Source organism: Georgenia subflava, assembly GCF_009193155.1.
Classification (GTDB): domain Bacteria; phylum Actinomycetota; class Actinomycetes; order Actinomycetales; family Actinomycetaceae; genus Georgenia; species Georgenia subflava.
The window spans coordinates 1203381-1260287 of sequence record NZ_VUKD01000001.1 but is presented as its reverse complement, the minus strand read 5'-3'; the positions used below and the strand labels follow the sequence as shown (position 1 = coordinate 1260287).

The following is a 56907-nucleotide window of genomic DNA, read 5'->3' as shown; positions in this document are numbered from 1 at the left end:
GCGCGGTGCCGCTGGGCGCGCGCAGCCACGGTGCGAGCGCCTCCCGCGCCAGGAAGACCGCCGTCCGGTCTGCCGGGGCTGTGCTGCCGTCGGCGAGGGCGTCGCCAGCTCGGTAGGTGAAGATCGTCGGCCGGCCCTCCTCGATGGTCCGGGCCACCACCAGGGCCGCCGGGCCCGGCTCGCCCCACGTCATCCTCGTCGGGCCCGGGAACAACCGGACCCGCCCCTGCGCACCGCCGGCCAGCGGGTGTCCCGGAGCGATGACGTCGGCGTGCTCGCCCCGCAGCTCCACGCCCGAGCTGCCGGCGAGTCCGAGGTCGACCAGGTGCGCCCATGCCAGCAGCGGGACGCTCAGCCGCGCCGCGGCGCGCGCCTGGTCGGGTGCGGCGCTGCGGGTCACGACGACCGCAGCCGGCTGGGTGGCGATCGGGCCGGGGCCGGTCGCCGCGTCGTCCGGAGCGGCCGCGCGCCGCGGGTCGTCCGAGGTACCGGCCGCGCGTTCCGTCCGGGCTACCACGTCGTCGACGACGACGCCGACGCCGCGCTTCCTGAGCAGCTCGGCGACGGCTACCTCGCCCGGGTGCGGCTCCGGTCCGGTCAGGACGAGCACCCGCGTCCCGTGGCGAGCGCCGCCGGCCGGGTGGGAGGTGCCGCCAGCGGCGGCACCGGTGGTCTGTGCGGGTTCCGGGCCCCTGCTCACCGCGCGGCCGCCCTCGGAACGAGCCACGTCCGAGCCGACCCCGCCAGGGCGAGCGACGTCGACGTAGCCGCGACGGCGGAGCACCTCCCGGACGAACGGCGAGAGGAGGTCTCGCAGCACGTTCGGGTAGTGCTGCTCGGCACGGCGCAGCGCCGCCTCGAGATCGCGCACGTCGTCGGTGCTGACGGTGGCGTCACTGTTCCCGAGACCGGCCAGGACGAGTGCCGCTGCCGCGCGCCCCGCCTGCGCCATGTGCGAGCCGGCCACGGCCCACGGGCGCAGCTGGGTCGCGAGCGGACTGTCGGTCAGCTCCCGCGCGCCGGCCAGCGGGGCGAGCTCGTCGTGAAGCGCGCGGGCACCGTGGGCGGCGACCGCCGGGTCGTCGGACAGCGTCGCCTCGGTGAGTGCGAGCACTCGCGCGCTCTGCGGGTCGCCGGGCGGCCAGCTGCTGCAGGCCTCGACCAGAGGTGCCAGCGCCGCGGCGTCCGGCCCGGCCACGGCGGCCAGGGCGCGCTCGGCGGCACTCGCCGGGTCGTAGGCGCCGGGGTTCCAGGCGTAGTCGGCCACCGTCGCCAGCGGCACCTGCGAGGCGGCTGCCTCGATCATCGGGTTGGCGCTGATCCCGGCCAGGGCGGATCCGTCGAGCGACGTCGTCCGCCCCTGCAGCGGTCCGAGGAAGAGCCGGGCCCGGTCGAAGTCGTTGACCGGGAAGTTGTCCCAGAGCAGGAGGCGGCGCCCGTAGGTCGCGGCGGCCCGGTCGACGTGCTCCCGGGTGACCTCACCGACCACGATGTCGTGGCCGGTCCACCACACCAGGGCGTCGGCGGGCAGGGTGGCGGCCAGCTGCTCCCGGTAGGCGGACGTCTCCAGGCCGGCGTAGTCGGTGGGCACCATGAGCAGCGGCCGGTCGTGGCCGCGCGGGGCGAGGAACTCGGTGACGAACCGGGCGCAGACCGAGCCGTGCGCCGCGCCGGCCCCGCCGGGCCCGGCGCCGAAGCGGGCGAGGTCCGCCGGCTCGGACAGCTCGGTGGGGATGTCGTCGAAGAGCAGCGCGATGTCGCGCACCCCGATGTCCCACAGCTGCGCCGCCTTGGCGTGCAGCCGCTCGTTGTCGGCGTCGCCCGAGAAGCGCATGGACAGGCCCGGTGCGAGGGCGTAGACGAGGCGGACCCGGTTCTCGCGGGCGACCTCGACGAGCTCGGCCAGGCGCGCGAGCTCGTCCGCCGGGTACGGCTCGCGCCACGCCTGCCGGTGGTACGGGTCGTCCTTGGGTGCGTAGACATAGGAGTTGAGCTTGCGGCGGCCGGCGAAGCGCAGGTGGTCCAGCCGCTCCTCGTGGGACCACGGCGGTCCGTAGAAGCCCTCGACGGTGCCGCGCCACGCCAGCTCCGGCCAGTCCCGCAGCTCGACCTCTGGAACGGCGGGCCGGTCGTCGCTGGAGGCCGCGGCCACGAGGTCGAGAAGGGTTCGGACTCCGTACCACGTGCCGTCGGCGTCGGTGCCGTGGATCCGTGCCCGTGGTCCGTCGGCGCCCGGCACGACCGTCAGGGCGTAGCCCTCGGCGGGCAGGTCGCTGCCGCCTGTGGTGAGGTCGATCCGCAGCACAGGTCCGGACCGGCTGCCGCCGGCGTCACCGGCAGCCCGCGCCAGCACGGCGGCGTCCTGGCTGGCTGGGTCGGCGCGCACCTCGACCCGGTCGTACGTCATCGGCCGTGCCGCCCCGGTGACCGAGCGCGGGCGGGGCAGCAGTCCGGCCAGAACGGCGCGCATGTGCGGTTGTGCGGGCGTCTCGGTCGTCATGAACCCCTGCCGGCAGGTTGTTGTAGCGGCTCTCTGGGATCGATACCATGCCACACATGAGCGCCGTCGACGAGGTCGGTCCCGGTGTCTTCCGTGTCCGCGACACCTGCAACGTCTACGTCGTCCGGTCCGAGGACGGCCCCACCGGGGTGGCGATCGACTTCGGTTCCGGCATGGTGCTGGACCACCTCGCCGAGATGGGCATCGAGCACCTCACCGACGTGGTGATGACCCACCACCACCGCGACCAGGGCCAGGGGCTCCCGCGGGCGGTCGCCGCCGGCATCGCCGTCCACGTCCCGCCGGTCGAGCGCGACCTCTTCGACAAGGTCGACGAGATGTGGTCCACCCGGACGCTGGTCAACGACTACAACCTCCGCCAGGACCGGTTCTCCCTCCTCGACCCCGTGCCGGTCGCCGGCACCGTCCCGGAGTACCGCACCGGCACGTGGGGCGGCGTGAGACTGACCGTCCACCCCACGCCCGGGCACACCACCGGCTCGGTCACCTACGTCCTGGACCGCGGTGGCCGGCGGTACGCGTTCTCCGGCGACCTCATCTACGCCCCCGGCAAGGTGTGGTCGCTCGCGGCGACGCAGTGGACGTACACCGAGAACGAGGGACCGGCGATCCTCGTGCTCTCGTGCTACCTCCTCGCCCGCCAGGACCTGGACCTCCTCCTGCCCTCCCACGGCGAGCCGATGACGGACCCGGACGAGGCGCTCGGCCTCCTCGCCGAGCGCATGCAGGCGTACGTCGACGCGCGCCGGCCCTTCCCCTGGGACCTCCGGCTGCGCCTCGAGGACCCGTACGTGCGCCTGACCGAGCACCTGCTGCTGAACGAGACGTCCATGTCCTGCAGCTACGTGCTGCTCTCGGAGAGCGGCGAGGCGCTCATCATCGACTACGGCTACGACATGACCACCGGCATGCCGGCCGGCACCGACCGTGCCGCACGGCGGCCGTGGCTGGCCTCGCTGCCGGCCCTGCGTGAGCAGTACGGGGTGGGCAAGATCCGGGCGGTGCTCCCCACGCACTACCACGACGACCACGTCGCGGGGATCAACCAGCTCCGCGAGGTCGAGGGCACCGAGGTGTGGTCACCGGAGAACGTCGCACCGATCCTCGCCCGGCCGATGCACCACGACCTGCCCTGCCAGTGGCCCGACCCGATCCCCACCGACCGCGTGCTCCCGCTCGGCGAGACCTTCCGGTGGCAGGAGTACGAGATCACCGTGCACGAGCAGCCGGGCCACACGTTGTTCGCGGCGGCGTTCGAGTTCGAGGTCGACGGCGTCAAGGTCCTGGTGACCGGGGACCAGCAGGACGCCCGCGGCGTGCCGGGCGGGCGCCAGGAGATCCTGAACTACCAGTACCGCAACCGGTTCCGGATCGAGGACTACCGCCGCTCCGCCCAGCTCTACCGGCGGGTCGCGCCCGGCCTCATGGTCAACGGCCACTGGGAGCCGCGGTGGGTCGACGAGAGCTACCTGGACATGCTCACCCGCCGCGGCGAGGAGCTCGTGGAGATGCACCACGCGCTGCTGCCGCTGGAGGACTACGACATGGAGGCGGACGGCGCGCTGGTCCGCCTGACGCCCTACGTCTCGGACACCGCCCCGGGCGGGGCGGTGGAGATGACCGTGACCGTGCACAACCCGCACCGGTACGCCGACCGCGCGGACCTTCGGCCGGTCGTCCCGGCCGGCTGGGGCGTGGAGCCGGCGAGCAGCCAGGTCCTCCTCGGTCCCGGGGAGGACGGGACCGCCTCGTTCCGGGTCACCGCCGGGCCGCGGCCGGAGCGCCGGGCGCGCATCTCCGTCGACGTCTCGATCGGCGACCTGCGGCTCGGCCAGCACGCCGAGGCCCTGGTCGACGTGGTCGCCGCCGCCGACCCCGAGCGGCCGGGCCGCAGTCGAGAGCCCAGCCGTGGCTACGACGAGGCACTCACCGGGCGGGCGACATGAGCGAGGACACGCTGCCCGCCCCGGCCGCGACCGGCGGCGGCACCGCGGGCACCATCGCCGCGAGCGCCGGCACCGTCGGTCCGGCCACCTCCCGGACCTCCGCGCCCCGCGCACCCGCCGGCCGCCGGGTCACCATCCGGGACGTCGCGGAGGCGGCAGCCGTCTCCCGGTCGACCGCCTCGCGCGCCCTCACCGGGAACGGGTACGTCGCCGAGGCGGTGCGCGGCCGGGTCCACGACGTCGCCCAGGCGCTCGGTTACGTCCCCGACGCGACCGCGCAGCACCTCAGGCGCCGGGTGAGCAACAGCCTCGGCCTGGTCGTCTCCAACCTGGCCAACCCGTTCTACGCCGAGCTGGCCGCGGGGGCCGCCCGGCAGGCTCGCCACCGCGGCTACACGATGATGCTCATCGACGACGGCGCCCCTACCGGCGACCCCGCAACAGCACGGGCGCTCGTACAGATGCGCGTCGCCGGGGCGATCCTGACCCCCGTCTCCCCCGACCTAGGCGCCTACCTGCGCGAGCACGACATCCCGACCGTGGAGGTCGATCGGCAGTTCGCGGAGGGCCTCTCCGACGCCGTGGTCGTCGACAACACCCGGGGCGCGCGGCAGGTCACCACCCGGCTGGCCGAGCTCGGGCACCGGCGGATCGCGCTCTTCATCGACGAGACGCACTGGACCACCGGACGGGACCGGCACGCCGGGTACCGCCAGGCGCTCGAGGAGGCGGGGATCCGGCCGGACCCGGCGCTCGTGGTCTCCTCCGGCTGGGACGTCGACGTCGCCCGGGCCCGCGCCGCCGCCCTCCTCGCCGACCCGGACCACCCGACGGCCGTGTTCGCCGCCAACAACGTGCTCGCCGAGGGCGTCTGGCGGGCGAGCGCCGACCTGGGCCTCACCATCCCCGACGACCTCAGCCTCGTGTCGTTCGACGACGCGCCGTGGATGTCCATGGTGACGCCCGGCATCACGGCGGTCGCGCAAGACGCCGTGGCGATCGGCTCGGCCGCCGTCGACCTGCTGCTGGACCGGCTCGCCGCACCGGACGCACCGCCGCGCACCGAGGTGGTGCCGGCGCTCGTCGTGCGCCGGGGCTCGACCGCCGCTCCGCCCGAGGGGCGGCCCATCGCGCGTTGACCTCTTCCCCGAGCACGTGGTTGCGTGCTCGGAACGCCCACGGGCGCGGCAGCGCCGCGCTTCTCCCGAGCACACACGACGGAGTGTCATGCACAGGTCGGTCTCGAACCTGACCGAACGGATCGAGAGAACCCTCGCCGAGCGCCTCGTCCCGGCCATCTACGGCTCGGCGGTCCCCGCCGAGGTGGCCGCCGTCCACCTCCCCGGCGAGCCGGTCCCGGCCGCCGAGGCGATCGCGATGGAGTACGCGCCCTTCGCCGTCGGGCAGCCGTGGGGCAGGGCCTGGTCGACCACCTGGTTCCGGCTGCGCGGCGAGGTGCCGGAGACCATGCGCGGCCGCCGGGTCGAGCTGCTGGTCGACCTCGGCTTCGGCACCGGCGGCCCAGGCTTCCGCTGCGAGGGCCTGGCGTACACCGCGGACGCGGTGCCCATCAAGGGGGTCGAGCCGCGTACCGCCTACGTCCCGCTCCTCCGCAGCGCCGCGGGCGGCGAGGCGGTCGAGATCTACGTCGAGGCGGCCGCCAACCCTCGCTTCGACGGCGGGGTGTCAGCACTCGGGGACCCCGAGACCCTCCCGGACGACCTCCTCTACCGGCTCGACCGGGCCGAGATCGCCGTGCTCGAGGAGGAGGTGCACGCCCTCGTCCTCGACGTCCAGGTCCTGCACGGCCTCGCCGAGGAGCTGGGCGAGACCGACCCGCGCCGGCACGAGATCCGTCGGGCGCTGGAGCTCATGCTCGACGAGCTGGACGTCGGCGACGTCGTCGGCGGCGCGACCGCCGCCCGCGAGCGCCTCGCCGGCGTGCTGGCCGCCCCGGCCGCGACGAGCGCCCACCGCATCTCCGCCGTCGGGCACGCCCACATCGACTCGGCGTGGCTGTGGCCGGTGCGCGAGACCATCCGCAAGTGCTCGCGCACCTTCGCCAACGTCACCGCGCTCGCCGAGGACTACCCCGAGCTCGTCTTCGCCTGCTCCTCCGCACAGCAGTACGCGTGGATGCGCGAGCACCACCCGCAGATCTACCGCCGGATCACCGAGAAGGTGGCCAGCGGGAGCTTCCTGCCCGTCGGCGGCATGTGGGTGGAGTCGGACACGAACATGCCCGGCTCCGAGGCGACCGTGCGCCAGTTCACCCAGGGCAAGCGGTACTTCGCCGACGAGCTCGGCGTCGAGCCGGAGGAGGTGTGGCTCCCGGACTCCTTCGGCTACTCCGGCGCGCTGCCCCAGCTCGCCCGCCTCGCCGGGTTCCGCTGGTTCCTGTCCCAGAAGATGTCCTGGAACCAGACCAACGCCTTCCCGCACCACACCTTCTGGTGGGAGGGCATCGACGGCACGCGCGTGTTCACCCACTTCCCGCCGGCCGACACGTACAGCTCGAAGCTCTCCGCCGACGAGCTGGCCCGCGGCGTGCACAACTTCGCCGAGCACGGCCGCTCGTCCCGCTCGCTGCTGCCGTTCGGATACGGCGACGGCGGCGGCGGCCCGACCCGGGAGATGCTCGAGATCAGCCACCGCGTCGCGGACCTGGAGGGCTCGCCACGGCTGACGATCGAGACGCCTGCGGCCTTCTTCGCGGCCGCCGAGGCGGAGTACGACACCGCGCCGGTGTGGTCCGGCGAGATGTACCTCGAGTTCCACCGCGGCACCTACACCAGCCAGCACGAGATGAAGCGCGGCAACCGGCGAACCGAGCACCTGCTGCGCGAGGCCGAGCTGTGGGCGGCGACCGCCGCGCAGCGGGGGCACGCCTACCCGTACGACACCCTCGACCGGCTCTGGCAGGACGTGCTGCTCCTGCAGTTCCACGACATCCTGCCCGGCAGCTCGATCGCCTGGGTCCACCGCGAGGCGCGGCAGACCTACGCCCGGCTCGAGGCCGAGCTCGAGGCGATCATCGACGCCGCCCTGGACGCGCTCGCCGGAGACGGCGCCACCGAGCTGGTCTTCAACGCCGCCCCGCACGAGCGCGACGGCGTCCCCGCCCTCGGCGGCGCACCATCCGCCCACGGCGGCACACTGGCCGACGGCGCATCACCCGTCGACAGCGGCACACCCGCTCACGCCGACGCACCCCTCCACGACAACGCACCCGTGGCCGGCGCATGGGACGCCGTGAACGTCGACGACGGACCCGAGGGCACCGTCCTCGACAACGGGCTGCTGCGCGTCGTCGTCGGGCCGGACGGCACGGTGACCTCCGTCCGGGACCTCGGCGCGGACCGGGAGGTGCTGGCCGGGCCCGCGAACCTCCTGCAGCTGCACCCGGACACCCCCAACCGCTTCGACGCGTGGGACGTCGACGAGTTCTACCGCAACCGCCGCCACGACGTCACGGCCGTGACCTCGCTCGACGTCGACACGAGCGACCCCGCCCGCCCGGTCGTCTCGGTGCGGCGTCGCGACGGCGCGTCGGAGTACGTCCAGACGATCGCCCTCGCCGCGGGTCAGCGGCGCGTCGACTTCGTCACCGAGGTCGACTGGCACGAGCGCGAGCGCCTGCTCAAGGCCGCCTTCCCACTGGCCGTGCACGCGGAGCGATCGACTTCCGAGATCCAGTTCGGCCACGTGCACCGGGCCACCCACACCAACACCTCGTGGGACGCGGCCCGGTTCGAGATCTGCGCCCACCGCTGGGTGCACGTCGCCGAGCCCGGGTACGGCGTCGCCGTCGTCAACGACGCCACCTACGGCCACGACGTCACGCGCCCCGGACCGGGCGACGCCCGCGGCGCCGGTCCCACCACGCTGCGGCTCTCGCTGCTGCGCGCCCCGCGCTACCCCGACCCGCAGACCGACCAGGGCCACCACCGCCTCGGCTACGCCCTGGTGTGCGGCGCCGAGGTCGCCGACGCGGTCCGCGAGGGCTACCGCGCCAACCTGCCCGCCCGGCGCCGCACCGGCGCCGCCGCCCAGGTGGAGCCGCTGGTCCAGGTCGGCGACCCGGCCGTCGTCGTCGAGGCCGTGAAGCTGGCCGACGACCGCTCCGGCGACGTCGTCGTCCGCCTGTACGAGTCCCTCGGCGGCCGGGCGACGGCGCGGGTCGAGGCCTCGTTCGACGTCGCCGACGCGCGGGTCACCGACCTCCTCGAGCGCGACGACGCCGACATCGCCGCGCTCGCGCCGCTGACCCGGGACGGCCGCACCGTCCAGCTTCCCCTGGGCCCGTTCCAGGTGGTCACCCTGCGCCTGCGACCGACCACCGCCCCGACAGTGGACCACCCCGACGAGACGAGGACCCCGTGACCGACGAGGCCCGCGCGGCCGACCCGACCGCCCGACCCGCCCCGCGCCCCGCTGCGCCGGCCGACGTGCCACCGACCACGCCACCGTCCGTCGACGGCACGCCCACCGGCGCACCGCGCGCCGTCGCCCCGACCTCCAACGCCCCGTCCGGCCCGCAGCCGGCCGGGCTGCGGCGTGACGAGCGGCCCGCCGCCACCCCTGACCGCACGCTGCACATGGTGGGCAACGCGCACCTCGACCCGGTGTGGCTCTGGCCGTGGCAGGAGGGCTACCAGGAGGCCCGGGCGACGTTCTGGTCGGCGATCCACCGGATGGATGAGTACCCGGACTTCGTCTTCACCTGCGACCAGGTGGTGCTGCTGACCTGGGTCGAGGAGTCCGACCCGGAGCTGTTCGCCCGCATCCAGGAGCGGGTGGCCGAGGGGCGCTGGCAGATGGTCGGCGGCTGGTGGGTGGAGCCGGACTGCAACCTGCCCACCGGTGAGTCCTTCGTCCGGCAGGGCCTGTACGGCCAGCGCTACCTCAGGGAGAAGTTCGGCGTCACCGCCACGGTCGGCATGAACGTCGACCCCTTCGGCCACCACGCGATGCTCCCGCAGATCCTGCGCGGCCAGGGCATGGACTCGTACTGCTTCCTGCGGCCCGGGCCGCACGAGACGGCCAGCGCCGGCACGGCGTTCTGGTGGGAGTCGCCGGACGGCTCGCGGGTGCTCGGCTACCGGATCCCGCACGAGTACTGCAGCCCCAGGGGCGAGGTCGGCGGGCAGGCCGACAAGGGCCTCGCCGCCGTCGACCAGACGCTCGGCGACGTCATGATCTTCTACGGCGTCGGCAACCACGGCGGCGGCCCGACGAAGGAGAACATCGAGTCGATCCACCGCTACGACCGGATGGGCACCTTCGGGAGGATGAGCATGTCGTCGCCGCGGCGGTACTTCGACGAGCTGGCGGCCCGGCGCGGTGCGGCGGGCATGTCCGAGCTGCCCGTGTGGCGCGGCGACCTGCAGCACCACGCGCCCGGCTGCTACTCGGCCCACTCCGGCATCAAGGCCTGGCAGCGGCGTGCGCAGGCCGCGATCCTCTCCGCGGAGCGGTGGGCCGCCGTCGGCACCCTCGCCGGGGACCTGCCGTACCCGCGCGAGGACCTCGCCCGGGCCTGGCAGCAGATCCTGTTCAACCAGTTCCACGACATCCTGCCCGGCTCGGCCATCGAGCCGGCCTACGACGACGCCCGCGACCAGCTCGGCGAGGCCGTCGCGATCGCGAAGCGGATCATCACCCGCACCCACAACGTCATCGCCCGGCAGGTCGACATCCCCACGGACCCCGCGACGCAGCCGGTGCTCGTCTTCAACCCCCACCCCTGGCCGGTCCGGCCGACGGTCGAGCTGCAGTACGGCGTCCAGCCCACCGGGGTGCACGTCGTTGACGCCGACGGCGCACGGACGCCGTCGCAGCGGATCCAGTCGACGGCCACCACCGACGACAAGGGCCGCGGCGCCGTCGCCTTCCGGGCCGAGGTGCCCCCGCTCGGCTACCGCCTGTACCGGCTGCGCCCAGGCGACGCCGCGCCGGACGCGCCGTGGAGCGGCCGGGCGCCGGGGACGCTCACCGTCACCGACACGGTGCTCGAGAACGACCATGTCCGCGTGGAGATCGACCCGGCCACCGGCTGGCTGTCCTCGCTGCTCGACAAGCGCACCGGCGCCGACCTGGTGGCCGGCGCCGAGGGCGAGCACACGGTGGTGTGCGCGGACCCCACCGACACGTGGGGCCACCGGGTGGTCTCCTACGCGTGGCCGGGCGAGGCGATGCGCACCGAGCGGGTGGTGGTCCGCGAGCGCGGTCCGCTGCGTGGGCGGATCCGCATCGAGCGTTCGTGGGGCCGCTCTCGCCTGGTCGAGGAGCTCATCCTCGACCACGACGGCGACGCGCTCGAGGTCCGGGTGACGATCGACTGGCGCGAGGAGGCGCACCTGCTCAAGCTCCGCGTCCCCACCGCCCTGACCGAGTCCCGGGCGACCTACGAGATCCCGTTCGCCGCCATCGAGCGGCCGGTGGACGGCGCCGAGGAGCCGGCCCAGACGTGGGTCGACCTCAGCGGCACGGTCGAGACCGGCACAGGGGAAGGAGCCGGCACGGGCACGACGCCGGCCGGCCTGGCACTCGTCAACAACGCCAAGCACGCCTTCGACGTCTCCACGGACCCCAGCCCCAGCATCGGGATGACCGCGGTACGCAGCCCGGTGTACTCCTGGCACGACCCCCGCCTGCTCGACCCGGACGGCTTCTACTCCCACCAGGACCAGGGCGTGCAGCACTTCACCTACCTGCTCGTCCCGCACGCCGGTGACCTGCGCGCGGCCGGCCTGCCGCGCCGCTCCGCGGAGCTCGGGTCACCCGTGCGGGCGATGCTGGAGAGCTTCCACGACGGTGTCCTGCCGGACCGGCTGAGCTTCGCCTCCGACGGCGGCGGCCAGGTCATGGTCACGGCGATCAAGGGCAGCGAGGACGACGGCGACGCCGGAGGTGTCGACCTCGTGGTGCGCGCGGTCGAGACCACCGGGCGGCCGGGCCGCGCCCGGCTGGAGCTGGGCGTCGCCGGGCGGGTCGTAGAGGCGGACTTCGGCGCGTACCAGCTCCGCACCTTCACGGTGCCGGCAGCCCCGGACGCCCCGGTTCGAGAGGTGGATCTGATCGAGTGGCCGGTCGGCGAGTCGGGCGGCGACCTCAGCGTGGAGCCGCTGCCTGTCGTCCGGCTCGTGCAGCGCGGCCCGGACGGGCAGGCGTCCGACCACGAGGCCTCGGACGCGACCGAGCCGGCCGAGCGGCTCTCGCCGGGCGAGCAGGAGCTCCGGCCGGATGAGTGACCAGCCGCCCGCGAGCGCCGGCGCCGTAGACAGGCATGCCGATCCGGACGCGCCCGCGGTACAGCCCGGCGCCGGCTGGGGCGGTGCTGTCCGGGTCGCGGTCGACGTCCTGCGTCCGGACAGTGCTGCCCTGGTCACCGCGGCCTCGTGTTTGGTCGGCGACACCTCTCAGATGCAGGTCGAGGACGAGGCGGACGACTTCCGCATCCAGCTCGAGGTCGCCGCGCCCGGCGGCACGACCGGTGGCCGGGCCGTCACCGTACGGGTGACGTACCTGGGCGAGACGGAGCGCGAGGCGACCGTGCGACTGAGGGCGGATGTACCGGACGCACCGGAGCCGTGGTGGCTGATCCCCGGCCTCTTCTACGGCGAGAACCGCCCGGCCGGCAACGACCGGGTCTTCCCGCGCTTCGCCGTCGGTGCCGATGACGGCGGTGGCGGCAGCGGCGACCGCGACCGCGACGCCATGGTCAGCGACCGGTGGGAGTTCCGGGCGGACCGCGCCGCGACCCCGGCGGTATTCGCGTGGGGGACCCGCGGCGGGGCGGCGCTGATCGGCGTCGAGCGCGGCCCGCTCGGCATGACCGGCCTCGGTCTCGCCCACGACGCAGCCAGCGGCACCGCGAGCGTCCACCTCACGTTCCCGTACCGCGAGGAGCCCGTCACGTATGTCGGCTCGGCAACCCCGCGCCCGCCGTGGACGGCCGGCCACCGGTGGGTGCCCGGGGAGGAAGTCGTGCTGACCGCCGTCCTGCACGTCCTCGGCCCGGACCGGCACGGCTACGCCCCGATCCTGCGCGCGGTGGCCGAGGTCGGGCGCGCCGCCCACGACGTCGTCCCATGGGTAGGAGTGTCGGAGGCGGCCGACCTGGCCGCCGAGGGGCTGCTGCGCTGGCACTACGACCCCGACCCCGGCGTGCTCCTGGAGACGGTCGGCTTCGACCGGGAGGTCACGGGCAGGGACGGGCTGAGCGTGGACCGTCAGGCCATGCACGTGGGGTGGGTCAGCGGCGTGCCGTGGGCCTACGCGCTGCTCGCCCATGGCCTGCGCACCAACGACGACGCCGGCACCGCCGCCGCCCGCGCGGTGATCGAGCACGTCTGCGCCAACCTCTCGCCGTCGGGCACGTTCTGGGGCGTCTGGTACCGGGACGCCGGGTGGCGGCAGAGCTGGAGCCCGGTGCCGAACAGCCTGCACGCAAGGACCCTGGGCGAGGCCACCCTCTTCCTGCTGCGAGCGCTCGCCCTCGACCCGGCCGCCCCCGACACCTGGACGCGCGCCGCCCGGTCGAACCTCGAGGTGGTCGCGGGCCGCCAGCGCGCCGACGGCAACCTCGGTGCCCTCCACGACGCCACGTCCGGGGAGGTGCTCTCGTGGGAGGGGGCGGCCGGGCTGGTGTGGGTGGCCGCCCTCGCCGAGGCGCAGGACCTCGACGACGACGGCCGGTACCTCGACGCCGCGCGCCGGGCCGGGGACTACTACGCCCGGTTCGTCGAGGCGGAGTTCATCCACGGCGCACCGGAGGACGTCGGCCTCGCGCCGACGTCGGAGGACGGCTACCTCGCGGTGATGGCCTACGTCGCCCTGCACCGGCGCACCGGCGAGCCGAGGTGGCTCGACCTGGCCCGGCGCGCCGCCGACTGGATGCTCACGTTCCGCTACACGTACAACGTGCACTTCGACGACCGCACGATGCTGGGTGCATACGGGTTCGCCACCCGAGGCGCGGACCAGGCGTCGCCGTCGAACCAGCACCTGCACGCCTACGGCCTGGTCTGCACCGCCGAGCTGCGCGAGCTGGCCGAGGCGCTCGGCGACACCTACTACGCCGAGCGCGCCGAGGAGACCCTCGCCTGCTTCCGGCAGCTGCTCCCCCGCCACGACGGCGACCTCAACGCCTACCGGGGCATGGTCACCGAGCGGTACTACCAGACCGACTGCTTCCAGCCCAAGGGCATGCTGCTGACGCTGTCGCACGCCTGGAGCGTCGGGGTGCTGCTGCTCGCCTGCGAGGGCGAGCTCCGCCGTGAAGGGTGATCTACCGGGCCGGTCATGCCCTGGGCCGGCACTCCTACCCCGGGTCGACCCCTGCCTCCTCTGTCGCCGGGGCGGCCAGGGCGAGGTGCGGCCAGTGCGCGACGTCGTGCAGCAGCTGGCGGTCGTGGCTGGCGACGACGACCGCCGCATCGGTCAGCTCGAGCGCCTCGGTCAGCGTCCGGTCGCATGGATCGGCACCCTCCGACGAGGTCGACGGATCCCTGCGAGGAGAGCCCACCGGGCGTCAATCGATACTTGAGTCAGACCCCGTCGGGGATGCCTGCCCCGTCCTCACTGTCGATACTTGAAGGAGCGGTCATCGCGGTTGGTCCTCGAAGAATCACGCGGTGACCGCCCCCGTCTACAACGACACGCTCACCGGGCTACCGGTACACCACTCTGCAGGACTCAATTGGCGCGTCCTCAAACCGACGTCCGGCAATGATGGGCTGCGGCCCAGTCCGCGCACATCTTGGGGCAGGGCGAGGCCGAGACGTGACAAAGGACTCGACCGCCCGAAGCACTGAGGCACGTTCACACCAACCGCTTGGGTCAACACCTCGGGGGCCGTTGGGTCAGCAGCTCGGGGGCCGTTCGCGTCACCCTTCCAAACCGCCTGAAAGCGTGCTGACGGCTATGACATGGGCGTACGCTGCAGCACACTGCCAACCGATGGGGGTGTACAACCGTGGCCAGGACCCCAGACACTTTCCAGCGGCGAAGATCAGCTGCGAGCCTCTTAGAAGCCGCAGAGCGCATTTTGAATGAACCCGCTGCCGCCACACAGCTGTCCGTGCCTGAAATCTGCTGCGCAATGCTGCGGGGGATTCAGGCGTTCGAGCGGCTCGGTGCCCCCAACTGGCAAGACGTACTGCTTCACTTGAAATCTCTTGCACGCGGACTGCCGTCTACCGCTCGGCCGAACCTGGGCAAGCCGTCATGGACAGCAGTGCATTCGCTGCTCGACCGACTGGAAGCGGATCTGGTCCGAAGCCGTGAGGCTGACGCTGCACTCGATATGCAGTTGCTTGAGATGGAACTGCAGCAACTGATACAACGCGCGTAATTGGGGAGCCAATCCCCATGGCCACTGTCTTCCTGGACGAGCCGTCGCGGACTGCGGAGAAGGCGACGCAGCAACTCGCGACTGCGGAAGAGGCGACGTCCACCCCCGAGACCGAGATGGCACAGTATGACCGCGGAATGGACCTCATTTTACAAGCGCTCGAAGAAGCGCGCCTAGAGATCATAATGGACCTTCGCAGCACGGCTCCGTCGAGCGAGTTCCGTCGGCTTGAGTTGTTCATTATCAGATCGCGCGACTCCGCCCACCGCGTCGTCAAGGCAGTGGGTGATTCGCGCCGAGACCTTGAGCCGGTGGAAGTTGCACGAGGGCTCCTCGACCTTGTGGCGGCCCACGTACTCCTCATGGCTCGAATCGAACGTTCGCCCCAGCCTGCCGGTCAAGATTTGGAAGTGTTGATTCGCTGGATGGAACAACTTGTCGAGCGTTTCGATGCCTTTCACAACGCCGTCGAGCGCACCTTTCTGAAACTAAGGCGTTGACGAACCAGGTGTCTAGCCGGTGATTCGGGTTACGGTTCGCGAAGGAGGCTCGACCGAAAGTCCGTCGAAGTAGATGGGGGTCGCTTCGCCAGCCATTCTGTCAGCAATAAGCGGATTCGGTTGCGCGCCTCCTCGTCTAGACCGTCGGGCCACGTGAGCAGGCTAGAGGGCCATTGCACTTGACCAGACTCCTGTGTGAGCCGGTCCCTGTTGTTGAACAATAGGACCGCCGCCGCGCGCTGAAGTGCTGGCGTTTTCGAACGGATCGCATCGTCACAGAGCGAAACAGCAGCGCTTGGTGTGACTTGCCCCTTCGGCCAAAGCTCGGCTGCCAAATCAAGCGCAAGTTCGGTCTCATGGAGGCGGCTTAGTACGATAAGAGCCGCTGACACTTGCTCTGCGGATGCCGGCGATCCGGACGAGGTCGCGAGCAACTTCAGCGTTTCCATCGCGGTCTGCATGCGTAGGCGTTGATGCTCGCGTTCCGCTCTCGCAGCAGCTTCATCTGCGAGGCGCGCAGTGCGGGCATCGATGGTCTGCCGGAGCAGCAGCCCGGTGAGCGTCACGGCGGCCGTGACGATCGCACCGGCCAAAACGATGGAGGCCGCCAGTACAGGGGCGGCCGTGGGGTCCGTAGCGAACGGCGCAGAGCCTTGTCGCACGATGAGCAGGCCGCCTACGACCGCGGCGGCGAGCACGACGCAGCAAGACACGTACAACGCGTTCCGTCTCAGCCATTGTGGCAGCACGCTATAAGTCTGCCAGGCCGCTCAAATGCACGAATGGTGTCGGTCTGACCCGGATCCCGACTAGCTGTACTGACCACGGAGGTTGGCTACGGGACCGGGGCGTCGACGTGACTCGAGGACGGCTGGCCGCTGCGGCGGGCAGCGGAGCGGTTCGATGTCGGATGGCTCCGCCCGGTGCCGCGCCCCGGTCTGCGGCGCCCAGCTGCTAGAAGTCCATGTTGGCGATCATGTCTTCCCGGTAGGCGTGCACGTCGATCAGCCTCTCCAAGGTGCCATAAGACTCGATGCAGCTGATCGCCCCCGCTATGAAGTTGGCGTCGAACCGGACGTCGAGTCCAGAGTCGATCCACTCCATTGCGTGCGGCATCGTCCTGGCGAAGTAGGCGTCGATCTCGTCGAACAACGTGAATACGCCTTCGATGTCCTCCTCCGACGCAGCGTGGAACGAGAACAGCGGACTTTCGCGGATGCCGGACAGTCCGACCGGCAGCGCGCCGAGGCCCTGTGTGTGCACGTAAATTGTGGCGCCGTGCCCCTTCTCGAAACCACCGTGTGAGTAGGGGTTGCGCCACCGTTCGACTACTGCGACCAGCCGCTCGCGCAGACGCATCGCTTCATGGTCCTTGTGGTCCACCACGCGGCGCCACTTCTCGCCCCAGCGGGCACCGATGATTCGGGTTAGATCGTCTGCGGATGGGTCGAAGTCTAGGAATGGCAGCGCCAGGACGAGGTCATGCTCCAAAGAGCTAAGGAAGGCGGAGATCGCGGCCACGAGGTCGTGGAGGGCGTTCATCGCCATGACGTTCCTTCCCGACAGGAATGTCGACCAAGAGCCGCCGGACTCGCTCGTCCCGCTCTCCGAGACGTCCTCCACCACGTCGGGGTTGGTCGCACGCTCGCGGAAATAGTCGTAGGCCCGGCGCAATTGTCGGTGCTGGTTTACGACTGTGACGTTGCCTGCGTTGAGTGTGTCGCGCGCAGTCTCGGCCAGCAGTCCTTCCACGGTCCTGACGGCAGATACCAACTTCTTCCGCATCTCGGTTAACAGGTCACTCGCCTGCTCTTCGGTGAGGTCCCCGCCGATACGTAGCCGAAGACCGAACTTCTGGTGGACGAGTTCGCAGGGGTATCCCTTGTAGGTGAACGTTACCCACCAGGCCACCTTCTCCCCAGGACCGTTGTAGGGAATCCCGATGAGGGTCAACGCGTGTCGGAGCAACACCGGGATCGGAGAGTTGAGTCCTGCAGAGTGGTGTACCGGTAGCTCGGTGAGCGTGTCGTCGTAGACGAGTGCGGTCACCGCGTGATCCTTCGAGTGAACCTTCCAAAGCACTCTCGAAAAGGACCAACCGCGATGACCGCTCCTTCAAGTATCGACCCTGCCCAGTTCCTGCACGAACACCTGACCCAGGCGTCGCCGGATCTGCTGCGGCAGATGCTGACCACGTTCATCAACACCCTGCTCTCCGCCGACGCCGACGCCGTGTGCGGCGCGGGTTGGGGCGAGGTCTCCGACGAGCGGGTCAACCGGCGCAACGGCTACCGACACCGCGACTTCGACACCCGCGCGGGGACCATCGACGTCGCGATCCCGAAGCTGCGTTCGGGCACGTACTTCCCCGAGTGGCTCCTGCAGCGGCGCCGCCGCGCCGAGGCGGCCCTGACCTCGGTGATCGCGACCTGCTACCTCCTGGGGGTCTCGACCCGGCGGATGGACAAGCTCGTCCAGACCCTGGGGATCACGGGGCACTGTCGAGGTCGCAGGTCTCGGTGATGGCCAAGGACCTCGACGCCCAGGTCGAGGACTTCCGCACCCGGCCGCTGGACGCCGGCCCCTACACCTTCGTCGCCGCGGACGCCCTGACGATGCGGGTGCGTGAAGGGGGCCGGGTGGTCAAGGTCGCGGTCATGGTCGCCACCGGCGTCAACGCCGACGGCCACCGCGAGGTCCTCGGGGTCCAGGTCGCCACCGCCGAGTCCGGCGCGGGCTGGCTGGGCTTCTTCCGCGACCTCGTCGCCCGCGGCCTGAGCGGGGTCAGGCTCGTGACCTCAGACGCCCACCATGGCCTGGTCGAGGCCATCGGGGCGTGCCTGCCCGGGGCGTCGTGGCAGCGGTGCCGCACCCACTACTCGGCGAACCTGATGGCCAAGTGCCCCAAGGCGTCCTGGCCGGCCGTGAAGGCCATGCTGCACTCGGTCTACGACCAGCCCGCCGCGAAGGACGTCCACGCCCAGTTCGACAAGCTCCTCGACGCCGTAGCGGCCCAGCTGCCCGACGTCCACGCCCACCTCGACGAGGCCCGCGGGGACATCCTGGCCTTCACCGGCTTCCCGAAGGAGCTGTGGCGCCAGATCTGGTCCAACAACCCCAACGAGCGTCTCAACCGCGAGATCCGCCGCCGCACCGACGTCGTCGGCATCTTCCCCGACCGGACCAGCATCATCCGCCTCGTCGGCGCCGTGCTCGCCGAGCAGCACGACGAGTGGGCCGAGGGCCGCCGCTACTTCGGCCTCGAGACCCTGGCCAAGGCCCGCCTCACCCTGATCGACACCGAGACCATCGAGGAGGACAGCCCCGTCATCGGCGCCATCAGCGCCTAACCCCCGAAGGATCACGCCGAACCTCGTACACCACCCCAGCGGACTTGACCGATCGGAGCTTCCTGCGGCGACAGGGTCACCAGGCATGAGGGGAGGCCATAGTCACGCTCCTCGTGCGGAATCGGCGGGCCAAAGTCACGCAGCGTGGTCTTGGAGAGCTGCTCGCCTGCCTCTTCGGCTGGAGTTGCCATGCCTTGTAGGATGTCAGGTTGCAGCGTTGAAACGCTCGAGGCCTCCCCGATAGCCGAACCGCCGTCGGGGTTCCGCTCTCCGTGGCTGGCTTCGAAGAAGACTCGCTTGCCGGCGTCCCGCGAGGAAGTCGGTTGCGGGACGCCGCCGTCAAGGTGGGCGTTCAGCCTCGTGCCGACGCGTCCGCGAGCTCGGCACCGACGAACCCGGCCACCCCACCTTCGGACAGGTCGAGGTCGATCTCGTTGACGGCCCCGGCAGAGAACTGGTCAGAACGGTCCCATGCTCATGGCAGCGACAACCGAGATGGCGGGTCGGCCAGCGCCCTCGCCCACTCCACACGCGACGTCCAGACCCTTCCGACTCCTACGCCCCGCTCGGTGAGCTCCGCCTCCGCCGTCGGCTCGCTGGAACAAGGGTGTCGCCGACCAGCGCCTGGCACGCCCGCGTCGTTGACGGGGTCCACTACGACGGGGAGGACGAACCGCGGTGATGCTGCGACCGGGACAGCGACGGCCGCCGTATACCTTGAGCGCGCGGCCGCAGCAACCGAGGCAGCCTCCGCCGCTCTGGGCCGTGCAGACAGCGCGAACGGCGACGTGCGCTGGTACGGCCCCAGCGCGTAGCGACTCCCCCACGAGGGCTAGCGAGCCCGTCGGGCGCGGGTGTCCTTGCTGATCAACATTGGGCTGAATTACACGCTCGAACACGGCTACGTGGCGTTCACTGTGTCGCACTTCGACAAGTTCATGCTGGGGGCGATGCCTGAACCGATGATGCCTCCGAAGCGGTTTCGGCCGATGGACTGACCGTGACTAGGGTCCTGGGATGACGACGGTGCACGGCAAGAATCGCTCGCAGTCCAACATCGCCCTGATCTCGGCCGGGGCGGCGCTACTTGGTTCGATCGTTGGCGTTAGTGGAGGCCTGTTCGGTACGCACCTGCAGTCGACGGCCGAGGATCGCAGGATGGAGCGCAGCGAGCGTCAGGCGGCCTATGTCCGGCTGATCGCTGCCGTCGAGGCTGCGGGCTCAGACCTGGCCGCGTCGGAGCCCTGCGAGTCCCGGGGCAGCCCGCAGCGGGACACGGTTCAGCTCGCCAACGATCAGATGGAATCGGTGCGGAACGCGGCCGCTGAGGTTTACCTCGTGGGTAGCGTGGCAGCCGCAGCCGCCAGTGAGCGGATAGCCACGACCGCTGACGACGTCGCGGTGGGCATCCTCCTCTGCGAGACCAGCCCAACGTCTGGGGTACAGGAGCTCTACGATGAGCTTGACGCCTTCACCAGTCTCGCGCGTTCAGACATTGCAGGGCGGTCCCGATAGGACTACAGGCCCGATGTCGTCGTACCGGATGGTTCCTCCTGCCGCAGCCGGCTCCCCGTCCGCGGTGAGATCGGCGGCACTGATAGCGTGGTAGAGGGTCCCGCGGCAGACGCCAAAGCTGCGGATGAGCTCGAAGATGGACTCCCCGCTGGCGCCGCAGGGAGCAGACTTACCGGGCCCGAACCGGAGTGAGATTGGCGAGCGGCCGGTGCGCTTGCCCCGGAGGTGGGCTGACTAGTGTGCGGCGGCGGCTCGCTCGTGCATGAGGTCCCGTTCGTACTACGGCCAGGGAGGCGAAGATGCCGGCAAGCATCCGGCCCGTGGCGGTGGGAGTCCGTCCCCGCGGTCAGGTGGGGACGATGTCTGCGCTAGCCTGTGTCCCGTAAGTCGAACGGGTACAGGCGCACCGAAGGACCGATTGCTGACCAGCGCGCCGCTGTCCTGCGCGGGAGCGCCCTCGGTGGAACGGCCGCCCGCTTCGCGGCATGTGCGGGTACCGCGCCGAAAGCGGCAAGCCCGCGGCGACCGTTCGTGCTGGCATGAGCCGTGCGCTATGCCCGTGCTCGCGACACGCTCGGCGCGAGTGCCGCCAAGTCGCGGTGTGAGAGCTCTCGTGTCCTCCACGCGAGACGCCCGGCGCCAAGAGTCGCGTGCTTCGGGGTCCGGGCGACTGTGCGACTGTGCGACCGTGCGACTGTGCGACTGTGACACAGTTCACCCATGACTTCCGCGCCAAAACCCGGTCCGACGTTCTTTGCCTACGGCTCGCAGCCCGCACTGCGAGCCGAGACGATGCGTGCAGCAATTGCCGGCTTGAACACTCGGGGCCAGCGGGCAGATGGCTGGGAAGACTTGCAAATCGACGGACGACTTCTGGTCGACACCATCACCGAGCGTATCCGCGCCTCCTCCTCCGTGATAGCCGAAGTCAGTTCGATGAACCCGAACGTCTTGTTTGAGTTGGGGTATGCGGTGGCCCTAAATAAGCCTACATGGCTGGCTTTCGACGAAACCGACGGTGACGCCGAACGGCTTTGGAGCGACGTTGCGATTTTCTCCACTATCGGCCGCACCAATTATGGAGGCAATTCCGAGAAGCTTATTGCCCGGTACTCGGCATTTCCGCCCGCCAGCACCCCGCCGCTAGCGGAAACCATCCTCGCGGGAGCTAAACCTCGCGAGGCGAACGCTGTGTTTGCTCCGGCGCTGCCCATAAAGATTGCGCCAGCTACGGCACTCGAAAGCCTCCTCGAGCGACAGTCACACTTGAAGATCCTAGGATCTAGTGACGACCTGATGATCGCTCCTTTGGAGTTCTACGCACGGGAGATCTACCGGTCAAGCGCGGTCATTCTTCATCTGCTCGGCGAAACACGGAAGCGATCGCGTGAGCACAATGCTCGCGCTAGTTTTCTCGCAGGGTTCGCTCACGGCCTTGAGTTGCCACTGCTAATGGTCGTACAAAGCGGATTCGTAAGCCCTCTCGACTATCGAGATATGCTCTTCCAGTACGACACATCCGCAGCGCTGCAACAGAAGGTTAAGACGTGGCTCGAGACGATGCCCAAGCCGAAAGGGACCAACCGGCGGCTAGGGCGGCTGGAACTCGATATCGAACTTCCCCTCCGGTCGTTTGGCCAGTATGTCGCCGAGTACGAACTCGAAGATCTAGGTAAGTACTTCATCCAGACGAGCGAGTTTTCGGCGGTTGTCTCTGGCGCCGCAACAGTTTTCGCTGGACGGAAGGGAACTGGCAAGACTGCGACGATGTCACAGGTTAGTAATGAATTATCACTCGATCGCAAGGTTCTTGTGGTGCCAATCAAGCCATCCTCCTACGAGCTTGGTGGCTTGCTATCTATTTTGAATAGATTCGGCAATCCAGCACATGCCGAGTACTTCTTGATGACGGCCTGGGTTTACCTCATTGAGAGCGAGATCGCACTTCGATTGCTTGAACTTAGCGAGGGGCGCGCGCTGTCCCAGGCAGATCAGGGCGCGCTGAGCAACTTGCGCTCCCTTCTTCGCGCGATGGACATCGAGGAAGGCGAGGACCTGTCGGCGCGTCTTGAGCGCGTAGTCGACCGCGTCATGACTCAACTCGGCGAAAACGGAACAAGTGATCACGCAGCGGTTGCGAAGGCGATACGTTCCGACGAACTGTCACGGCTGCGTACGCTAACGATACAACTGCTGCACGAGCACGAACGGGTAGCGATCCTAATTGACAATCTAGACAAAAACTGGGAACGCGGCACAAATTTCGAAGGAAACGCACGATTTATCCTTTCGCTGCTTGTTACCGCCGGGAAGATAGAGAAAGACTTCAGTCGGTCCGGCGCGGCCCATCAGCTTCGAGCCACGCTCGCACTGTTCATTAGAACAGACATCTTCGACGTCGTGCGAACCTACGCGCGCGAGCCGGACAAGATCGGTGCACGGACTGTCGACTGGGGTGATGAACAACTTCTTGTTCGCGTCTTGGAGGAACGCTATGCCGCGAACGCGCGGAACGCGGGAGACGGGTCGATGTGGGACGAGTTGTTCAGCAAAGAAGTTCGTGGGCTCCCTGCGCGTGACTACTTCCTTTGGCGAGCATTGCGCCGACCGCGCGACTTCGTTTATTTCGCTAACGCCGCGCTTACCACTGCAATAAACCGACGGCATTCGACCGTAGAAGCGCAGGATGTTTCCTACGCCGAGCGCGAGTATTCGCGCTTCGCGATGGAGGCGTTGATTGTGGAGAGCGAATCGGTGGACATCAACCTGGAAGAGTTGCTCTACGAGTTCGCGGGTGTCGGGGCCACGCTCACGGCGGACGATTTGGGCGAGGTACTCGCCAGCGCTCCGGAGCCCGCAAAGCTCCGAGATTGGCTCGTCGCGGCTTCCTTTTTGGGGGTGGAGTTGGCTGAGGGGAAGTTTGAGTATGTGGAAGGCGAGACTGCGGCGAGGAGGAAAATGCGGGTTGCATCGCGTAATAGCACTGCGGAAAGTCGTACCCTTCGCTACAGGGTGCATCCCGCGTTCAGGCCCTATCTGGAAATTCGAGACGACGATCTCCACGAGTGATCGTCAACGCGCGCGCCTGACAGCGCACCCTCGGCCTGCGCGAAGATCCAGCGCGCTTCCTCGGATGCAGCCCGCCGCAGTACGCGCTTCCAGGGTTCGCCCTCGCCGGCCGGCGCCTTGAAGTACACCTGGTACTTGTTGCTGCCCGATCCGGGTGCGTAGAGCCGCACCCGCCAACCACGTGTCGCGCCGCCGAGCATGCGCGGCTTGCCCTGAGCGAGCAGCTTCGGTTGAGGGCGCGTGCCCACGAGGCCGCCTCCTAGGCTGGTGGCACCGGGCCGCCGAGCGACCCACTGCAAAACAATGCATCACTGTCCTGCATCACTCGAGGGAATCTGATGCACGTGACACTCGTCAGGAGTTAGAGGAATGGCCAACCGCCTCGCCAGTGCGACCAGCCCCTACTTGCTCCAGCATGCCGACAATCCCGTGCACTGGCAGGAGTGGGGCGAGGATGCCTTCGCCGAGGCCCGCGAGCGCGACGTGCCGGTGCTGCTCTCCATCGGCTACGCCGCCTGCCACTGGTGCCATGTGATGGCGCACGAGTCGTTCGAGGACCCCGACGTCGCTGCCGCGCTGAACGCCGGTTTCGTGTCGGTGAAGGTCGACCGGGAGGAGCGGCCGGACATCGACGCCGTCTACATGACGGCGACCACCGCCCTGACCGGGCAGGGCGGGTGGCCGATGACGTGCTTCCTCACGCCCGACGGCGAGCCGTTCTTCTGCGGCACCTACTTCCCGCGGGCGCAGTTCCTCGAGCTCCTCGCCGCCGTGAGCGACGCGTGGACGACCAACCGTGCCGAGGTCGCCGGGAGCGGTGCCCGGATCGCGCAGGCCCTGGCCAGCGTGGTGGACCTCGGGCCGGCGACGACGCTGGACGCCGCCGCGCTCGACGACGCGACCGACCGCCTGGCGCGCACCTTCGACAGGGCCAACGGAGGGTTCGGCACCGCCCCGAAGTTCCCACCGTCGATGGTGCTGGAGCTCTTGCTGCGCCAGCACGCCCGCACCGGCGACCAGGACCTGCTGGACATGGTCGAGAGCACCTGCGACGCCATGGCGCGCGGCGGGATGTACGACCAGCTGGCCGGCGGTTTCGCGCGGTACTCGGTCGACGCAGCCTGGGTCGTTCCGCACTTCGAGAAGATGCTCTACGACAACGCCCAGCTGCTGCGGGTGTACCTGCACCTGTACCGGGCGACGGGCTCCGCGCTCGCCGAGCGGGTGGTGCGCGAGACCGTCGTCTTCCTGCTGCGTGACCTGCTGACCGAGCAGGGGGCGTTCGCCTCGTCCCTCGACGCCGACGCCGACGGCGTGGAAGGCCTGACGTACGCGTGGAGCCCGGCCCAGCTCGTCGACGTGCTCGGTGGGGATGACGGCGTCCGCGCCGCCGATCTGCTCGGCGTCACCGAGCAGGGGACCTTCGAGCACGGCACCTCCACGCTGCAGCTGCGTCGCGACCCCGACGACGCCACCTGGTGGGCCGGGGTGCGCGAGCGGCTCCTGGCCGCGCGGGCCGGACGTCCGCAGCCCGGCCGGGACGACAAGGTCGTCACCTCCTGGAACGGCCTGGCGATCGCGGCGCTGGCGGAGGCGGGCGCGCTGCTGGGCGAGCCGGCCTGGGTCGACGCGGCCCGTCGGTGCGCGGACTTCGTGCTGGGGTCGCACCTCGTCGACGGGCGGTTGCGTCGCACCTCCCGCGACGGCACGGTCGGCCGTGCCGCAGCGGTCGCCGACGACCACGGCAACCTTGCCGAGGGGCTCCTCGCGTTGCACCAGGCCACCGGGGATCCGGAGTACCTCCACGCGGCCGGGCAGCTGCTCGAGACGGCGCTGGCACACTTCGGCGACGGCGCCGGCGGGTTCTACGACGTCGCGGACGACGCCGAGCGGCTCGTCACCCGGCCGCGCGACCCGGCCGACAACGCCGAGCCGTCCGGTCAGTCCGCCCTCGCCGGTGCGCTGCTGACCTACGCGGCGCTGACCGGTTCGACCCGGCATCGCGATGCCGCGGACGCGGCGGTCGCCTCGGTCGGGACCTTCGCGCAGCAGAACCCGCGCTTCGCCGGCTGGACGCTCGCGGTTGCCGAGGCGGCTCTGGCCGGTCCGCTGCAGGTCGCCGTCGTGGGAGAGGGCACCGCGGCCGCCGAGCTGGCCATGCTCACGAGGCGCTCGACCGCGCCGGGCCTCGTCGTGGCCGTCGGCGAGCCGGACGCTCCCGGCGTGCCGCTGCTGGCCGACCGTCCGCTCGTGAACGGCGGCGCAGCGGCCTACGTGTGTCGCGGTTTCGTGTGCGACCTGCCGGTGACGACGCCGGACGACCTCACCCGTGCTCTGATGCCGAGAACCTGATCGTGCGGCGCCGTCACACGGTGATGACCGACAGGCCCGTCGATCGGATCGAGGTCGCGGTCCTGGGGTGACCGACGCTCGTGCAGCGGGACGGCCCCGAGGAGACAGGGGCGCCCACCCGTCACCGACGGGCCGTTCGTGGAGCCGGCGACGGCGCCGCCCGGCGTGGCGCCGCGCCGCGCCGCGCCATAGGTTGTGGGCGGCAACGTAGCCGTCTCCGGAGGAGCAGCGATGAGATCGACCCGCGAGGTTCTCGAGTCCCACCTGGCACATCGCAAGGCGGGCGATCTCGAGGCTGATCTGGCCGAGAACTACCAGGACGACGTCGCCCTGGTGTCGTGGGGCGAGGGAACCGGCCGCGGCAAGGACGAGATCCGGCGGCGGGCCGAGGTGCTCAGCTCCTACCTCGGCGAGGGAGCCTTCGCCTACGAGGAGGTGCTCGTCGAGGGCGAGGTCGGCATGCTGCGCTGGACCGGGAGGGCACCGGAGGTGGCGGTGCGCGACGGCGTCGACTCCTTCGTCGTGCGTGACGGGCTCATCGTCGCGCAGACCATCTACTACTCCGTGCAGGAGACGGGCTCTGGCCGGCACCGCGGATGACGTGCCGCGTGCCTGCGCTGCGAGGTAGCGCGGGCGCCAACGACCGCGCCCATCGGTAGGCGTGGCGTCGCAGCCGGGCCGCCCACGGGTAGCTCACCAGGCCGTCCGGGTGGTGCTCGACCGGGTCGAAGCGGATCGCGGCGTCCGTGCCGGCCGCCTGCGCCGTGGCGCACTCGAGCGTCGCGAACGTCCGCCACGGTCCGCGCAGGGTCGCCCATTCGAGCACGAAGATCCTGGGGTCGTCCGACGGCTCCGCCCCGATGAGGACCGGCCCGCGCGGGCCGCGGTACGGCATCAGGGTGGAACAGGCGCCGTCGTGGGGCGTCCGTCGTGGCGTGAGCACGTACCGGGAGAGCGGCCCCCGGCCGGTGGACGCGAGCAGGACGTCGACGGGCCCCTCGTCGCGTGGCAGCCGGATCGCCAGGCCCTGGATGTCCGGCCAGCCCGCGGGCAGACCGACCGCCCGGGAGAAGCGCACGACGGCATCGCGCCGGCCCGGCGTCCCCAGCGCGATCCCGAGCTCCGGCGGTCGGGAATGGAGGTGCACGGTGGCGCGGACGACCGCGCCACGAGGATGCAGGGGCTTGGCCCGGCGCAGCACCGCGATACCCGCGACGACGACGCCGAGCACCACACCGCCGGCCGCGGCCGCCGCAGCGCCGGCCGCCCGCACCATCGGTGCGTCGAGCTGGGATGCCCGCGTCCTCACGGCCGCGCGGGGCTCGCTCGTCGTCGTGCTGGTCTCTGGCACGCGCGGGCCCCCACCTCGACGGAGGGACCGCCCGTCCGGCGGTCCGCTGCCTCCACGATCCATCTCGCCCCGTTGTTCCGCCACCGGGCGGCCGTCGGACCCTGGTACCTGCCCCATGTCAGACCGAACGGTTCGTACCGATATCCGGTACGAACCGTTCGGGCAACCGTGCCGGTGCGGTCGGCATGGCGGTCAGTCAGCGCGACCAGGCCGGCCGGCATGACCGGGGCAGCCAGATGGACCGGCAGCCGACGCAGCGAGCGGTCGCCACGACCGCAGCCGGCGCGACCGGCGGCCAGCGCGACCAGCGCGACCAGCGACCGGCGCTACCGGCGGCCGGCGGTCGGGTGCCTGCCGACCGCCTAGCCCTGCGGTGAGGTGTTGTCGGTCCCGCCGCCGAGCTGTCGCAGGAACTCGTGACACTGCTTCGCACGCGCGGAGTCCTCGGCCATCACCTTCTCGAAGAACGTGGCGATGTCCTCCTTGCCCGCGTTGCGTGCGTCTCGGACGTACTGGCCGTAGTCGTGCCCGGCCTTGAGGGAGTGGTACTGCACGGATATGAGGTCGAACGTGACGTCGTCGAACCCGGTCTCGCCGGTAGCCATGATGATTCCTCCAGTGTTGTCGTGGTTGTCGTGTCTTCGGTGTCTCAGGCCGGGCCCGCTGCCCGCGCGTGCTCGACGGCGGCGACCACCCCCTGCTGCCATGTCTCACCGTGGCCCGGCAGCACGACCCGGGCACCGGTCTGCGCGAGCGCGTCGAGCGAGCGCAGAGCCATCGCGGAGTCCGCCGTGGCCGCGCCCGCGATGATCCGAGGGCCGGTGCGCGCGGTGTAGGGATCCAGCGTGACGAGGGCGTCGCCGCTGATGAGCGCGTCCCGGTCGGGCAGGTGCAGCGCGCAATGCCCGAACGTGTGCCCGGGGCTGAGCACGACGCGCGGCCGGCCCGGCACGTCGAGGACCTCACCGGGGCTGAGCGCGAGAGTGCCGGAGACCCCCTTGACCCGCAGCGCGCCTGCCCGGGCGATAGCGGCCAGGATCGGGATCGCGCGCGGGTGGCGCAGCGGGTAGAGCGCCCGCGGGTTCTCGTGCGCGTACCGGTACGGGTGCGCCGCGAGGTACCGCTCGTCCTCGTGCGCCCACACCGGCAGCCCAAGCCGGTCCTGCAGCCGGGCCGCCACGCCCACGTGGTCGAAGTGCGCGTGCGTCAGCACGAGGGCGGCGACATCCTTCGGACGCCGGCCGAGCTCGCGGACCGCCTGCGCGAGCAGCGGCCAGAACGCAGGCAGGCCGGCGTCGACGAGGGTGAGCCGGCCGCCGTCGCCCTCGATCAGATAGCAGTTGACATGGGCGTGGGTGAGCCGGTGGACGCCGTCGGCGACGTGTCGTTCGAGCATCTCTTCTCCGTCTGAGTCTTGGTCGGCGGACCTGTGGCCACCGATCACGGTGCAGGGTGTGCGGACCGTTGCCAGTACCCGTGCTGGAGGGTGAACGGACCGTTGCCGCTACTCGCGGTGCAGGGTGAACGGACCGTTCCCACCGATCACCGTGCACGGTGTGTGGACCGTTGCACCTACTCGCGGTGCAGCTTGTCCTGGACCGTGCCCGCGATCTTCTCCACCCGGTTCGGCACGTCGGTGGTGCCGTAGATCCGGGCGTCGGGGTGGGTGACCGCGGGCATCTGCGCCGTCGTCGTCGGGCCGTCGTGGTAGGTGAACTCGCCGTTGCCGTCGGGCGAGGGGCCGCCAGCCCAGGTGCCCTCGGACGCCTGCTGGCCGTCGGAGAAGTTCTGGTACTGGTAGGAGACCTCGGTGTGCTCCTTCTTCTGCGGGAAGTTGCTCGGCACCGGCAGCTGCTCGAGACCGTCGGCCTTCAGCTCCTCGATCGCGGCCAGCCACTGGTTCTGGTGCATGGTGTCGCGGGCGAGCAGGAAGGACAGCAGGTCCCGCACGCCGGAGTCGTCGGTCATGTGGTAGAGCCGGGCCACCTGCAACCTCCCCTGCATCTCCGCGTTCGCGTTCGCAGTGAAGTCCGCGAGCAGGTTCCCGCTGCCGATGATGTAGGAGCCCATCCACGGGTTGCCGTTGGAATCGACGGGGCGTGCCCCGGCCCCGGCGACGATGGCGTGCTGGACGTCCATGCCGCCGACGATCGCGGCGACGGTCGGATCGTCCTGGACCGCGTCCTCGGTGATGCCGACCGGCGCCTTCTCCAGCAGCTGGGTGATCATCGTGGCGAGCATCTCGACATGGCCGAACTCCTCGGCACCGATGCCGTAGACCAGGTCTCGGTACTTGCCGGGGATGTGCATGTTCCAGGCCTGGAACATGTACTGCATCGCGACCGTGATCTCGCCGTACTGCCCGCCAAGCACCTCCTGGAGCTTGCGGGCGTAGACAGCGTCAGGCTTCTCGGGGGTGGACTTGTACTGCAGCTCCTGCTTGTGGAAGAACATCGGTGGTCTCCTCGCCACGGCGTCGCCGTGGGGATGGGGCGGTCCGGTATGACCGGTGATCGGTCGTCCGGTATGACCGGCGGCGACGTCGTCGCTCGCCGGAGGCGCCGATGGCGCTTGTTCACTGCGGGTGCATGACGCGTCCTCGCGCCGGGAGCGTCCACTATCACCCCGAGGCTCCGGGCTCGCACGTCGACCTGTCGCCGGCATCGCGCACGCCAACCTGACGCCAGCATCGGGCACGTCGACCTCCGTGCCGGCGCCCCCAGACCGGCGCGGCGAGCCGGAGAACCGAGGAGCTCGCGCCCCGACGTCCGCAAGTGGAATCGCTGCCGTGCCCGGTCTGCCGTCCGGTTGCGGGACCACCCCGGCCCCCGCACTCTGGCAGGAATCGTGCAGCGGAAGGAACGACCATGGCCAGGGAACGTCAGGCACCGTCTGAGGAGCATCCGAGCAAGCCGGACTCCCTCGGCGACATCCGCAAGCCGTCGTGGATGTACGTCCTGCGCAAGACGATGCGGGAGTTCATCGCCGACGAGTGCACGGACCTCGCCGCCGCACTCACCTACTACGCCGTGCTGTCGATCTTCCCGGCCCTCATCGCCATGGTCTCCATCCTCAACCTGGTGGGCCGTGGCGAGTCGACCACGAACGGCATCATGGACATGGTGACGCCGCTGCTCCCCGAGGGCGCGGACGAGACGATACGGCCCGTGGTCGACGAGCTCACCACCGCGTCGGAGCCGGGGATCGGCCTCATCGTCGGTATCCTGATCGCCCTGTGGTCGGCGTCGAAGTACGTGACCGGCTTCGGCCGGGCGATGAACCGCATCTACGAGATCCCCGAGGGCCGGCCGATCTGGAAGCTGCGGCCGTGGATGTACGCGCTCACCACCGTGCTCCTCGTCCTGGTGGCCCTCGCGGCCCTCCTGCTCGTCGTCAGCGGACCCATCGCCGAGACCATCGGGAACGCCATCGGCCTCGGCCCGACGGCGATGACCGTGTGGAACATCGCCAAGTGGCCGGTGCTCGTCGTCGTGGTCATCGTCCTGGTGGCCCTCCTCTACTACGCGACGCCGAACGTCAAGCAGCCCAAGCTCCGCTGGATCAGCCCCGGCGCGGTGGTGGCGATCGTCGTCGCCGCCCTCGCAACGCTCGGGTTCGGGCTGTACGTCTCGATCGCGGGGAACTTCAGCGCCACCTACGGGGCGCTGGCCGGCGTGATCGTGTTCCTCTTCTGGCTGTGGATCATGAACCTGGCGCTGCTCTTCGGCGCCGAGTTCGACGCCGAGCTGGAGCGCGGACGTCAGCTGCAGGCCGGGATCGCCGCCGAGGAGTCCATCCAGCTGCCGGCGCGCGACACCCGGGCCAGCGACAAGAAGGCCGCCAAGGCGGAGGAGGACGTCGAGCGCGGGCGTGCGCTGCGCGAGTCCCGCGGTCGCACCGATGACCCGGACGCCGACGGCGCGGACCGCGCAGCGGGCCGGCACGACGGTGACGACGCCGACCGGACGGCGGACCGGCACGCCGACCGGGACGAGCACCACTGAACCAGACCATGTTGGTGGCCGTAGGACTCGCGTAGTCGCGGTCCACCGAGGAGGTGCAGGGCGCCCTCGCCGCCCGTGCGCGCACCGCGCTGACCAGGCACGTCGTCCGTCCTCGACGTGCGGAGCCGCGCCCTTGGCGCCATGCTCGCAGGACGACGGAGCCGCGCCTCGGCGCCGTGCTCGCTCCACGACGAGGGGAGGGACCCGTGAGCCTGGACGTCAGGAAGCACGAGAAGTTCCAGCATCTCGAGTGGCGCTGGCAACGTGCGGGCTGGCTCCTGCTGACGCTCTTCGTGCTCGCCGGTCTGCTGGGGCTCCTCGGCACGGGCCCGTTGAGCTGGACCACCGTGAACGACGGAGCCGTCACCGTCGAGCTGGACCGGGTCACGCGCCACGAGGCGGACGACTCGATCACCTTCGTCTTCGGGCCCGAGGCCGTGCAGGACGGCACCATCACGGCCGAGCTGACCGGGGACTGGCCCTCCGGCGTGGACCTGTCGGGCATCTCGCCCGAGCCGTCCGAGCAGCTCCTCGTGCCCGGCGGGATGGTGCTCGAGTTCATGGTCGACGAGCCCGGGGAGACCGAGGTGTCGCTGAGCTTCCGCGCGCAGCGGCACGGCACGCTCGCGGCCGAGCTCGCCGTCGGGTCCGACTCCGTCGCATTCAGCCAGTTCGTGATGCCCTGAGGAGGCTCGGATGGACAGCGTTCTTCGCGCGGTGGCGATCTACGGGATCCTGCTGCTGCTCTTCCGGCTCCTGGGCAAGCGCTCGCTGTCCCAGGTGACGACCTTCGACTTCGTCATCCTGCTGATCGTCGGCGAGGCGACGCAGCAGGCGATCCTCGGCGAGGACTTCTCTCTCACCCACGCCGCCCTGGTGGTCACCACGCTGCTCCTGCTCGAGCGGGCCGCGGACTACCTGGGCTGGCGCTCGCTGCGGTTCCGCCGGGTGACGGAGTCCGTGCCCCTGGTGGTCGTCGAGGACGGCAAGGTGCTGAAGGACGTCCTGGCGAAGGAGCACCTCACGGAGGACGACGTCATGACTGCCGCCCGGGAGTCGCAGGGCCTCGAACGGATGGACCAGATCAAGTGGGCGGTCCTCGAGAGCTCCGGCGGGATCAGCGTCGTCCCGAAGATGAACGCCGCGCCTCAGGCCTGACCGCCAGGTCCGGCAGCACGCCAGGCCCGACAACACCGGTCGCCGGGTGGCCGCCGGCCGGCAGCGGCGCGATGTACGGTGAGATCCGCCCCCGCTCCCTTCCCCGCAGGCTCCCATGACCGACGTAGCGTCCGGCGCCACCCCGTACGACGTCCTCGGTGTCGACCGCCACGCGTCCGCCGAGGACCTGCGCCGCGCCTACCGACGCAGGCAGCGCCAGACGCACCCGGACCTCGGTGGCGATCCCGCGGCGTTCCACGCGGTGCAGCTCGCGTGGGAGCGCGTCGGCACCGCGGCCGGCCGGGCGGAGTACGACCGCACGGCCGGCGGCGCGCCGCGCTCGGCGAGATTCGCCGAGGACGACGAGGGCACGCGGGTATGGACGACCGGCACCCGGCGCGGGAGCGCCAGCGCTCCGGGGCGGGCGCGCTCGTACGGCCATCCCGGCGGGGCGTCGCGCCAGCGCTACCTCACGCTCATGCGTGAGTGGGTCGGCCGCGGCGTCGACCTGTCCGACCCCTACCAGGAGGACCTCGTCCAGCGCGCCCCGGCGGAGATCCGGCACGCCCTCGCCGACGCGCTCGCCGAGGAGGCCACCGCGCGGACGCTCAGCGCCCTCGGCCCAGCCTTCGCGGTGTGGCACGACGTCGCCACCGCGGCCGGCGGGGGCGGGTGGGCGGACGACGCCGACATCGCGTCGACCGAGGCGGCGAAGATCGACCACGTGGTGCTCGGGCCGACCGGCGTGTTCGTCCTGCAGTCCGAGGACTGGGGTGCTCCGGTGCGCCCCCGTGGCGCAGAGCTGGCGAGCGCCGCGCTGGCGCCGGGCGAGCAGCCGGTCAGGTCGCTCGCCCGCCGGGCCCGGATCGCGAGGTCGTGGCGGGTGGCCGTGACCGCCCTGGTGGTCGTGCTGCCCGACGGCGCGCTGGACGAGGACGTCATCCTGCTGCGCCGGGGCCGCGGACGCCGACCGGCCCGCCTCGCGGTGCGGCGCAGCTCGCTGGGCTTCCTGCTCACCGTGGGCCTGCCCGGCTCGGGCAGGCTGCCGGACGCCGCGTTCTTCGAGCTCCGCACGCGGCTGCAGGAGCACGTCCGGTTCGTCTGACGAGTCCGACCACCGAACCGCGGACAGGACGGAAGGCCGCCGATACGGTCGGTCCGTGCCCTGAACTGTTCGTCGCGGGGCGCGACCGACACCGTTGCCGGCCTGCAGAGGGACCACGTCCATGAGCCCCACCCACGACCCAGCCCGTGACCGCGCCTTCCTACACCGCCCGTCCCATGACCGCTCGTCCGGCTCGATCCGGGCCTCCCTGATCGTGCGCACCGGCCTCGCGGCCATCGCCGGAGCCTCCCTGCTGCTCGTCGGGGCGGCCGTACCGTCGCACGCGGCGCCGTCGGTGCAGCCCGGCACCTACACCGGGAGCGACTCGGACGACAACAGGCCGAGCCTGCAGGTCTCCGCGGACGGCAAGGTCGTCGACTTCACCATCACCGTCTTTCCCTCCTGCGCACCCGAGGGCGTCACCGCGACGCTCGGCGCCCCGCTGCCCATCGCCGACGACGGCAGCTTCACCGCCGACGTGACGCACAACCTGGACGTCGACGGTCAGACCGTCGTCGCCGTCAGCGAGCTCGAGGGAGAAGTCACCGCCGACGGGATCGCCGAGGGCCAGTACAGCTTCGAGCTGCCGGACCACGCGTGCGGCGACATGGCGTACTTCTGGTTGCGCAACGAGGCCACCAGGGCCACCGAGCCACCGCGGCCCACCGGTCCCGTGGCAGTGGCACCCGGTACCTACCGCGACGGATCCGGCGGCACCCTGACCGTCGTGAACGGCCGGATCACGGAGTTCGCCCGGTCCTACAGCTGGTTCTGCGGGCTGAGCTACGCGGGCATCCGGCCCGGGACCTTCGAGTCCGTCGCCATCGGCGCGGACGGCAGCTTCAGCGCGCAGCAGCCGGACGGTGCCGGGGGCACCGACACGCTTCGCGGCCAGTTCCACCACGACGGGTCGGTCTGGGGCTCCGTCGACCACACCAACGCTGGCAGCTTCTGTGCCGGTGGCACCGGCTTCACCATGAACCGGCCCGGCGGCGGCAGCACCGTGCCACCTGCTCCGCAGCAGCACGGCTTCTTCCTCAACGACAGCTGGACCGCCAAGGCCAACCACGTCTTCCACTACGGCAGGTTCGCCGACGAGGTCCTCATGGGCGACTGGGACGGCGACGGCGACGACACCGTCCTGCTGCGCCGGGGACGCCAGTTCTTCGTCAACAACGCCCTCGCCGGCGGGAACGCCGAGAAGGTGATCACCTACGGCCGCCCGGACGACGTCGTCGTCGTCGGCGACTTCGACGGCGACGGTGTCGACGGGATCGCCGTTCGCCGCGGCGCCGAGTACCACGTGCTCAACGACATGAACCGTCTCTCGGGTCCGGCCGACCAGGTCGTCGTGTACGGCCGCCCCGGGGACCAGGTCGTCGTGGGTGACTGGGACGGCGACGGCAAGGACACCTTCGCGGTCCGGCGCGGGGCGCAGTACTTCGTGAAGAACACCATCGCCCCGGGTGCCGCCGACGCGGTCGTCGTCTACGGCAGGCCCGCCGACATCACGCTGGCCGGAGACTGGGACGGCGACGGCAAGGACACCTTCGCGGTCCGGCGGGGGTCGCAGTACTTCGTGAAGAACACCATCGCCCCGGGCAAGGCGGACCGGGAGGTCACCTACGGACGGGCCGGTGACGAGGTCTACGTCGGCGACTGGGACGGCGACGGCGAGGACTCCCTCGGGGTGCGCCGCGCCCCCTGATCGTGCCGCGGGACCGTGGTGCTGATCGTGCGCACGGGGGCTGTCGTCCGCCCGATCGGACGACGGCGCCCGGCGCACGTCTCGCGGCCTGCTCTCAGCCCTGCTCTCAGCGCTGCTCGGGTTCGGCTGCGGTACCGGGGTCGACGACGACCAGGCGGTCGTCGTCGGGCGTCGGCTCGCCGCGGGAGAGGTTCGACGTGAGCAGCCACAGCGCACCCGCGCCGTCCACCTCGACGGCGCGCAGCCGCCCGTACTCGCCGACGAGGAGCCGCTCGGGCTCGCCGACGGTGCCGTCGCCCGTCAGCGGCACCCGCCAGAGCGACTCACCCCGCAGCGCGGCGAGGTAGACGGCGTCGTCGGTGACCGCGAGGCCGCTGGGGGACGCCTCGTCGGGGGACCACTGGTGCAGCGGGTCGACGAACGTCTCGCCGCCGCCGGCGCCCTCGACCACCGGCCAGCCGTAGTTGCCGCCCGGCTCGATGAGGTTGAGCTCGTCGAAGGTGTTCTGACCGAACTCGCTGGCGTACATCCGCCCGTCGGCGTCCCAGCCGATGCCCTGGACGTTGCGGTGCCCCATGGACCACACCGGTGAGCCGGCGAACGGGTTGCCGGCCGGCACGCCGCCGTCGGCGTCGATCCGCAGGATCTTGCCGCCGAGCGACTCGGGGTCCTGAGCCCGGCCCGGCTCCCCCGCGTCGCCGGTGGTGACGTACAGGTACCCGTCCGGCCCGAAGGCCAGGCGGCCACCGTTGTGGTTGCTCGCCCGCGGGATCCCGTCGAGCACCACGGAGTCCGGCTCGAGCGAGTCGTCCGTCAGCCGCATGCGGACCACCCGGTTGTCGTGCGCCGTCGTCAGGTACACGAACACGATGCCGGTGACGGCGACGTCCGGGGCGACGGCGATGCCGAGCAGGCCGCCCTCCCCGCCCGGCGCGACGTCCGGGACGGTGCCGAGGCGGCGGACCTGTCCGTCCGGCGTCACGCGCAGGACCTCGCCGGTGTCGCGCTCGGTGACCAGGGCGTCGCCGTCGGGCAGGAGGGCGAGGCCCCAGGGCGTGTGCAGCCCGGTGACCAGGACTCCCGGCTCCGCTGCTTCCGCGGCCGGGTCCGACGTCGACCCGTCGGACGTCAATCCGTCGGACGCGGATCCGTCGGACGGCGCCCCACCCTGCGCGGAACCGTCGGAGGACCCACCGGGCGTCGTCGACGTCGTCCCCGGTCCGGAGGGGTCAGCCGCCGGGGAGTCGGAGGGCGGCACGTCCTCGGCCTGTGACCCGGATCGGTCCGGCGGGCCGGAACAGGCGGCGAGAAGCAGCAGCACCAGCGCCGTGGCGCCGCCACGGGAGGAGCGCATGCCCCATTGTGGCGGACGGTGCGGGGCGCGGCCAGGTCGCCGGTGCCGGGCGCGACCAGGTCGCCGCTGCCACCAGATGCGGCACCACCTGCCCGGTGCGACCGTTGACGCATGAGCGAGAACACCAGCAGCCCGAACACTCCGTCCGAGGAGCCGTACGACGCCTCGAAGAACCCCGACGCCGACCCCGGCGAGCTCGAGTCGCGCGAACCCGCGGACCAGCCGGACCAGGCCGAGGGCGAGGACAACCCGGAGGAGTACGGCACCGGCCAGGCCTGAGCCGTCGGAGCGACCCAGCAACCATCACGTCCCCGGCGGGCGTCCAGCGACCCTCGGGGCCCCAAGGAGGACCTGTGCGCGCAGTGACCTGGCAGGGCAAGGAGGACGTCCGGGTGGAGAACGTCCCGGACCCCGTGCTGAAGGACCCCACGGACGCGATCGTGCGGATCACGTCGACCGCCATCTGCGGCTCGGACCTGCACCTGTACACGGTGCTCGCTCCATTCCTCGACGCCGGCGACGTCCTCGGCCACGAGCCGATGGGCATCGTCGAGGAGGTCGGCGCCGAGGTCAGCCACATCCGGCCCGGCGACCGCGTCGTCATCCCCTTCGTGATCGCCTGCGGCTCGTGCTGGATGTGCACGAAGGGGCTGCACACGCAGTGCGAGACCACCCAGGTCCGCGAGCACGACTCCGGCGCCTCGCTGCTCGGCTACACCAAGCTCTACGGCCAGGTCCCGGGCGGGCAGGCGGAGTACCTGCGGGTCCCGCAGGCCCACTTCGGCCCGATCCCCGTGCCCGACGACGGCGAGCCGGACGAGCGCTACCTCTACCTCTCTGACGTGGTCCCCACCTCCTGGCAGGCCGTCGAGTACGCCGACATCCCACCCGGCGGCTCCGTCACCGTCCTCGGTCTCGGCCCGATCGGCCAGATGAGCAGCCGCATCGCCAAGCATCGCGGCGCCGGCCGGGTGATCGCCGTCGACCGCGTCCCCGAACGCCTCGCGATGGCCCGCCGCCACGGCATCGAGACGATCGACCTGCGCGACGTGGACGACCTGGCCACCGCCGTACGCGACCTCACCGACGGGCGGGGGACGGACTCGGTGATCGACGCCGTGGGGATGGAGGCGCACGGCTCGCCGGTCGCCAAGGGGGTCCAGGCCGCCGCCGGGCTGCTGCCCGACGTCATCGCGCGCCCCGTCTTCAAGCACGCCGGTGTCGACCGGCTCGCCGCCCTGCACGCCGCGGTCCAGGTGGTCCGCCGCGGCGGCACCATCTCCCTCTCGGGCGTCTACGGCGGCGCTGCCGACCCCATGCCGATGCTCACGCTCTTCGACAAGCAGGTCACCCTCCGGATGGGGCAGGCCAACGTCAAGCGCTGGATCGACGACGTCCTCCCCCTCGTCTCCGACACCGCCGACCCGCTCGGCGTGCTGGACCTGCGCACCCACCGGCTGCCGCTCGAGGACGCACCCGGCGCCTACTCGAAGTTCCAGAAGAAGCAGGACGGCGCCATCAAGGTCGTCCTCGACCCCACGCTGCCGACGTCCGGCGCGGCGTCCGCCACCGGCACCACAGCCGCCGCTACCACGACGGGCACACCTGGCACGAGTGGCACGAGTGGCACGAATGGCACGAATGGCACGACCGGCACGACGGGCACGACAGCCGCACCGCACGTGCCGCCGTCGCCCACCCCGGCGCCATGAGGGTCGTCGTCGTCGGCGGCTCCGGCAACGCGGGGACCGCGATCATGCGAGCCCTCGCCAACGAGCCCGCCATCACCTCCGTGGTCGGTCTCGCGCGCCGCGAGCCGGACACGGACGAGCCGCCGTACGACGTCGCCGACTGGGTGGACCTGGACGTCGGCGAGCAGACGCAGGACGACGCCGACGAGGAGAGCCTCCTGACGCGGCTGATCGACGCGCTGCGCGGCGCGGACGCCGTCATCCACCTGGCCTGGCTGATCCAGCCGAACCACGAGCGCGACATCATGCGCCGGACCAACGTGGACGGCACCGCCCGGGTGGCCGAGGCGTGCGCCCGAGCCGGGGTCCCGCACCTCGTGGTCGCCTCGTCGGTGGGCGCCTACACCCCAGTCGACGACGACATCCCTCGTGACGAGACGTGGTCGACCACCGGGGTGCCGACCTCCCACTACAGCGTTGACAAGGCTGACCAGGAGCGGGTGCTGGACGCCTTCGAGGCCGCGCACCCCGACGTCACGGTCGCGCGCGTGCGTCCCGCGCTGATCTTCCAGGACGACGCCGGCGCCGAGATCGTCCGCTACTTCGTCGGTGCCCTCGTCCCACCGGCTCTGCTGCGTCCGGGGCGCCTCCCCGTCCTGCCGCTGCCGACCGGTCTGCGTCTGCAGGTCGTGCACGCCGACGACATCGCCGACGCCTATCTCCGCGTGGTCCTCCGGCGCGCGTCGGGGGCCTTCAACGTCGCGACCGACCCCGTGCTCACCGGGCCCGACCTGGCGCGCATCGCGGACCACGGACGCCTGGTCGAGATCCCGCCGAAGGCGCTGCGCCCGCTGCTGTCCCTGGCCTGGCAGGGCCGGCTGGTGCCCACCGACCCCGGCTGGCTCGACATGGGCATGGGTGCGCCGCTGATGGACACCACGCGAGCGCGCACCGAGCTCGGCTGGGCACCCGTCCACGACGCGGAGGAGACGCTGCGCGAGCTGATGGAGGGCATGGCCGCCGGGGCCGGGCACGCCAGCGGGCCGATGCGGCCCCGACGGCGCTGGCCGGCCGACGCCGCGCCGCCGTCCTACGACGAGGACAGCATCCCCGGTGGCGCGCACGTGCCCGCGACGATCGAGCGCGACCTGCTCGGCCTGTACCTGTCCGACCACCTCACGGGCGCGACCGCCGGGCTGAGCCGTGTCCGGCGGATGGCCCAGGCCTACGCGGACACCAGCCTCGCCCCCGACCTGGAGCGTCTCGCACGCGACATCGCCGCCGAGCGCGAGCTCCTGGAGCAGCTCTTCACCACCCTCGGCCTGCACCGGCGGCCCCACCGCCAGGCCGCCGCCTGGGTGGGCGAGCACGTCGGGCGGCTCAAGCTCAACGGGCGGCTGACGAGCCGCTCCCCCATGAGCGTCCAGCTCGAGATCGAGCTGATGCGCTCTGCGGTCGTGGGTAAGCTGGGCGTCTGGCAGACGCTGACGGAGCTCGCTCCCGAGCTCGGTCTGCCGCGCGAGCGCTTCGCCGCGCTCGCCGACCAGGCCCGCGAGCACGCCGCCGTCCTCGACCGGCTGCACGAGCAGGTGCGCGGCGCGACCTTCCGGGTGGACCGCCAGATCGAGTAGGCCAGGACGACGTCGTCGCCGGGGTCTTGGCCGGCTGACCTCGTCAGTGCGGGTCGGGCTCGGCGCGCAGCAGGTCGGCGGCCTCCTCCTCGGGCCTGGGTGGGACCGTCTCGTCCTCCTCCAGCAGCACGGGGTCCTCGAAGTGCGGGTCGTGCGGCCGACGGGGCGGGGGCTGGGGTGGTAGCGACATGGCGAGCCTCCCTCGTGCGGTGGTTCTCAGCCTATGACCGTCCGCGGCGGGCGGCCCCGTGTTGGGGGCATCACCCGGTGATCCGGCGTCGGCCGGGACATCGGTGAGGATCTGGTGCACCAGGAGCACCGAACCGTCACCGATCCGTCAGCCGCACCGACGACGCGGCTCTCGTCGGCGTCCCTGGTGCGCGCGCCTCGGTGCCCCTACCGTTCGGGCATGCTGCTCGACCACGAGATCACCGGCTCCGGGCCCGGCGTCGTCCTCCTGCACGCCGGCGTCGCGGACCGACGGATGTGGGAGCACCAGCGGGACGTGCTGGCCGCCGCCGGCTACCGGGTGCTCTGCCCGGACCTGCGCGGGTACGGCGGCACGCCGGCCGCGACCACCCCGTACGACGAGGCGGCGGACGTGCGCGACCTGGTGGACCGCCTCGGGCTCGGACGGTTCGCGCTCGTGGGCGCCTCGGCCGGCGGCTCCGTGGCCCTGCAGCTCGCCGCCCGGTGGCCGCACCGGGTGCTGGCCCTCGTGCTGCTGTGCCCGGCGGCGCCCGGTCTCGAGCCGTCGGCGGAGCTGCGGGGGCGCTGGCGCGCGGAGGGAGAGCTCCTGGACGACGGCGACGTCGCGGGCGCCGTCGCGCTGAACGTCTCGTCGTGGCTCGGACCCGAGGCGGACGACGCCGCGCGGACGCTCGTGACCGAGATGCAGCAGCGGGCGTTCGAGCTCCAGCTGGTCGAGGGTGCCGTCGAGGCGGACGACGCGGACGTGGACCTCGCGGACGTCACCGCACCCACGCTCGCCGTCAGCGGCGACCTCGACCTTTCCGATTTCGCCGGGGTCGCCGACCGGGTGGCCGCGGCGGTGCCCGGCGCGGAGCGCGTCCGTCTCGCCGGCGTTGGCCATCTGCCGAGCCTCGAGCGGCCGGACGCGACGGCCTCGCTCGTGCGGGACTTCCTGCTGCGCCACGTGCCGACCGGCGGGAGCTGATCCACACTTGCCCGATGCGGACGGTGGGGGTCGAGGAGGAGCTGCTGCTCGTCGAGAGCGGTAGCGGGCGGGCGCTGTCCGTCGCCGGGCGGGTTCTCGCGCGTGCTGCCGCGACCGCGGCCGAGATCGCCGAGGCGGGTGCGACCGCGTCGGTGGGTGCGGGCGCGCCGACTGCCGAGTCACCGGGCGGGATCCTCGACAAGGAGCTCCAGCAGCAGCAGATCGAGACCGACACCCGCCCGCACACCGAACTCGGCGCGCTCGAGGACGAGCTGCGCGGCTGGCGGCGCACGGCGATCGACGCCGCCCGGCAGGTGGGTGCGCGGGTCGCCGCGCTGGCGACCTGTCCCCTGCCGGTCGAGCCGCGCGCGGTCGCCACCCCCCGCTACCGGGCGATGACCGAGCACTTCGGCCTCACGGCGACGGAGAACCTCACCTGCGGGTGTCACGTCCACGTCGCCGTCGACTCCCACGAGGAGGCCGTGGCGGTGCTGGACCGCATCCGCGTGCGTCTGCCGCTCCTGCTGGCGCTCAGTGCCAACTCCCCGTTCTGGCAGGGGCAGGACTCGTCCTACGACAGCTACCGCTCGCAGCTGCAGGTCCGGTGGCCGACGGCCGGGCCGACCGAGATCTTCGGCTCGGCCGAGGTCTACGACGCGATGGTCGCCGACCTCGTCGCCACCGGCGTCCCGCTCGACACCGCGATGGTGTACTTCGACGCCCGCGCCTCGCACCGCTACCCCACGGTGGAGATCCGGGCGGCGGACGTGTGCCTGGACGCCGCGGATGCCGTTCTCGTCGCGGCGCTGGGCCGGGCGCTCGTGGAGACGGCGGCCCGCGAGTGGGCGGCCGGCGAGCCGCCGGCCCCCGTGCCGGCCGCGATGCTGCGGGTCGCGATGTGGCAGGCCGCGCGGGACGGCGTGTCCGGGCAGCTCCTGGAACCGCTGACCGGTCGTCCTCGCCCGGCCGGGCAGGTGCTGGCCGACCTCGTGGCGTACCTCCGTCCGGCCCTGGCGGTCTTCGGCGACGAGGAGCTCGTGACCGAACGGGTCGATGCCGTGCTGACCCGGGGGAACGGGGCGAGCCGGCAGCGCGAGGTGCTGAGCCGGACCGGTCAGCTCGCCGACGTCGTCGCGCACTCCGTGCGTGTCACGGCCGGCCAGGAGGGCTGACCGCACCTCGGACGGCGCGGGCAGCCCGCCCGCTCGGCAGCGGCTCAGCGCGCCGTCCGGCGGCGGAAGAGCACCGCGGCTGCCGGCACGGCGACGACGGTGCCGAGCGCGAGCCAGGCCGCTGTCCACCAGCCCGCGTCACCCAGGGGCAGGTCGAGCAGGAGCGAGCGGAGCGTCTCGACCAGCGGCGTCGTCGGCTGGTGCTCGGCGAACGCGCGCAGCACCGCCGGCATCGACTCCACCGGCACGAAGGCGTCCGACACGTACGGCACGAACAGCACGGCGAAGGAGAACGCGCTGGCCGCCTGGACCGACCTGACCAGCAGCCCCCAGACCACCGCCATCGCGGACACCGTCAGGATGTAGGCGGCGACGACGACCACGACCAGGAGCCAGTCGAGCACCGTGGCGTCCGGACGGAACCCCAGGGCGAACGCGACGGCCAGGGCGATCCCGGTGGTGGCGAGGTTGCGTGCGAGCGAGGCGACGACGTGGCTCGCCGGGACGGTCCAGCTCGCGACGGGCAGCGTGCGGAACCGGTCGATCATCCCGCCGGTCATGTCCTCAGTGATGGCCGCGGCGGTGGCCGCCGCCCCGTAGCCGCCGGACATCAGCATCACCGCCGGCACGACGAAGTCGATGTACGGCAGGCCCCCGGTGCCGGTGTCGATCGCCCCGCCGAAGACGTAGACGAACGTGATCATGATCGCGACGGGCAGCACGACGTTGACGATCATCGCGTCGAGCATGCGGGAGTCGCGCCGCAGGGCCCGGCCGACGAGCAGCCGGAGGTCGTGGACCGAGCTGGTCCGGGTCGCCGGCGCGGCGGGTGCCGGCGTGTGGGTGAGGGTAGCGGTGCTCATGCTGCTGCCTCCGTGAGCTCGAAGAAGACGTCGTCCAGGGTCGGGGTCCGCAGGTCCACCGTCTGCACCGCGATCCCCTCGTCGTGCAGTCGCTGCAGCGTCAGTCGCAGGTGGTCCGGGCCCTGGATCGCCAGGGTGACCCGCCGGGCGGCGGGATCGAGGTGCGGGCCGCCGTCGTCGCTCGCGCCGCCGTCGCGACCGGCGCCGTCGAGGACTCCGCCGGCGCCGGGACCGCCGTCGAGACCCCTGTCGGTGCCCCGGACGGCGTTGCCAGGGGCCCGGTGGTGGGCAGCGCCGTCGCTCGTGCCGCGGAACCCACTCGAGGTGCGCTCGAGCACCAGGCCCGCCCTCTCGACGTCCGCAGCGGTCGGCAGCGTGAGGACGAGCCGCTCGCTGCCCACCCGCTGCTTGAGCGCGGCCGGGGTGTCGTCGGCGACGATCCGACCGCCGTGGATGACGGCGATGCGGTCCGCGAGCTGGTCCGCCTCCTCCAGGTACTGCGTGGTGAGCAGGATCGTGGTCCCCGCGGCCAGCAGCTCGCGGATCACCGACCACAGCTCGGTGCGGCTGCGCGGGTCGAGCCCCGTGGTGGGTTCGTCGAGGAAGAGGATCTGCGGGGCGGCCACCATGGATGCCGCGAGGTCGAGACGACGGCGCATCCCGCCGGAGTAGCCCGACACCCGGCGTCCGGCCGCGCCGCTCAGGCCGAAGCGCTCGAGCAGCTCACCGGCCCGCCGCCGGGCCTGGTCCCGAGGCAGGTGGTAGAGGCCCGCGAAGAGCTCGAGGTTCTCGCGCCCGGTGAGGAGGTCGTCCACCGTGGCCTGCTGAGCGGTCAGGCCGATCCGACGGCGTACGGCGGCACCCTGGCGGGCGACGTCGAGCCCGGCGACCTGGGCCGTGCCGCTGTCGGCGCCGAGGAGCGTCGTCAGGATGCGAACCGTTGTGGTCTTGCCGGAGCCGTTCGGTCCCAGCAGGGCGAGGAGGGAGCCGGTCGGCACCCGCAGGTCGATGCCGTCGAGCACACGGTTGTCCCCGAACGACTTGGTCAGCTGGTCGGCCAGGATCGCCGGTCCGGTCATCACATGCCTCCGATCTGGATCTACGTACGCCTTACTGTGTATCGCGCACGCTGTTGCATGTATTAGATACGCAGTTTTAGGGTGCGGTCAAGAGGATTGGAGACCGATGCCTGACGAACGCGGCCTGCCGCCCGTCGTCGCCCGGATGTGGGGACGTGAGCAGCCCAGCCGCCGAGGTCCCCGGCCGAGCCTCACGCTGGAGCAGATCACCGCGGCAGCGATCGCCATCGCCGACGAGGAGGGGTTGTCCGGCGTCTCCATGGGCGCCGTCGCCGCGCGTCTCGGCGTGGCCACGATGTCGCTCTACCGGTACGTCGGCAGCAAGAGCGAGCTCCTCACCGCCATGCTGGACGCCGTGCCCGCCGGGCCGCCGCCGCTCGGCGACGCCGGGTGGCGCGAGTACCTCGCCGTGTGGACCCGCGCGAACCGCGACATGCTCCTGGCGCACCCCTGGATGCTGCACGTCGCGCGCACGGCACCACCGGTCGGCCCGCGGAGCATGCACTGGCTCGACCGCGCACTGGCGGCGATGGCGGACACGCTGCTGGACGACGGCGAGAAGATCAGCATCGCCACGACGCTGACCGGGTACGCCAACAGCGACGCCCTCCTGACCCACAGCCTGACCGCCGCGGCCGCCGCGCGGGGTCCGGACGGTCTCGGCACGGTCGACGACTACGGCGCCCTGCTCACCGAGCTGCTGGACGCCGAGCACTACCCGACGCTGAGCCGTGTCGTCGCCTCCGGGGTCTTCGCCGGTGGCGAGGAGTGGGTCCAGGACGCCGACTTCCGGTTCGGTCTCGACCTCCTGCTCGACGGCGTCGAGGCGCTCGTCGCACGCCGGGCGGCAAGGACGTAGCCCTCGCGAATCCTGGTTCCTGAGAATTGGCTGGATGGCGCGTGCAAGATGAGGAGCACACGGCACACAGGACAGTCAGGGGCACTGGGACGGCGAGGGAGCGGACGTGGCCGAGCACGATGACGCGTGGTTCGACGCGCTCTTCCGCGCGCACGCCCGGGCCGTGCACCGCTACCTGCTGCGCCGCGCTCCCCAGGATGCCGAGGACCTCGCCGCCGAGGTCCTGACGATCGCGTGGCGACGGCGCGCAGACGTGCCGGACGGCGCGGAGCTGCCCTGGCTTTACCGGACCGCGGGCTTCGTGCTGGCCAACCACCGGCGCAAGAAGTCCGACGTCGCTCTCGAGGTGCTCCCGGAGGAGGGCGACGACGCGGACCCGGCAGACGCCGTCGTCACCGACGAGCTGGTCCGTGGCGCACTGTCCGGGCTGAGCCCCCGCGACCGACGCATCCTGCTGCTGCACGCCTGGGAAGGCCTGGGCGGTGACGACCTCGCCGCGGTGCTGGGCATCTCGCGTGGCGGGGCCGACGCCGCCCTCTCCCGAGCACGGGCGCGCCTCGCGCTGGCGTGGTCCCAGGCGTAGCGGCCCTTCCAGCCGCCGCGGCAAGATCCTGCACCGCTCCGACCCGCCGCGCGGCGCAAGACGCGGGCCGCCGCGGCAAGGTCCCGTACCCCTGCGACCCACCCCGCGGCGCAAGACCCGGGCCGCCGCCGCAAGATCCTGCTCGTCTGCGACACAGACAGACCAGAAGCACTCGCCGCCGCGACCTGTCCGGGTCGCCGAGCGTAGGAGGAGACCATGAACGAGCACACCGACGGGGTCGAGAACGTCCTGCTCGACCGGTTGCGAGCCGCGGACCCGGCCGCCCGCTCCTTCACCGACCTGCACCGCTTGCGCGAGAAGGTCGACGCCCGCATCGCCGCCGACCCGGACGAGATCGATATCCCGCCGGTTGTTGCGGGGGGCACGACGGTTCCGGGGGGCACGACGGCGACCGTGACGGAGCTGGACGCGGCGCGCGACCGGCGCAGGCGGTGGATGAGCGTGGCCGCCGTCGCGGCGGCCGCGGCGGTCGTGGGGGTTGCCGGTTTCGACCTGGGCAGGGGCACGGCCGAGCCGGCACCGAGCGCTGCGCCACCCATCAGCCTGGGCTCCGGCGTCGGGGCGGACGGCTCCGGCGGGATCAGCGGCGCCCAGCCTTTCCGCGGCTCGCAGGAGGCCTACGCCTCAGACGTGTCGATGACCTGGCCGGCGACGTTCGGCCGGACCACCTTCCGCGGGGTGGGGCTCAGCGAGGACACCGCCTCGATCATCACGTGGGCGTTCGACCCCACCCAGAGCTTCACGGCCGGGCGGGCCGCCGAGGCTGCAGAGGTGCTCGGCGTCGAGGGCGAGCCGCAGCTCACCGGTGGCGCTTGGCAGGTCGGCCCCCAGGACGGGACGGCCCCCAGCCTGACGGTCTTCTCGGACGGGTTCACCAGCCTGAACTTCTACAACTCGTCAGCGGACCCGTTCCATTGCATGGAGGTGCTGCCGGCACCTGCCGACGGAGATGCGGCAGTCTCGGGGCCGGCCGAGGGTGACGTCGGGGCGTCGGCCGAGGGCGAGTGCCGGACGGTCGACCTCGGCCCCGCCCCCGTCGGTGACGCGGCGGTCGAGCAGGTTCGCACTCTTCTGGCGGACCTCGGCCTGGACGCCGCTGCCTACGAGTACGAGGTCCACGCGGACGAGATCACGCCGATGACGTCGGTCACCGCACACCAGCTGGTAGGGAGCCAGCGCACCGGTCTCACCTGGTGGGTGAACCTCACCGCAGCCGGCGTCCAGTCCGCCAACGGTCCGCTCGCGCCGCTGACCGAGCTCGGCCTGCAGCCCGTCGTCAGCGCGCAGGAGGCAGTCACCCGACTGAACGACCCGCGGTTCGGCAGCCTCGGTGGCTTCACCACCCTGGCCGCGGACGGGATAGCCGGACCGATGCGTGGCGACGTGGCCGTCCAGGGGCCGACTGACGAGCCCCCGGCACCGCCCGCGGCCGGCACCCCCGTGCCGTGGCCGGTGGAAGAGGTCACGATCGGCGAGGCCCGGCTGGGGCTCGCCCAGCACGTCACCCCGTCGGGTGCGGCCCTGCTGGTCCCCGCCTACGAGCTGACCTCCGAGGACGGCCGCGTCTGGTCCGTCATCGCCGTCGCCGAGTCCGCGCTGGACCTCGCGCCGGCGCACTGAACCGCCACCACGGGTGGCACACCCGAGGCCGGCGGGCCGCACGCGGAGGGCGTGCGGCCGCCGGCCTCTGCTCCACGTCGGCGGGCCGGCGGCAGCCGTTCTCCCCGCCCGCGGCAGCCGTTCTCGCTCGAAACCGCATGCCGTGGACGACCACGCATGCTGCAGCAGGCGTGCTCGTCCACCACGTACGGTTTCACCGGGCGGGGCCGCCCCCGGCGCCATCCACCACACGTGCGACCAACACACCGTCAGCTCCATCCCGCCCAGCTCGCCCATCTCTGTCCGGCGTCGGCGGGCCCGGGGTGACCGACCTAGGGTGGGGCCCATGCGCTCGATAGACGTGCGGTCGAAGCTGCGCCAGATGCTCGAGCCGGAGCCCAGGACCACCGGCCTGGTCCTCAGCGGCGGCGGCTCGCGCTCGAGCTTCCAGATCGGCGCGCTCCGCTACCTCTACGACCGGGCGGACATCACCCCGCAGGTGATCACGGGCACCTCCGCCGGCTCGATCCTCGGCTCGGTCCTCGCCCAGGCCGCGGACCACGACGGTCAGCGGGCTGCGCTCGCCGAGCTCGAGCGCATCTGGCTCGGCATGGACGCCAGCTCAGAGATGTTCACCGAGCTCGACTGGTTCGCACGGCTCCGCGAGCGCGGTCCAGGTTGGCTCGAGGTGCTCTCCCGCCGCCAGCAGCGCCAACGGCCGCTGGGACGGTCCTTCGCGCGGGTCGCGAACCTCACCACGCAACGGCTGGCGCCACTGCGCGAGTCCGTCCGTAAGGCAGGCACGAACGGCAGACGCCCGACGACGACGGACAGCCCCGAGGTGATGGCGGAGCAGACGGCGGACAGCCCCGAGGTGATGGCTGAGCAGCCGACAGGCAGCTCCGAGGCGTCGCCGGACGGAACACGGTCGACGCCGGGCGGGACCGAGAGGGCAGGTAGCCGGTTCAGGGTTGCACCGGACCGGGAAGAGCGGACGCCGGACCGGACCGGCACCGCGCCGGAGTCGGACGAGACCGCACCGGACGCCGTCGCCGCCGAGGAACCGACGGCGGGCAGCACCTGGAACCCGATCGGCGTCGTCGAGATCCTCACCGCCCTGCGCGAGGTGGGACGTGCCCGGCCCGACATCGAGGTCATCCTCCGCGGGGCGGAGAACGCGCGCTCGATGTACCGGCCCGGACCGATCGTCGAGTACCTCCTCGACCCGCGCGTCTTCGTGCCCGAGCGGGTGGCGACGTCCGGCGTGACGCTACGGGTCGCCGTCGTGAGCCTGGAGTCTGGCGAGCTGCGGTACGTCACGGAGACCGGCGCGCTGGTGGACCGCGACAACCGGCCGGTCGACGAGGAGCCGGTGGACCTGGTCGACGCCATCCGAGCGTCCTGCGCCATCCCGGCCGTCTTCCCACCGGTCGCGCTCGGGAGGGAGACCTACGTCGACGGCGGGGTGCGCGAGACCCTGCCGGTCGAGGTCGCGGTCGAGCACCTGGGCGTGGACCGGTGCTACGCCGTCGTCGCCTCCGCCAAGGGCCTGCCACGGCAGGAGAGCTATGCCCACAAGGACCTGCTCTCGATCGTGCTGCGCAGCACCGCCGGCATCATGTCGGACGAGGGCCTGCGGGACGAGGTCGCCTATGCCCGCAACGTCGGCGCCGTCGTCATCGCCCCCGACCTCGACGTCCACGACGCACTGACCGTCGACCCCGGCCTGACCGCCATCTCGATGGACTACGGCTACCTGCGCGCGGCCGAGGCGGTGCAGCGCGCGAAGCCCGCAGAGGAGCAGCTCACCCGCGACATCGTCGGGCTCCGGCGGGAGATCTGGCAGCTCGAGACCGACCTGCTCGCGCCCGACGCCGCACCAGCCGGGGCAGCGGCCACTGCGAGCGTGAGGGCATCGGCCTCCGGCTCCCCGGCAACGGATGCGGCGACGGCCGGCGGCGCCAGGCCAGCGAGCGAGGCGACGGCCAGCAGCCCCACGGCGGGCAGCCCGGATGCCGACGACCCGCCTCCGCGTGACCTCAGCGAGCTCGGCGACCTCAAGCGTCGGCTACGGGCCGCCGTCGGGCAGGTTCCGGCGGACCGGCTGCCACCCGGTGCCGAGACGTGGTGGCGCACGTTCGAGCGGCACCCGTGGGAGATCACCGTCGAGCCGACCTGGCTCGGCTAGAGGCACCGGCCGCGAGGCCGGGGCCGCCCTACGAACCGTTCTTCTGCTTGCCCTCCTCGGCAGCCTGCTCGAGCTCGGCGTCGGACAGCACCCTCTCGTCCGGGTCGGCGGTGCCGGTGCCGGACTCGATGCGCAGCGCGTCCATGTATGGAGTCGGATCGCCGCGCCGGTAGCCCGCGAACTCCTCGGCATAGTAGGCGCGAGCGTCCCCGACGCTGCGTGCGCCCGTGACGACGTCGTGCGCGAGGTTCAGCGCGAGGTTGTTCGCCTCCTCGTCGTGGCAGCGGGCCGAGATCTCGCCGCGCGTGCGGTCGACCACGACGCTCCCGTCGAACTGGGCGAGATCGGAGACGCGCTCCGGCGGCACCCGGTAGTCGAGCACCGACGTCACGCTGTCGTTGTGGGGCGCCGGGAACTGGTGGTCGTCGAACGACTTGGACGCCACCATGCGCTTCCACGGGCCCGGCCGGTGCCAGAGGAGATAGCTCGGCATCACCTCGTTCGGCTCGCCGTACTTGTCCACCACCAGCTGGGCGGCCTCTCGAGACTCCTCGGGCCAGCCCGCCAGCACCTCGCTCGACGTCGCGCTCATGCGCCCTCCCCTCGCTCCGACGGGTCCGAAGGCCGGCCCGCCCCCTCCTTCCTACCCCTCGGAGGGGAGGCTCGCAGCCCAGGAACGGTCGTGCTCGCGCCACCGGATCGACACCCGTGAACACGCCCTCGACGACCGTGAGCGCTCGCTCACGGTGCGCGCCGAGCCCGCCTCTCCCGGCGCGGTGAGCCTCAGAGAAGACTCCCGATTAAATCCGTTGCACGGCTCGTCGACCCCGTGGTCGGATATCTCCATGTCCACCACGCGCACCGCCATCATCCCGGCCATCGACGCCGGCGTCCGTGGCCGTGCCGTCGTGGTCGGTGGATCCTTCGGGGTCGTGCCCGCACTCGCCGCTCTCTGCGGCGGCCGGCGCAGCTGACTGACCGGCGGTCCACCGGCGACGACGTCGCGACCGCCCCTCCGCAGCACGGCTGCGGAGCTCCCAGGCCCAGATGACGAACCGCGTCCTTGACGCGACGTCTGACCGCTGAGCCTGCACAGCACCAGCACCGCACGACTCACCGATCTCCGCAGGCACACGCCTGCCGGATGACGCCGACCGGAAGGGGGGCACCGTCATGGATCCCAACCTCGAAACATTCACCGCCCGCTACCTGGGCGTCCCGCACGACGAGTTCCAGATCGTCGTGCGCGGCCGGGCCGGACGTCGGACCCGCACCACCAGCGGCTCGACCTTCGCGCCGGGCCACTGCCCGACCAACGCGCTCTGACGGAACGCGCTGACCGACATCCCGGAGACCTCGAGGGCGGCGTCGGATTGATGTTGACATGATGTCATCGTGATGCCACGCTGATGTCATGGATCTCAACCCGTACCTCGCAGGTCTGCAGCAGGCGCTCGCCACCGCGACGCGCACCTCGTCCGCCGAGGTGCAGGAGGCGGCCGAGCGGCTGGCCCAGACGCTCGAGCCCGCCATGCGGCTCGGGCTGATGGAGCTGGTGTCGGACATCGCCGCGGAGGTCACGGTCCAGCTCGACGGAGACGTCGTGGAGATCCGCCTGCGTGGCGGCGTCCCCGAGGTCGTCGTCCAGCAGCGGCCGCGGGGTGGGGAGGCGCCACCGGCACCTCCTGCCCCGCCCGCTCCCCCGGCACCGGACGAGGACGGCAGCACCGCCCGCATCTCGCTCCGGCTGCCCGAGGGGCTGAAGGGCCAGGTCGACCAGGCAGCCGCAGCAGAAGGCGTCTCCGTCAACACGTGGCTCGTCCGAGCCGCACAGCAGGCACTGACCGGCCCAGGTCAGGCACCTGTCACCGAGAACTTCACCAGGACCGGCCGGCACATGTCCGGCTGGGTCCGTTGAGAGAGGCAACCGTCATGGATCCCAGCACTCTTGACGCCTTCGCCGCACGATCTCTGCGTGTGCCGATGGAAGAGATGCTCAACGAGCGCCGCACGCACCGCGCGTGGCGCACCCGCAACCCGGAGAGGAGGAAGAGCTGATGGACCAGTGGCTGGAGCTGCACGAGGTCCGCTCGCGGGACCTCATCCGCGAGGCCGAGGCGGTCCACAACCGCCGCGTCAGCCCGGCGCGCCGGCGTACCACGCCGTTCGCGCCCACCCGCCGGCGCACTGGCGCCGACACCCTCTGAGCATCGGGAGCCGGAGATGACCGAGTACGACTTCCCCGTCGCCGGGACCGTCCGTGTCCAGGCTGCTGTCCGGTCGAGCGACCTGGTGCTCACCGCGGCCGACGTCGACCGGGTGGCGGTCCGTCTGGACCCCACCCGGTCGGACACGGAGGGACAGTCCCTGGCGGAGCAGACACTGGTCGAGCTCGCCGGGAACGTGCTCCGGATCGAGGTGCCGCCGTCGCGCTCGAGGCTCTTCGGCTCGAGCGCGCGGCTGCGCATCACGATCACGGTGCCGACCGGGTCCGAGCTGGACGTCAGGTCCGGCTCGGGCGACGTGTCCACCTCCGGCGCCCTCTCCGGCGCGCAGCTGCGCACCGGGTCCGGGGACGTCGACCTCGCGGAGGCGGAGGAGGTCGAGGTCACCACGGGGTCGGGTGATGTCACCGTGGCGTCACTCGGCACCGGCCAGCTTGTGACCGGTTCCGGCGACGCGACCGTCGGAGCTGCCCGGCGCTTCCTGCGTACGCGGTCCGGGTCGGGCGACGTGGTGGTCGGCTCCGCCGCCGACCTCGAGGGCGCATCCGGATCCGGGGACCTGCTCGTCAAGGAGCTCTCCGGGCGGGCCGTGGTTCGGACGGCGTCCGGGGATGTCGTAATCCGCCGTGCCGTCCGCGGCGAGATCGAGGCGAAGACGGCGTCCGGCGACGTCAGCGTGCGCGTGCTCGAGGGCACCGCCGTCCTGCTCGACTGCAGCACCGTCTCGGGCACGCTGCGGTCGACGCTCGAGCCCGGGGCAGAGCCTGGGCCCGGAGACGACGCCCTGCTGCTCCGCGCGCGGACCGTCAGCGGCGACGTCGTCGTCCAGCGCACCGCCTGACGACGTCGTCGTGTGGCGCGCCGCCTGACGACGCCGTCGTGTGGCGCGCCGTCGTCACAGGCCTAGCCTGGTGAGGAGGTCGAGGACGACGCTCTCGACTTGACGGCGTTCTCGGCCTGACGACGTTCTCGACCGGATGGGCACCAACACAGGCGGAGGCTGCCATGTCTGACCCGACTCTCGCGCACCACCATCCCGACCGACCCCGGTCGCTGCTGCAGATCGCCGCAGCGGTCGTGGGGGCCGTCTTCCTGCTCGTCGGCATCCTGGGGTTCATCCCCGGTGTGACCACCGACTACGACACGCTTCAGCTCGCCGGCCACCACTCCGAGGCCATGCTGCTGGGGATCTTCCAGGTCTCGATCCTGCACAACGTGGTGCACCTGCTCTTCGGTGTCGTCGGGCTGGCGGCGGCGCGGAGCTCCCGCAGCGCCAAGGCGTACCTCGTCGTCGGCGGGATCGTGTACCTGGCCCTGTGGATCTACGGCCTGGTGATCGACCACGACTCTGCCGCGAACTTCGTCCCGCTCAACACCGCCGACAACTGGCTGCACCTCGCACTCGGGGTCGGCATGACGGCCCTCGGCCTGCTGCTCGGGCGCCGGGGCAAGCGCGTCGAGATCGACCCTGCCGGGCGCACGCACGTCTGACCGGCGGCTCCACCCAGCTCTGACCGCAGGTCGCATCGCCGGCCAGCCGCCCTCGACCCGAAGCCTCTGCGCGCCCGAAACAGAGCAATTACGCGCCAAGCCCTGCCCACTTGACAGGCCGTTCCACATCAGAAGAGCGCCGCGCCGTCCGGGCGCTCGAGGTCGAGTAGGAACCGTTTGCGTTCGAGACCGCCCGCATAGCCCCGCAGGTGGCCATCGGCCCCGATCACGCGGTGGCAGGGGACGATGATGCTCAGCGGGTTCTTGCCGTTCGCCGTCCCTACTGCTCGGACGGCCTGTCCGCTGAGGCCGAGGGCTGTAGCGAGCTGTCCGTAGGTGCGGGTCTCGCCGTACGGGATGCGGGTCAGTGCGTCCCACACCCTGCGCTGGAAGTCGTTGCCGACGGGCCGGAGAGGCAGGTCGAAGGCCTTGCGCCGCCCGGCGAAGTACTCCGCGAGCTGGCGCCTGGCATCCGGGAAGGTGGTGTCGTCGCGGTCACCGAAGGTCCGCGGGTCGGGCATGTTGCGGTGCTCTGCCATGTAGACAGCCACGACGGCGCCGTCCTCGTCCCCGACGATCGTCAGCGTTCCGATTGGCGAGTCAGTCATCGCGTGCCTTGCCATGGGTGCTCCTTCATTGCATGCCTCGAGGTAAGTACTGACGCTGAGCAGCCCGGCACCCCTAGTTCGCCGTGGCGGGATGCGGGAGACCGGGTGTGCTGAACCGGGCTAATAGCTGATCATTCGGTAGACGCTCGTGGCGGTCGTCGCGTGAGGTTCCGGGCCGCCGTCGCCCCGGTACCGAACAACCCCGTCACGGCAGGGCGACGGCGTAACGCTCCTCACCGATCGACGGGTCCGACGGCAACGACTGCCGCTCCCCCGTGCTGCGGAAACCGAGCCGTTCGTAGAGCCGACGCGCCCGGTCGTTGCCGTCGGCGACGAAGAGGGTGAGGCTCCGGGCCCCCTCCGCGGCGGCAGCGCTGCGGACTGCGACGACCAGACCGGGCGCGGCTCCCGAGCCGCGCGCCGCAGGGTCGACCCACATCGAGACCAGCTGTCGCTCACCCTCGCGACCCTCCTCCTCGTAGTACGAGGCCAGGCCGACCACGTGGTCCCCCTGCCGGGCGAAGAAGGTTCGTCCCGCGGCGAGTCGTCCGACCCAGTCCTCCCGGTCGAACGCGAGCTCGCGGTCGAGGGTGGAGCCGAACGCGTAGGGCGCCTCCGCAAGCGCGCGCAGGCGGACGTCGCGGAGAGTGCGCCATTCCTCGGTACCGGCCAGGGCGATGTCGACCTTCACCGGACCATGTTGGCAGAGCGCTCAGGTCAGGGGCGTCTGCTGGTGGAGGACCAGCCGCGGTACGCCGTCGCGCTCGACGTAGATGCTCGACAGCCACGCGCGGTAGCGGTCTTCGCCCCGGAGGCCGGTGAACGAGTACACGACGGCGGCACAGTCCTCCTCGAGCGGCAGCAGCCGGGCGTCGTCGAGAACGACCTCGTCCCACCCCGGACTGGAATCCATCGCGCGGGCGCACTCCTCGGCGTCGAGCACCATGCCTGGGAGGACGAAGAGCGCCTCGTCGGTCATGATCCGTCGGTAGGTGTCGCCGTTACCGGTGGCGAGCTCACGTTCGCTGTCCATCAGCTTCTCCAACGTCAGCATCCACCCACGGTAGGTGGCCGGAGAGCCGGCAGCGACCTCGCCTCCGCGGACCTGCGGGCCGGAACCGCGCGACAGGGCTCTTGCCCTGAGACTTGATTGCAGAGCCGTGATACTGGACGGATGAGCATCGTGAAGATCAATGCCATCACCGTCCCCCCCGACAGCGGCGACGAGCTCGCCCATCGGTTCAGCGCCCGGACCAGGGCGATGGACGGCATCGACGGCTTCCTCGGCTTCGAGCTGCTCCGCCCGACGGACGGTCGGCACACCTGGTTGGTCGTCACGCGCTGGCGGGACGACGTCGCCTACGAGGCATGGGTGGGCTCGGAGGGTTTCGCAGCCGGACACGGGCGCGGCGCAGGGGCACGGGGCGATTCGGCCGTCGATGACGCAGGACGTGGATCGGCACCGCACAGCGGCGAGACACCCTCCGGCGAGGAAGGCAGCACCCAACGCGAGGGGCGGCGACCGGTCGGGGTCTCGGCCGAGCTCTGGAGCTTCGACATCGCGGGCGGCAGCGGGGTCGACTGACCCAGATCCACAGGTTCATGCGGGTCTGGCCCGGATGTCAGTGGTCGCGCATAGGTTCGTATACATGTCGAGGTGGACGGGTTCGCTTGGTGGTGACACCGGTGGGTTCTGCTGCGAGCAGGACGGTTACGGTGGCCGCCCGTGCTCGCACCTGCGTGAGCTCGCGCTCGCGGTCGCGGCGCAGGAGCGCATCGAGCGCACGCGGCGGCTGTCCCGGCTGGGTTTCACGGGGCTGGTCGAGGCGGCGGACGAGGGTGACTCGGCCGCGCTGGAGGCGCTGGAGGTACTCCTCGACGGCCCGGAGGACGACTGGGCGGGCGGCCCGCCGCCCACGAGCGCGGACCCGTTGGCCGACGACCCACGGTTCTACCCGGTCCCCGACCGGCCGGACCGCGACGCGGCCGCGATCCTCGCCCCTCGCTCCGGTTCCAAGGTGGTCGTCGGTGCTGTCGCCGACCCGCACTCTGGCCTGTCCAATCATTCCCGCGAGGACGGCGCCGCTGCGGCTGCGCCGGCAGCGGACGCGTCCTTCACCGACACACCTGGCGACGGCACCGACGAGCAAACGCACGCCGACAGCACCGACACCGTGATCGAGGTCGATATCGACGACGCCGATACGGTCGGCGACGTCGGTGGGTCGTGGTCGCGGGTGCTGGACCGGCCGTTGACGGAGGTCTTCGCGCAGGTCGAGGCCGAGTCCGGTCGTAATCTCGGGATCAGCCTGACCGCGCTGGGGCAGGCGAAAGCGGGCCCGGTCCTGGCCGCGCTGCTCGCCGGGGTGGACCAGGACCAGATCGACCGGTTCGCGACGCTGGAGATCCTGGCCGGATACAAACGGATCGAAGCCTGGGCCGCCGCCGCCGCAGCACGGACCGCCTCGACCCTGGCGGACAAGGCCACCACGTTCCACCACCCGTCACTGCCGGAGAAGATCGACGCCACCGGGGAGGAGATCGCGCTGCGGCTGGCGATCTCCAAGACCGAGGCCAGGGACCTGGTCACCGTCGGGCACGGCCTGACCCGGGCGTTCACCCAGACCGGTGCCGCACTGGCAGCCGGGGCGATCGACTACCGCAAAGCGGCCAAGATCGTCACCACCTTGGCCCACACCCCGGGCCCGGTGGCCGCCGAGGTCGAGGCCGAGGTCCTGCACCAGGCCGACGGGCGCACCCCCTCCCAGCTCCAGCGCGACCTGAACAAGGCCCTGATCGCCGTGGACCCCGAAGACGCCCAGGACCGCCATACCCGGGCCCGGGCCGGCCGGCACGTCAACCACACCAAGGCCCTGCCCGACGGCATGGCCTCCCTCTACGCCGTCCTGCCCGCCGAGGACTGTGTCACCGTCGACCTCGCCCTGGACGCGATCGCGACCACCGCCAAGGCCGCCGGCGATACCCGCACCATGACCCAGCTCCGCGCCGACGCCATGACCGCCATGGCCCGCGGCACCATCCACACCGGCTGGACCGGCCCACCACCACACCACGCCACCACCACCGCAGACACGCCAAGCCGGAACGGCCCGACCGGTCCCGGCACGAGCGCGCCGCCCACCGCGGCGCCGCCGCCGGCAGTTGGGGTCGACCCGCCCGCCGGTGACGCCGCGTCTTCAGCCGCCGACAGGCCCGTCGAGACCGACGCCACAGGCGGCACCGACTCTGACGCCTCCGGTAGCGATGCCTCCGCCGGCATCGCCTGTGTCTCCTCCGGCAGTGCCGGGGCGGTCGACCACCCTCCCGCCGCCGAGGAGACCGGGCAGAGCCCCCGATCCGGGCGAACAGCCGCCGCGGACAGACCAGGACCGAGGTCCGAGGGGACAGCTGTGCCCACCGGGCCACCACG

51 protein-coding genes and 1 pseudogene (2 of these 52 running past the window's edge) are annotated in these 56907 nt (G+C 71.5%); 34 read left to right on the top strand and 18 right to left on the bottom strand.

Annotation, left to right across the window (positions count from 1 at the left end):
• A protein-coding gene (locus GD748_RS05680) for a beta-N-acetylhexosaminidase family protein (RefSeq protein ID WP_152194152.1) crosses the window boundary here: on the bottom strand, nt 1-2500 show its 5' portion. It extends 44 nt beyond the left edge of the window; the window shows 2500 of its 2544 coding nt (coding positions 1-2500); the start codon lies at nt 2498-2500; its stop codon lies off the left edge, out of view.
• A gap of 56 nt (nt 2501-2556) precedes the next feature.
• Between GD748_RS05680 and GD748_RS05675 the strand changes: the two genes are divergently transcribed.
• From GD748_RS05675 to GD748_RS05655, 5 genes are all read left to right on the top strand, one after another.
• A complete protein-coding gene (locus tag GD748_RS05675) occupies nt 2557-4467 on the top strand; it encodes an MBL fold metallo-hydrolase (RefSeq protein WP_152194151.1) in 1911 nt (636 codons plus the stop codon).
• Nucleotides 4464-5606, top strand: a complete 1143-nt coding sequence (locus tag GD748_RS05670) for a LacI family DNA-binding transcriptional regulator (RefSeq protein WP_193312829.1) — start codon at nt 4464-4466, stop codon at nt 5604-5606. The genes GD748_RS05675 and GD748_RS05670 overlap by 4 nt, the downstream gene beginning before the upstream one ends.
• Nucleotides 5607-5694: 88 nt before the next feature.
• A complete protein-coding gene (locus tag GD748_RS05665; RefSeq protein ID WP_152194150.1) occupies nt 5695-8850 on the top strand; it encodes an alpha-mannosidase in 3156 nt (1051 codons plus the stop codon).
• On the top strand, nt 8847-11720 hold the full coding sequence (locus GD748_RS05660; protein WP_226920791.1) for an alpha-mannosidase: 2874 nt from the start codon (nt 8847-8849) through the stop codon (nt 11718-11720). The genes GD748_RS05665 and GD748_RS05660 overlap by 4 nt, the downstream gene beginning before the upstream one ends.
• Nucleotides 11713-13758, top strand: a complete 2046-nt coding sequence (locus GD748_RS05655) for a hypothetical protein (protein WP_152194149.1) — start codon at nt 11713-11715, stop codon at nt 13756-13758. Before GD748_RS05660 ends, GD748_RS05655 begins: the two co-directional genes overlap by 8 nt.
• A 34-nt stretch (nt 13759-13792) precedes the next feature.
• Here the strand turns inward: GD748_RS05655 and GD748_RS05650 are convergent, their stop codons facing one another.
• On the bottom strand, nt 13793-13996 hold the full coding sequence (locus GD748_RS05650; RefSeq protein WP_152194148.1) for a hypothetical protein: 204 nt from the start codon (nt 13994-13996) through the stop codon (nt 13793-13795).
• Nucleotides 13997-14841: 845 nt separating this feature from the next.
• Between GD748_RS05650 and GD748_RS05645 the strand changes: the two genes are divergently transcribed.
• Nucleotides 14842-15324, top strand: a complete 483-nt coding sequence (locus GD748_RS05645; protein ID WP_152194147.1) for a hypothetical protein — start codon at nt 14842-14844, stop codon at nt 15322-15324.
• Between the two features lie 29 nt (nt 15325-15353).
• On the opposite strand, the gene GD748_RS05640 is transcribed toward GD748_RS05645, so the two are convergent.
• Together GD748_RS05640 and GD748_RS05635 are read right to left on the bottom strand one after the other, a co-directional pair.
• Entirely contained in the window at nt 15354-16022 is a 669-nt protein-coding gene (locus GD748_RS05640; RefSeq protein WP_152194146.1) for a hypothetical protein, read from the bottom strand.
• Between the two features lie 256 nt (nt 16023-16278).
• Nucleotides 16279-17373 carry a hypothetical protein gene (locus GD748_RS05635; RefSeq protein ID WP_152194145.1) on the bottom strand — a complete coding sequence of 365 codons (1095 nt, stop codon included), beginning with the start codon at nt 17371-17373 and terminating at the stop codon, nt 16279-16281.
• A 54-nt stretch (nt 17374-17427) separates the two neighbouring features.
• Between GD748_RS05635 and GD748_RS05630 the strand changes: the two are divergent.
• Nucleotides 17428-18674 (top strand): annotated as a pseudogene (locus GD748_RS05630) (IS256 family transposase).
• Nucleotides 18675-18685: 11 nt separating this feature from the next.
• Here the strand turns inward: GD748_RS05630 and GD748_RS05625 are convergent.
• Nucleotides 18686-18865: a hypothetical protein gene (locus tag GD748_RS05625; protein WP_152194144.1), complete on the bottom strand. Its 180-nt coding sequence runs from the start codon at nt 18863-18865 to the stop codon at nt 18686-18688.
• A gap of 826 nt (nt 18866-19691) precedes the next feature.
• Here GD748_RS05625 and GD748_RS05615 point away from each other — a divergent pair.
• Complete coding sequence (locus tag GD748_RS05615) at nt 19692-20189, top strand: hypothetical protein (RefSeq protein ID WP_152194143.1); 498 nt, start codon at nt 19692-19694, stop codon at nt 20187-20189.
• A 720-nt stretch (nt 20190-20909) separates the two neighbouring features.
• Nucleotides 20910-23258 carry a P-loop ATPase, Sll1717 family gene (locus GD748_RS05610; protein ID WP_152194142.1) on the top strand — a complete coding sequence of 783 codons (2349 nt, stop codon included), beginning with the start codon at nt 20910-20912 and terminating at the stop codon, nt 23256-23258.
• Here GD748_RS05610 and GD748_RS19815 read toward each other — a convergent pair.
• The gene (locus GD748_RS19815) at nt 23222-23506 is read right to left on the bottom strand and encodes a hypothetical protein (RefSeq protein ID WP_226920789.1); all 285 of its coding nucleotides are present in this window, start codon (nt 23504-23506) and stop codon (nt 23222-23224) included. The two genes, GD748_RS05610 and GD748_RS19815, sit on opposite strands and share 37 nt — an antisense overlap.
• Nucleotides 23507-23627: 121 nt before the next feature.
• On the opposite strand from GD748_RS19815, the gene GD748_RS05600 reads away from it, so the two are divergent.
• Both GD748_RS05600 and GD748_RS05595 read left to right on the top strand, forming a co-directional pair.
• Nucleotides 23628-25610 (top strand): thioredoxin domain-containing protein, encoded by a 1983-nt coding sequence (locus GD748_RS05600; RefSeq protein WP_152194141.1) that lies wholly within the window; start codon nt 23628-23630, stop codon nt 25608-25610.
• 231 nt (nt 25611-25841) lie between these two features.
• Nucleotides 25842-26210 carry a nuclear transport factor 2 family protein gene (locus GD748_RS05595; RefSeq protein WP_152194140.1) on the top strand — a complete coding sequence of 123 codons (369 nt, stop codon included), beginning with the start codon at nt 25842-25844 and terminating at the stop codon, nt 26208-26210.
• On the opposite strand, the gene GD748_RS05590 is transcribed toward GD748_RS05595, so the two are convergent.
• From GD748_RS05590 to GD748_RS05575, 4 genes are all read right to left on the bottom strand, one after another.
• A complete protein-coding gene (locus tag GD748_RS05590; protein WP_152194139.1) occupies nt 26146-26961 on the bottom strand; it encodes a hypothetical protein in 816 nt (271 codons plus the stop codon). The two genes, GD748_RS05595 and GD748_RS05590, sit on opposite strands and share 65 nt — an antisense overlap.
• 362 nt (nt 26962-27323) lie before the next feature.
• A complete protein-coding gene (locus GD748_RS05585; protein ID WP_152194138.1) occupies nt 27324-27566 on the bottom strand; it encodes an acyl carrier protein in 243 nt (80 codons plus the stop codon).
• Nucleotides 27567-27610: 44 nt separating this feature from the next.
• On the bottom strand, nt 27611-28357 hold the full coding sequence (locus GD748_RS05580) for an MBL fold metallo-hydrolase (protein ID WP_152194137.1): 747 nt from the start codon (nt 28355-28357) through the stop codon (nt 27611-27613).
• Between the two features lie 176 nt (nt 28358-28533).
• A complete protein-coding gene (locus tag GD748_RS05575; RefSeq protein ID WP_152194136.1) occupies nt 28534-29415 on the bottom strand; it encodes a manganese catalase family protein in 882 nt (293 codons plus the stop codon).
• A gap of 413 nt (nt 29416-29828) precedes the next feature.
• Here GD748_RS05575 and GD748_RS05570 point away from each other — a divergent pair, with 413 nt between their 5' ends.
• The 5 genes from GD748_RS05570 (at nt 29829) to GD748_RS05550 (ending at nt 34936) form a co-directional block, all read left to right on the top strand.
• Nucleotides 29829-30965, top strand: a complete 1137-nt coding sequence (locus tag GD748_RS05570) for a YihY/virulence factor BrkB family protein (protein ID WP_226920787.1) — start codon at nt 29829-29831, stop codon at nt 30963-30965.
• A gap of 206 nt (nt 30966-31171) precedes the next feature.
• The gene (locus GD748_RS05565) at nt 31172-31651 is read left to right on the top strand and encodes a hypothetical protein (protein ID WP_152194135.1); all 480 of its coding nucleotides are present in this window, start codon (nt 31172-31174) and stop codon (nt 31649-31651) included.
• 10 nt (nt 31652-31661) lie between these two features.
• The gene (locus GD748_RS05560; RefSeq protein WP_152194134.1) at nt 31662-32123 is read left to right on the top strand and encodes a DUF421 domain-containing protein; all 462 of its coding nucleotides are present in this window, start codon (nt 31662-31664) and stop codon (nt 32121-32123) included.
• A gap of 115 nt (nt 32124-32238) precedes the next feature.
• On the top strand, nt 32239-33228 hold the full coding sequence (locus GD748_RS05555) for a J domain-containing protein (protein ID WP_152194133.1): 990 nt from the start codon (nt 32239-32241) through the stop codon (nt 33226-33228).
• A gap of 121 nt (nt 33229-33349) precedes the next feature.
• On the top strand, nt 33350-34936 hold the full coding sequence (locus GD748_RS05550) for a hypothetical protein (protein WP_152194132.1): 1587 nt from the start codon (nt 33350-33352) through the stop codon (nt 34934-34936).
• A 106-nt stretch (nt 34937-35042) separates the two neighbouring features.
• On the opposite strand, the gene GD748_RS05545 is transcribed toward GD748_RS05550, so the two are convergent.
• Nucleotides 35043-36290: a PQQ-dependent sugar dehydrogenase gene (locus GD748_RS05545; protein WP_152194131.1), complete on the bottom strand. Its 1248-nt coding sequence runs from the start codon at nt 36288-36290 to the stop codon at nt 35043-35045.
• A 111-nt stretch (nt 36291-36401) separates the two neighbouring features.
• Between GD748_RS05545 and GD748_RS19435 the strand changes: the two genes are divergently transcribed.
• From GD748_RS19435 to GD748_RS05535, 3 genes are all read left to right on the top strand, one after another.
• Entirely contained in the window at nt 36402-36569 is a 168-nt protein-coding gene (locus GD748_RS19435) for a hypothetical protein (RefSeq protein WP_193312827.1), read from the top strand.
• A 74-nt stretch (nt 36570-36643) separates the two neighbouring features.
• Complete coding sequence (locus GD748_RS05540; RefSeq protein ID WP_193312826.1) at nt 36644-38002, top strand: zinc-dependent alcohol dehydrogenase; 1359 nt, start codon at nt 36644-36646, stop codon at nt 38000-38002.
• Nucleotides 37999-39612, top strand: coding sequence for an NAD-dependent epimerase/dehydratase family protein (locus GD748_RS05535; RefSeq protein ID WP_152194130.1), 1614 nt, complete (start codon nt 37999-38001; stop codon nt 39610-39612). The genes GD748_RS05540 and GD748_RS05535 overlap by 4 nt, the downstream gene beginning before the upstream one ends.
• Before the next feature lie 43 nt (nt 39613-39655).
• On the opposite strand, the gene GD748_RS19430 is transcribed toward GD748_RS05535, so the two are convergent.
• Complete coding sequence (locus tag GD748_RS19430; protein ID WP_193312825.1) at nt 39656-39802, bottom strand: hypothetical protein; 147 nt, start codon at nt 39800-39802, stop codon at nt 39656-39658.
• Nucleotides 39803-40021: 219 nt separating this feature from the next.
• On the opposite strand from GD748_RS19430, the gene GD748_RS05530 reads away from it, so the two are divergent.
• Together GD748_RS05530 and GD748_RS05525 are read left to right on the top strand one after the other, a co-directional pair.
• Nucleotides 40022-40789 (top strand): alpha/beta fold hydrolase, encoded by a 768-nt coding sequence (locus tag GD748_RS05530; RefSeq protein WP_152194129.1) that lies wholly within the window; start codon nt 40022-40024, stop codon nt 40787-40789.
• Between the two features lie 14 nt (nt 40790-40803).
• Nucleotides 40804-41961 (top strand): glutamate--cysteine ligase, encoded by a 1158-nt coding sequence (locus GD748_RS05525; RefSeq protein ID WP_152194128.1) that lies wholly within the window; start codon nt 40804-40806, stop codon nt 41959-41961.
• 44 nt (nt 41962-42005) lie between these two features.
• Here the strand turns inward: GD748_RS05525 and GD748_RS05520 are convergent, their stop codons facing one another.
• Complete coding sequence (locus tag GD748_RS05520) at nt 42006-42824, bottom strand: ABC transporter permease (RefSeq protein ID WP_152194127.1); 819 nt, start codon at nt 42822-42824, stop codon at nt 42006-42008.
• Nucleotides 42821-43903 (bottom strand): ATP-binding cassette domain-containing protein, encoded by a 1083-nt coding sequence (locus GD748_RS05515; protein ID WP_152194126.1) that lies wholly within the window; start codon nt 43901-43903, stop codon nt 42821-42823. The genes GD748_RS05520 and GD748_RS05515 overlap by 4 nt, the downstream gene beginning before the upstream one ends.
• Before the next feature lie 106 nt (nt 43904-44009).
• Here GD748_RS05515 and GD748_RS05510 point away from each other — a divergent pair, with 106 nt between their 5' ends.
• The 4 genes from GD748_RS05510 (at nt 44010) to GD748_RS05495 (ending at nt 49153) form a co-directional block, all read left to right on the top strand.
• On the top strand, nt 44010-44762 hold the full coding sequence (locus GD748_RS05510) for a TetR/AcrR family transcriptional regulator (protein WP_152194125.1): 753 nt from the start codon (nt 44010-44012) through the stop codon (nt 44760-44762).
• A 106-nt stretch (nt 44763-44868) separates the two neighbouring features.
• Nucleotides 44869-45345: an RNA polymerase sigma factor gene (locus GD748_RS05505; RefSeq protein ID WP_152194124.1), complete on the top strand. Its 477-nt coding sequence runs from the start codon at nt 44869-44871 to the stop codon at nt 45343-45345.
• Nucleotides 45346-45561: 216 nt separating this feature from the next.
• Complete coding sequence (locus GD748_RS05500; RefSeq protein ID WP_152194123.1) at nt 45562-46986, top strand: hypothetical protein; 1425 nt, start codon at nt 45562-45564, stop codon at nt 46984-46986.
• 325 nt (nt 46987-47311) lie between these two features.
• Nucleotides 47312-49153: a patatin-like phospholipase family protein gene (locus GD748_RS05495; RefSeq protein WP_152194122.1), complete on the top strand. Its 1842-nt coding sequence runs from the start codon at nt 47312-47314 to the stop codon at nt 49151-49153.
• 28 nt (nt 49154-49181) lie between these two features.
• Here GD748_RS05495 and GD748_RS05490 read toward each other — a convergent pair whose 3' ends face one another.
• Nucleotides 49182-49745, bottom strand: a complete 564-nt coding sequence (locus tag GD748_RS05490) for a hypothetical protein (RefSeq protein WP_152194121.1) — start codon at nt 49743-49745, stop codon at nt 49182-49184.
• A gap of 253 nt (nt 49746-49998) precedes the next feature.
• On the opposite strand from GD748_RS05490, the gene GD748_RS20125 reads away from it, so the two are divergent.
• The 7 genes from GD748_RS20125 (at nt 49999) to GD748_RS05475 (ending at nt 52869) form a co-directional block, all read left to right on the top strand.
• Nucleotides 49999-50127: a hypothetical protein gene (locus tag GD748_RS20125; RefSeq protein WP_264372471.1), complete on the top strand. Its 129-nt coding sequence runs from the start codon at nt 49999-50001 to the stop codon at nt 50125-50127.
• A 199-nt stretch (nt 50128-50326) separates the two neighbouring features.
• Nucleotides 50327-50479, top strand: coding sequence for a hypothetical protein (locus GD748_RS19425; RefSeq protein ID WP_193312824.1), 153 nt, complete (start codon nt 50327-50329; stop codon nt 50477-50479).
• 88 nt (nt 50480-50567) lie between these two features.
• Nucleotides 50568-51071 carry a hypothetical protein gene (locus tag GD748_RS05485; protein WP_152194120.1) on the top strand — a complete coding sequence of 168 codons (504 nt, stop codon included), beginning with the start codon at nt 50568-50570 and terminating at the stop codon, nt 51069-51071.
• Between the two features lie 14 nt (nt 51072-51085).
• Complete coding sequence (locus GD748_RS20120) at nt 51086-51211, top strand: hypothetical protein (RefSeq protein ID WP_264372470.1); 126 nt, start codon at nt 51086-51088, stop codon at nt 51209-51211.
• On the top strand, nt 51211-51360 hold the full coding sequence (locus GD748_RS19420; protein WP_193312823.1) for a hypothetical protein: 150 nt from the start codon (nt 51211-51213) through the stop codon (nt 51358-51360). The genes GD748_RS20120 and GD748_RS19420 overlap by 1 nt, the downstream gene beginning before the upstream one ends.
• A 16-nt stretch (nt 51361-51376) precedes the next feature.
• Nucleotides 51377-52219 (top strand): DUF4097 family beta strand repeat-containing protein, encoded by an 843-nt coding sequence (locus tag GD748_RS05480; RefSeq protein WP_152194119.1) that lies wholly within the window; start codon nt 51377-51379, stop codon nt 52217-52219.
• Nucleotides 52220-52383: 164 nt separating this feature from the next.
• The gene (locus tag GD748_RS05475; RefSeq protein WP_193312822.1) at nt 52384-52869 is read left to right on the top strand and encodes a DUF4383 domain-containing protein; all 486 of its coding nucleotides are present in this window, start codon (nt 52384-52386) and stop codon (nt 52867-52869) included.
• A gap of 128 nt (nt 52870-52997) precedes the next feature.
• On the opposite strand, the gene GD748_RS05470 is transcribed toward GD748_RS05475, so the two are convergent.
• The 3 genes from GD748_RS05470 to GD748_RS05460 form a co-directional block, all read right to left on the bottom strand.
• Nucleotides 52998-53477: a methylated-DNA--[protein]-cysteine S-methyltransferase gene (locus tag GD748_RS05470; protein WP_264372469.1), complete on the bottom strand. Its 480-nt coding sequence runs from the start codon at nt 53475-53477 to the stop codon at nt 52998-53000.
• Nucleotides 53478-53682: 205 nt separating this feature from the next.
• The gene (locus GD748_RS05465; RefSeq protein ID WP_152194117.1) at nt 53683-54168 is read right to left on the bottom strand and encodes a GNAT family N-acetyltransferase; all 486 of its coding nucleotides are present in this window, start codon (nt 54166-54168) and stop codon (nt 53683-53685) included.
• A gap of 21 nt (nt 54169-54189) precedes the next feature.
• Nucleotides 54190-54531 (bottom strand): DUF4440 domain-containing protein, encoded by a 342-nt coding sequence (locus GD748_RS05460; RefSeq protein WP_152194116.1) that lies wholly within the window; start codon nt 54529-54531, stop codon nt 54190-54192.
• A gap of 120 nt (nt 54532-54651) precedes the next feature.
• On the opposite strand from GD748_RS05460, the gene GD748_RS05455 reads away from it, so the two are divergent.
• Entirely contained in the window at nt 54652-55062 is a 411-nt protein-coding gene (locus GD748_RS05455) for an antibiotic biosynthesis monooxygenase family protein (protein ID WP_152194115.1), read from the top strand.
• 64 nt (nt 55063-55126) lie between these two features.
• Nucleotides 55127-56907: the 5' portion of an HNH endonuclease signature motif containing protein gene (locus GD748_RS05450; protein WP_152194114.1), read on the top strand. Its footprint extends 1024 nt past the window's final position; 1781 of the gene's 2805 nt are visible here — the first part of the coding sequence; it begins with the start codon at nt 55127-55129; its stop codon lies off the right edge, out of view.

Coding starts and splice junctions, on each gene's coding strand:
- GD748_RS05675 (WP_152194151.1), top strand. CDS start 2,557: ATGAGCGCCGTCGACGAGGTCGGTCCCGGTGTCTTCCGTGTCCGCGAC.
- GD748_RS05670 (WP_193312829.1), top strand. CDS start 4,464: ATGAGCGAGGACACGCTGCCCGCCCCGGCCGCGACCGGCGGCGGCACC.
- GD748_RS05665 (WP_152194150.1), top strand. CDS start 5,695: ATGCACAGGTCGGTCTCGAACCTGACCGAACGGATCGAGAGAACCCTC.
- GD748_RS05655 (WP_152194149.1), top strand. CDS start 11,713: ATGAGTGACCAGCCGCCCGCGAGCGCCGGCGCCGTAGACAGGCATGCC.
- GD748_RS05645 (WP_152194147.1), top strand. CDS start 14,842: ATGGCCACTGTCTTCCTGGACGAGCCGTCGCGGACTGCGGAGAAGGCG.
- GD748_RS05625 (WP_152194144.1), bottom strand. CDS start 18,865: ATGGCAACTCCAGCCGAAGAGGCAGGCGAGCAGCTCTCCAAGACCACG.
- GD748_RS05615 (WP_152194143.1), top strand. CDS start 19,692: ATGACGACGGTGCACGGCAAGAATCGCTCGCAGTCCAACATCGCCCTG.
- GD748_RS05610 (WP_152194142.1), top strand. CDS start 20,910: ATGACTTCCGCGCCAAAACCCGGTCCGACGTTCTTTGCCTACGGCTCG.
- GD748_RS05600 (WP_152194141.1), top strand. CDS start 23,628: ATGGCCAACCGCCTCGCCAGTGCGACCAGCCCCTACTTGCTCCAGCAT.
- GD748_RS05595 (WP_152194140.1), top strand. CDS start 25,842: ATGAGATCGACCCGCGAGGTTCTCGAGTCCCACCTGGCACATCGCAAG.
- GD748_RS05585 (WP_152194138.1), bottom strand. CDS start 27,566: ATGGCTACCGGCGAGACCGGGTTCGACGACGTCACGTTCGACCTCATA.
- GD748_RS05580 (WP_152194137.1), bottom strand. CDS start 28,357: ATGCTCGAACGACACGTCGCCGACGGCGTCCACCGGCTCACCCACGCC.
- GD748_RS05575 (WP_152194136.1), bottom strand. CDS start 29,415: ATGTTCTTCCACAAGCAGGAGCTGCAGTACAAGTCCACCCCCGAGAAG.
- GD748_RS05570 (WP_226920787.1), top strand. CDS start 29,829: ATGGCCAGGGAACGTCAGGCACCGTCTGAGGAGCATCCGAGCAAGCCG.
- GD748_RS05560 (WP_152194134.1), top strand. CDS start 31,662: ATGGACAGCGTTCTTCGCGCGGTGGCGATCTACGGGATCCTGCTGCTG.
- GD748_RS05555 (WP_152194133.1), top strand. CDS start 32,239: ATGACCGACGTAGCGTCCGGCGCCACCCCGTACGACGTCCTCGGTGTC.
- GD748_RS05550 (WP_152194132.1), top strand. CDS start 33,350: ATGAGCCCCACCCACGACCCAGCCCGTGACCGCGCCTTCCTACACCGC.
- GD748_RS05545 (WP_152194131.1), bottom strand. CDS start 36,290: ATGCGCTCCTCCCGTGGCGGCGCCACGGCGCTGGTGCTGCTGCTTCTC.
- GD748_RS19435 (WP_193312827.1), top strand. CDS start 36,402: ATGAGCGAGAACACCAGCAGCCCGAACACTCCGTCCGAGGAGCCGTAC.
- GD748_RS05535 (WP_152194130.1), top strand. CDS start 37,999: ATGAGGGTCGTCGTCGTCGGCGGCTCCGGCAACGCGGGGACCGCGATC.
- GD748_RS19430 (WP_193312825.1), bottom strand. CDS start 39,802: ATGTCGCTACCACCCCAGCCCCCGCCCCGTCGGCCGCACGACCCGCAC.
- GD748_RS05530 (WP_152194129.1), top strand. CDS start 40,022: ATGCTGCTCGACCACGAGATCACCGGCTCCGGGCCCGGCGTCGTCCTC.
- GD748_RS05525 (WP_152194128.1), top strand. CDS start 40,804: ATGCGGACGGTGGGGGTCGAGGAGGAGCTGCTGCTCGTCGAGAGCGGT.
- GD748_RS05520 (WP_152194127.1), bottom strand. CDS start 42,824: ATGAGCACCGCTACCCTCACCCACACGCCGGCACCCGCCGCGCCGGCG.
- GD748_RS05515 (WP_152194126.1), bottom strand. CDS start 43,903: ATGACCGGACCGGCGATCCTGGCCGACCAGCTGACCAAGTCGTTCGGG.
- GD748_RS05510 (WP_152194125.1), top strand. CDS start 44,010: ATGCCTGACGAACGCGGCCTGCCGCCCGTCGTCGCCCGGATGTGGGGA.
- GD748_RS05500 (WP_152194123.1), top strand. CDS start 45,562: ATGAACGAGCACACCGACGGGGTCGAGAACGTCCTGCTCGACCGGTTG.
- GD748_RS05495 (WP_152194122.1), top strand. CDS start 47,312: ATGCGCTCGATAGACGTGCGGTCGAAGCTGCGCCAGATGCTCGAGCCG.
- GD748_RS05490 (WP_152194121.1), bottom strand. CDS start 49,745: ATGAGCGCGACGTCGAGCGAGGTGCTGGCGGGCTGGCCCGAGGAGTCT.
- GD748_RS20125 (WP_264372471.1), top strand. CDS start 49,999: ATGTCCACCACGCGCACCGCCATCATCCCGGCCATCGACGCCGGCGTC.
- GD748_RS19425 (WP_193312824.1), top strand. CDS start 50,327: ATGGATCCCAACCTCGAAACATTCACCGCCCGCTACCTGGGCGTCCCG.
- GD748_RS05485 (WP_152194120.1), top strand. CDS start 50,568: ATGGATCTCAACCCGTACCTCGCAGGTCTGCAGCAGGCGCTCGCCACC.
- GD748_RS20120 (WP_264372470.1), top strand. CDS start 51,086: ATGGATCCCAGCACTCTTGACGCCTTCGCCGCACGATCTCTGCGTGTG.
- GD748_RS19420 (WP_193312823.1), top strand. CDS start 51,211: ATGGACCAGTGGCTGGAGCTGCACGAGGTCCGCTCGCGGGACCTCATC.
- GD748_RS05480 (WP_152194119.1), top strand. CDS start 51,377: ATGACCGAGTACGACTTCCCCGTCGCCGGGACCGTCCGTGTCCAGGCT.
- GD748_RS05475 (WP_193312822.1), top strand. CDS start 52,384: ATGTCTGACCCGACTCTCGCGCACCACCATCCCGACCGACCCCGGTCG.
- GD748_RS05470 (WP_264372469.1), bottom strand. CDS start 53,477: ATGACTGACTCGCCAATCGGAACGCTGACGATCGTCGGGGACGAGGAC.
- GD748_RS05460 (WP_152194116.1), bottom strand. CDS start 54,531: ATGCTGACGTTGGAGAAGCTGATGGACAGCGAACGTGAGCTCGCCACC.
- GD748_RS05455 (WP_152194115.1), top strand. CDS start 54,652: ATGAGCATCGTGAAGATCAATGCCATCACCGTCCCCCCCGACAGCGGC.